Genomic DNA, 57,671 nt, shown 5'->3' on the forward strand with positions numbered 1-57,671 from the left:
AAGGGATTTAATAGGCAATAACTATAGTTGTTCTCTTGCATGAAACGTTCCAGTGTTCTTGAATAGACTCCTGTAGATTCAAATACGATATGAGGTTGCTCATCATATCCTTCAATTAAGTCATCAATTAACTTTTTAAGGTCCATAAATCCCGGACGATTGTGCGCAATTTCCTTTTCCAACTGACATTTTTTCAGCGCGTTATAGACAACCATATAACTCTTTCCCATACTAATATCAAAGGCGATGACATGTTTCATGTTCTCCCTCCCTATGTGTTTTGAAGTCTTCACATTAGCCTTATTGATTCCCATTTCTTATACACGATCTCAAAGGATCCAACATACTTAAACCTGATTCAAATAAGGTTGTGAAGTAGGTCAGTTTTTTTTACGGATTCAAGATCCAAAGAGCTGCCCGACCTATTCTTCACCTCTACTATATAAAAAAATAGTAGTACGAACCAATGCCTTGGTCTGCACTACTAATCTTAGTATGTTTTTTCTTTATTGAATTAATGGAGCAGGTTTGTTTAATAAGAAATTATTTGGATAATTGTGGTGATGTATGAATTAAGGAGGGATAGATACGGTGAATATATTTCCATTTCTCGGTTTAATTGTATTAGTATTAGTATTAGTATTAGTATTAGTATTAGTATTTGTATTAGCTAGCTTATTAAGCCCCAAAAATAAAATGAACTCCACTAAAAAGAAGTTATATCTTTTAAGTCTCATTTCAACTGTTATTTTTGCTTTCATACCTACGGGTGGCTATCAAGTCGATAGTAACGGGTATCTTTACTTCGGTTTTCCTGCTGAGAGTTTTGTATATCGTGGTGGATTGGTTTTCACATTTAGTTCTTTGGGATTATTGTTTAATTTTTTTCTATTTTATTGGTTTTTTAAGCTATTACTATATCTATGGAGAGTATTAAAGGTACGAGTAAAGATGTGAATTCAGACTTATATTTGTAAATCATCTTATTTAGCTAACGGAGCAGTTTAGTTGAAGAAGACAGCTCTATACTGTAAATGTAAAATCAATGAAAAGTCAAAGGGGGGATAACGAATGAATATGCAATTTTTAAGTTTTTCCGAAAGACCAATTAAAGGCACTGAACTTATGATGCTCTATAAAGACGCAGGTTGGTGGGAAGAAAGAAAAGAGAAAGATATTGAAAATATGTTAAAACAGGATATTTCAATTGGTGTGTGGATTGACGATAATCTTATAGGCTTCGCAAGAGCTGTTTCAGACGGTAAATTTAGGGCGTACATTGAAGATGTAGTTATACATAATGAATTTCAAAAGGCAGGAATAGGAACGAAACTTGTATCAAAATTGTTGGACGAACTTTCTCATATTGATGTAATTAGCTTATTTTGTGGAGAAGAATTAATTTCGTTTTACGAGAAAAATAACTTTAAGTTCAGTAAGTCTCAATATGTATTGCATAAAAAATGAAACATATCTTGTTAAACTAACAGATGCTTTAGTTGAATAAGATAGACAATCCAGCAGCAACAATCTTTGAGAAAACAGCCATTTATAAAGAGATTAATCGATATAGTAAGTATTACAAACATTTTAAATTCAGAAGTAAGGGAGAGTTGACTTTGTCCTATTATGTAATTGATGCTTTTACTGACACAAAATTTGGCGGTAATCCAGCAGGTGTCGTAATCAATGAAAATTTAGATGAAGAGTTCATGCAGAAATTTGCTGAAGAAGTTCGTTTTTCAGAAACAGCATTTATTAAAAAAAATAGACAGTAAAAATTTTGACATAAAATTTTTTACTCCGACTGCATAGGTTGAACTTTGTGGACATGCAACTATTGCATCCTTACAGGCATTATTAGATAGTGGTGCTATTGAAGATAATAATACATATTTTATGAAAACACTCGCCGGCACACTTGCTGTTGAAGTGAATCAATCCTTTATCATGATGGAGCAAGCTGAACCTCAGTTAGGAAAAATATTCGATGATTATAATTGTTTGTCTGACCTTTTTAAAATTGATAAATGCCAAATAGGAGATATAAATTACAATTTAGTGCCTCAAGCTGCAAGTACAGGTCTTTGGGATATAATGCTTCCGATAAAAACAAAGGATGATTTGTATGCTTTAAATCCTGATTTTAAGGCACTTGCTGAATATACAAAAATCAATAAAGTGGGGGGCGTTCATGCATTTACGCTCGACACAAAAGAAGGGATAGCAGAGAGTAGAAATTTTTGCCCACTCTTTGGTATTGATGAAGAAGCTGCAACAGGTACTTCAAATGGGGCGCTTAACTTATTATCTTTTTCATAACCACATACTAAATGAATTTAATCAAGAGTACTTGTTCCTTCAAGGGCATAGTATGGGTAGACCATCAAACATTGTTACAAAATTAATTAAAAAAATAATCCAAGAGTTATGGTAGGCGGGAAAGCAATCATTTTGTCAAAGGGGAACTATGCTAGGGGTATTTAAATGTTGAAGTGAAAGTGATTTCCGTTCCAGGCTACTCGCTTTTCTGTGGGCGAGCGTCGAGAAACTTCGCTTTCGCACAGAAAACATCGGCTCCGTGGAGGGTCTCGCTCTCACTGCTAGAGGCATTGCTCTGCGATGAAAGCGAAGCGACAGCAACAACAACAACAAAGCGCTCAGTCGGAACGGAAATCACCCCCTCGTATTGCAAGGGGTAATTAATGTCTTTTTTATTCTTCATCATAAGATTGAATTATTTTTTGGATGGATTTCAGGGTTTCATAAAAATCCTCGTATTTCTCTAAGCCAATATCATTAATAATTCTTTCTTGAATATCTTCCCAGATGGGAGCAGCCTCGTTTAATTTTTCAACCCCTTTTTCAGTCAGAGTAATTACCTTCGTCCGAGCATCTTGCGGATCTTTCGTTATGTCTACATAGCCATTTTGCTTTAACAAGTTAATATTGCGTGTAATAGTTGTTTGATCGAGTAGCAAAATATCACCTAGTTGACTTATGGAAACTGATTGTTGATGATCGATATTTGCTAGCATGGAGTATTGTGTAACTTTTAAGCCAGTGGGCTGTAATAATTTATCATACAAGTGTGTCACGACTCTTGTTTTTTTTCGAAGGTTTGCACATACACATATTTGTGTGTAATCTATATTCTTCATTGCTCCGTACTCCTTTTTGAGTGAGTTCAATATTATAGTAGCCTTATTGGTTTATTTTGTTTAGATGGATAATGTTTCTTGACAGTGATAAAAGTAGTTATTTAGAATATATATGTATATACATATATATTTGGGTTGTAAATGTAATTGTATCTTTCACATTAAAGAGTACACTAAAAATCTTCCAGGAAATGAAGGTGTTAAGATGAGGCGTATTCATTATAGCTGGTTTATTTTAATTATAACCTTTTTCTCAATTATTGTTGCAGGAATTACTATGTCATCATCAGGGGTGTTCATAGACTCCTTTGAAAAAGAATTTAATTGGGATCGATCTTTAATTGCTTTAGCGTTTGCAGTGAGTCTATTTTTATATGGATTTTCAGGCCCGTTTATGGCGGCGTTACTAGAAATAATTGGTTTAAAGAAAATGATGCTAGGTGCGATGGCTACATTATTCATAGGCATGTTGCTTACACTTTTCATGACACAATCATGGCAGTTAATCATTATATGGGGCGGTATTATTGGCTTAGGAGCAAGTCTTTTTTTAACTGTGTTAAGTCCTTATGTAGCTAATAATTGGTTTGTGAAAAGTAGAGGGTTGGCAGTAGGAATATTAACGGCGAGTACTGCAACAGGGCAGTTAATTCTCCTCCCTATATTGGCAATTATTATTGAGCATTATTCTTGGCGATGGGCGATTGGACTAATTCTCATCCTAAGTTTTGTTATGTTCATCACTATTTCTATTTTTATTAAAAATAAACCACAAGATATTGGAATTCTTCCTTATGGAATGGGAGAAAATCTTGAAATCCAACAAGAGAATCATAAGAAAAATCCGATTAGTATTGCTTTTAATGGTTTACTTGAGGCTATAAAGAGGAAAGAATTTTGGTTATTAGCGGGGAGTTTTTTTATTTGTGGGCTTTCGACTAGTGGGTTAATTGGTACTCATTTTGTTTCTTACTGTATTAGTTTTGGTGTCCCGTTAGTAACCGCTGCATCTTTCCTTTCTTTTATGGGAGTGTTTAATCTTGTTGGCACTACTTTATCAGGGTGGTTGTCTGACCGTTTTGATAATCGATGGTTATTGTTTTGGTATTACCTTTTAAGAGGAACGTCTTTGCTTTTACTCCCGTTTGCATTAATGCAAGGGTCGTTCACTTTACTGACAATCTTTACAATATTTTATGGATTAGATTGGATTGCTACAGTGCCTCCAACGATTAGTATTTCTAGACAAATTTTTGGTACAAATAAAAGTGGCATTATTTATGGGTGGATTTTCGCTTCTCATCAAGCAGGAGCCGCAGTTGCCGCTTATGGTGGAGGCCTGATCTACAAGTTCTTCAATTCATATACTTGGGCCTTTTTCCTAGCTGGGGTGTTCTGTGCATTGGCAAGCTTATTTGTCATCATCGTGAAAAAACAAACACCGCATCAAGCCAATATTTGATAATCTATAATCAGTTGAACTGATAATATTTATTGGTAGTAGGCTTTTCGGCATAAAGAAGTGGTTGATTTCCGTTCCGACTGAGCGCTTTGCCGCTGCCGCTTCGCTTTCGCATAGAGCAAAACTTCCTGGGGGCGCCGCTTCACTCGCTCTAGGGTCTCATCTGTGACGCTAATTCCCGTGGAGTCGCTCAGCCTCCACTCCAACCAGCCATTTCACTTAGTATGTATCTTCTGGCATATTACTCTAGTTTATCGTGTTACCACAAAACTAATAGATCTAACAACATGAAGTTGAAGCCAATATTATAACAGCTTCAACTTTTTTGTTTAAATCTAAAATGGAAAAATTTTTTTGACATCATTCAAACAAAAGTTTATAATATAAACAAATATAACAAAAGGTGATGCTATGAATGAAAGAGAACAGGCGGTCCTTGCTTTAATTCGCCAGAATCCGTTTATGTCTCAGCAAGAGATGGCAGATAAGATGAAACTATCTCGACCAGTCCTTGCCAATTTAGTGTCGAGCTTAACGAAGCAGGGGAAAATTGTAGGTCGTGCATATATTTTGCCTGAGGAAAATGAAGTTATTTGTATCGGTGGAGCCAATCTCGACCGAAAGTTTCATGTCAAAGGGAATGTCCAATTCAGTACGTCCAATCCTGCAAGCTCTTCATTTAGTGTAGGTGGTGTTGGACGAAACATTGCTGAAAACTTAGGCAGATTAAATCATCAGGTAACATTGTTAACTACCGCTGGCAAAGATGCTGATTGGCAAGTAATCCAAGAAGCGTCAGAGCCATTTATGAATTTACGTTATGTAGAACAGTTACCGGATGTTTCGACGGGTTCCTATACCGCGATTATGGATGAGCAGGGTGAGCTGGCACTAGCAGTAGCGAACATGGATGTATACGAGCTTTTATTGCCAAGTTTGCTAAATAAACATGAGGCAATGCTGATGAATGCGGGCTGCTTTATTATGGATTTAAATTGTCCAAAGGAAACAGTGGCTTACATTCAGCAGGTGTCAATTGCCCGTGATATTCCATTTGTCATCGTGCCGGTATCTTCGCCGAAAATGAATCGATTACCAGATACGTTGCAAGGTGTAACATGGTTTATTTGTAACACAGATGAAGCAGAGACGATTGTTGGTCATACAATCGAAAACTCAACGCATTATGAAAAGGCTTTACAGCAACTTCTTACATTAGGTGCTGAGCATGTCATTATTACAGCTGGTAGTAAGGGTGTGTATGCAGCTTCCACTACAACGAAGCCAAGTCATTTCGTAGCTAAAGCTATAGAAAAAATTGAAGATGTGACAGGTGCAGGAGATGCCTTTGTCAGTGCTGTAATCCATAGCTGGCTTACTGGCCAATCTTTTGCAACATGTATTGATGCAGGCTTAACAAATGCCAAAAATACTCTTGCATCGCCATATACCGTAAGACCTGAATTATCAGTTGATTTGTTAAACAGTGAAATGGAGGAATAACAACATGAAAGAATTCATCGTATTATCAGAAGAAGTAAAAGCAGGACAAGCGAAAGGTTTACCAATCGTAGCATTAGAATCAACAATTATTTCTCACGGAATGCCATATCCACAAAATGTGAAAACAGCACGAGAAGTAGAACAAATTATTCGTGATAATGGTGCAGTACCTGCAACTATTGCATTAATTGATGGGAAAATCAAAATTGGTTTATCAGATGAAGAACTTGAAATGTTCGGTAATTCACAAGGTGTAGCAAAAGCATCTCGTCGTGACTTAGGCTATCTTTTAGCAACAAAAAAATTAGGAGCGACAACTGTAGCTGCAACAATGATTTGTGCGGAGCTTGCTGATATCGAAATTTTTGTAACTGGCGGTATCGGTGGCGTACACCGTGGTGCTGAAACAACAATGGATATTTCAGCAGACTTAGAAGAATTAGCGCAAACAAATGTTGCTGTAATTTGTGCGGGTGCGAAGTCCATTTTAGATATTGGTTTAACTTTAGAATACCTTGAAACTAAAGGTGTACCAGTCGTTGGATACGGTACAGATGAACTTCCAGCATTCTACACACGTCAAAGCGGTTTTGATGTAAACTTCAAGATTGATACGCCAGAGGAAGTGGCAGAGATGCTACGTGCAAAATGGCAATTAGGCTTAAAAGGTGGAGCAGTCATTGCTAACCCAATTCCAGAGTCTGAAGCACTTGAACATTCATTCATTACAGAAATCATTGAAAAAGCTCTAGTAGAAGCAGAAGAAAACGGAATTCAAGGTAAAAACGTAACACCATTCTTACTTGGAAAAGTTAAAGAATTAACAGAAGGTAAAAGCCTTGATGCCAATATTGCATTGGTAAAAAATAATGCAGTAGTTGGGTCGAAAATTGCTGTAGCGTATAATAAATTAAACTCATAAACATTTGTACAGAAAAAGAGACTCTTTGCGAAATATAAAATTCGCAAAGGGTCTTTTTATTCATTTGAGGGGATATTTTTCCAATTTTCACATTGTTCACGAGAATAACTAAACAAAATGACACAGTTACTTTACAATAGCCCATTAAATTTTATACAATTAAGTTTATATCTAATCTGAAAAATTTGACGAGCAAGGTGGACATGTTATGGCGAAAGAGCAAATTTTGACTCCCGAGGACGTTTTTGAGTTAGTCAAATCCTACATGAATGATGAAAATGTCGTATTCGTGAAAAAAGCATATGAATTAGCAAGGGATGCCCATATTGAGCAATTCCGAAGCTCAGGTGAACCGTATATTATTCACCCAGTGCAAGTAGCTGGTATTTTAGCTGAATTACAAATGGATCCAGAAACAGTTGCGGCTGGTTTTTTACATGATGTTGTCGAGGATACGGATTTTACGCGCGACGACTTAGTTCGTGAATTCGGCGAAGAGGTTGCAATACTTGTAGATGGTGTAACAAAGCTTGGGAAAATTAAATATTTATCTAAAGAAGCGCAACAAGCAGAAAATCATCGAAAAATGTTTGTAGCGATGGCGCAGGATATTCGTGTCATTTTAATTAAACTGGCAGACCGTCTACATAATATGCGCACATTAAAGCATTTACCTGCAGAAAAACAACGCCGTATTTCTAAAGAAACACTTGAAATTTTTGCACCACTTGCGCATCGTCTTGGGATTTCGACTGTTAAATGGGAGCTTGAGGATACAGCACTTCGTTATTTGAACCCGCAGCAATATTATCGCATTGTCAGTCTTATGAAGAAAAAACGTGATGAGCGTGAAGCATATTTAGACAATGTCATGACTGAAATGAAGTCACAGCTTACAGAGGTTGAAATTGAAGCGGATATTTATGGTCGCCCAAAACATATTTACAGTATTTATCGTAAAATGGTGTTACAAAAGAAACAATTCAACGAGATTTATGATTTATTAGCCATTCGTGTACTTGTCGATAGTATTAAAGATTGCTATGCCGTACTTGGGATTGTGCATACATTATGGAAGCCGATGCCTGGCCGTTTTAAAGATTATATTGCGATGCCAAAACAAAACCTATACCAATCATTGCATACAACAGTAATTGGTCCTTATGGTGATCCATTAGAAGTACAAATCCGTACAAAGGAAATGCATAAAATTGCAGAGTACGGGATTGCAGCGCATTGGGCATATAAAGAAGGTAAAAAAGTTGATAACGAAAAACAAAATGTCGACCAAAAATTAACATGGTTCCGAGAAATTTTAGAATTCCAAAACGAATCATCGAATGCTGAAGAATTTATGGAATCTTTAAAATTTGATTTATTCTCTGATATGGTCTATGTTTTCACACCTGAAGGGGATGTCATTGAATTACCGGCAGGCTCTGTACCTATCGACTTCGCATATCGTGTGCACTCAGAAGTCGGAAATCGTACAATTGGCGCGAAAATCAATGGTAAAATGGTGCCGCTTGATACACCGTTAAAAACGGGAGATATTATTGAAATTTTAACTTCAAAGCAATCATTTGGTCCGAGCCGTGATTGGCTGAAAATAGCCCAATCCTCACAGGCCAAAAATAAAATAAAGCAGTTTTTCAAACGTCATCTTCGTGAAGAAAATATCATCAAGGGCAAAGAGATGATAGAAAAGGAAATCCGTGCACAAGATTTTGACGTGAAAGAAACAATGTCAGCCGAAAATTTGAAGCGTGTATGCGAAAAATTTAACTATACAAATGAAGAAGACTTATATGCTGCTGTCGGTGTGAATGGAATTACAGCTCAGCAAGTTGCTAATCGTCTAGCTGAAAAGCGCCGCAAAGAGCGTGAACAAGAAGAAGCTCTTGAGAAAATTGAACAAAAAATGAAAAACCCTATTCCTCAAAAACGGACGGAATCGGGTGTTATCGTAAAAGACATTGACAATATGCTTATTCGACTATCTCGTTGTTGTACGCCAGTTCCTGGAGATGAAATTGTAGGCTTCATTACAAAAGGTAGAGGTGTTTCAGTACACCGTGCAGACTGCCCAAATATCCAAGTAGAAGATGAGCAGGAGCGTTTAATAGAAGTAGAGTGGGAACATGGACATACTCCAGAGAGAAAAGAATATCCTGTCGATATTGAAGTTTCAGCTTTCGATCGACCAGGCATTTTAAATGAAATCATGCAAATTGTTAGCGAAACGAAAACGAATATTTTAGCAGTAAGTGGTCGTGCAGATCGCGATAAAATGGCAACGATTCATTTAACAATTTCGATTTCAAATATTTCACATCTGCATAAAGTAGTGGAGCGTATTAAGCAAACACCTGATATATATTCAGTACAACGTGTTATTAACTAATCGATTTCTTTGTTAAATGAATGGTTGGGCAGTAGCAACTTTGTTATGTACCGAAAAATGATACTTCTGGTGCATATAATGAGGAATTGAGGTTTTAAAAAATGAAAGTAGTTTTACAACGTAGTAAAGCAGCCTCTGTTACGGTTGACGGAAAAGTAACGGGAGCTATTGATAGCGGCTATGTTCTTCTAGTGGGCATTACACACGAGGACACGCAAGAAAATGTTGAATATTTAGCAAAAAAAGTAGCTAATCTTCGCCTATGGGAAGATATTGATGGGAAAATGAATCATTCCATTTTAGAGCATGGAGGGGCTATTTTGTCCGTCTCACAATTTACATTGTATGGGGATGCAAAAAAGGGGAATCGTCCAAGTTTTACAAATGCAGCAAGACCAGAAGTTGCGGAACCGTTATGGGAGGCTTTTAATAATGCCTTACGCGAACACGGTTTGCATGTGGAAACGGGAATATTTGGTGCAATGATGGACGTTGCACTTACAAATGATGGCCCAATTACGATACTTCTTGAGTCTAAATAAATGGTACGTTTCCTATAATTTCTTCATACATTTAATAGTATGGTTAGTTTTGTAGGAGGGAAGTGTGTTAATGGTGACTCAGGGAGAACGCATATCGAATCCATATTTATACGAAACGCTAAATCTGATGATTGGTCAGGCAATAGTAGTGCAAACAGAGAAAAATATCCATCAAGGAAAATTAATCTCTGTATTACCTGACAATATCGTTGTAGAGTTTAGTCGTACTCCATTGTTCATTCGTCTAAAGGAAATCGTGTGGGTGACGTTGGCAAAGAGGGAAAAATAAGCGCATTAAGGTCTCTATACTCAGAGAATATGAGTTAGAGGCCCTTTTTGTTTAACTAGTAGTTAGTGAATGTCGATATTCATTTACAATACAGTGCCAAACCACCGTGTTTTTAATCGATTTCAGTTCCAACAGCTTATTTACACTTCTAAAAAGAAAACGTCATATTTGTTTGATAATCAAAAATAAGCTGCAAAGGAATGATAACTCTAGGTTCCTTAGCAGCTTATTTATATTGCCTAACGGACAGTAATTTAGTCGCACCGAAAGCGACACGTCATGCAGTCCCAATAATTAAGTTTCACTTTATTGATTTTCGTTAAAGTAATCTAAAACGCCTTGGTAGATGCCGAGAGTAGCTTGTTCCCGGTATTTAGCGGTTGTAATAACACGTTCCTCGCTACCATTACTTAAGTAGCCCAGCTCAACAAGGACAGCTTTTTGACGATTTTCTCGTAGAACTAAATAATTTCCTTGTTGGGTACCACGATTTTTTAAATCGATTTTATTTGAGAGTCCATTATTTATTGCCTCTGCAAGACCTTGTTGATTACTATTCATATAATATGAGGTGAAACCATTAATGGAGCTATCGTCAGTTGCATCATAATGTATACTGATAAAAGCATCTGCCTCATATTGGTGTGCAATTGAAACGCGTTTGCGGAGGTCAACATATTCATCTGATTCTCTTGTCATGACAACATTTGCTCCAGCAGCACTCAACTTTGAAGCAAGAAGAGATGCAGTTTTCAATGTAATTTCTTTTTCGTCGGTTCCACGTTGTCCAGTTGTACCGTGATCATTCCCACCATGTCCTGCATCTACAATAATCGTTAACCCATTTAAAGTACCTTTCTTGCGTGGTTTCGATTTTTCCTTTTTGGTAGGAGTAGCAGCTTTGCTCGACGAAGAAGTCGTAACGACCCAGTTCGCTACAAAAGCAGTTTTTTCATCTATTTGTATTTCATAAAAATCATTTTTAGCTCCTACAATAGGGTAGGTTTCACCAGCGTCTACGCGTTCAACAACATCAGCAACTGTTGATGCATCTGTCCGTAAGTTTGTCCCATTATAAATGATTGTGACAGATTCAAGCTCTGAGGAAGTAGAAGAAGATTTTGATGCCGTACTTTTTATATTTGAAAAAGTACCATAAAAGCTATAAACCCAACCTGTTTTTTTATTGTTATATTGAATTTGTACCCAGTTATGTTCTTGAGCTAGCACCTTAAAGGCTTGGCCATTTGAAACAGTTCCTATTTTGCTAGCATTTAAGTCTGGCTTTTGGCGCACATTAAGAGCATCCACTAAAACTGTAAATGTTGTATCTTTGTTGACTTTTTTTGTGGATACTTCGACTTTAGGCTCATCAGCCTCAGCTTTTACCTTTTTTTCAGGTAGAGCATTGATCGTCACATAGTCAGTGGATACCCAACCAACTAGCCCATTCCAATCTATTTTCGCCCATTCACCATTTTTTGCAATAAGGTTAGCTTGGTCGCCTGTTGATAATTGTCCAAGAACTGCTGAAGATATGTCAGGCTCAGTACGGATATTTAGACGATCGACTTGTGAAATCAACGTTTGATCAGCTACTTGCTTATCGTCTATCGAAGCGGTTAGCCAGGATGCTACCCAACCTTCGTACTTACCTGCTTTTACTTGTATCCAATCGCCCTCACGACCAATAGAAGTTAATGGGTCACCCTCATCTAATGTCGTAATAATTGGATATGACAGTCCAGGTCCCTCACGTAAATGAAGAATCGTTCCAGTTACTTTTAAGTCACTGGAGTCGGCTAGTGCTCTTTGAACAGAGTGACTTGGAAATGCAAACGTTAGCACTAGTACGAAGATGATTAGAATATGTAAAAGTTTTGTCCTCATCAGATTCCTCCTATTCTTGTTCTATTTTACCATGCTTTAGTAATAGAATTCGTGGGAAAAAGGTAACGGAATTTGTTATTTTAACGAATGTAATGTAAAAAAAACAAAAACAGTTGACATTGCCTTTTGTTGTGACTAACATAAAGGGTAATCAAAAAAATGATTAACCGCTTATGACCAAGCAAGTAGCGTATACCTCTATTGAAGAAGAGAGGGAAAGACCTAGGCTGAAATCTTTCCTACAAAAATGTATAACGTGAATAACACTTGAGAGGCTTTTTTCTGAAAAGTAGTGCTTAGTAGGAAAAAACGGAATCGGCCGTTATCCGATCAGGAGGAGGACGCATGTATTTGATGCGTCAACTAGGGTGGAACCGCGGAAGCTTATACAGCTCTCGTCCCTTGCATTACGCAAGGAGGCGAGGGCTTTTTTATTGGACAAATTTTAAGGAATTCATACTTAAAATGAAGAAAGTCCAGAAGATAGCTTGCTCATAAGCAATTTACAAAGGAGGTATTTCTATGAGTTTTAAAGTGCCACGAGGGACGCAAGATATTTTGCCTGGTCAATCTGAAAAATGGCAGAAGGTAGAAGCGGTTATCCGTGATATTTGCCGTGTCTATCGTTACAACGAAATTCGCACACCCATTTTTGAACAAACAGATTTATTTGCACGTGGTGTCGGTGAAACAACAGATGTTGTTCAAAAGGAAATGTATACATTTGAAGATCGCGGTGGCCGTTCGTTAACATTACGTCCGGAAAATACAGCTGGAGTAGTTCGTTCTTATGTTGAGCATAAAATGTTTGGTGCACCTGATCAGCCAGTAAAGCTTTCATATTTAGGACCTATGTTCCGCTATGAACGTCAACAAGCAGGGCGCTACCGTCAATTTGTTCAATTTGGAGTAGAAGCCATTGGTTCAGCGGATCCAGCTATCGATGCAGAAGTAATCGCGCTAGCAATGGATGTCTACGGTTCAGCTGGTTTAAAAGATTTAAAATTAGTCATTAATTCACTTGGTGACAAAGATACACGTGACTCACACCGTACAGCACTGCTACAACACTTCGAACCACATATTCATGAGTTTTGTTCGGATTGCCAAAATCGTTTGCAAAAAAATCCACTACGAATTTTGGACTGTAAGGTAGACCGTGAGCACCCATTAATGAAATCTGCACCAGCATTAACTGATTTCCTAACAGAGGAATCAGCAACATATTTCGCACAAGTTAAAACGTATTTAGATACGCTGGGAATTTCATATGAGGTTGATCCAAACCTTGTAAGGGGTCTTGATTATTACAATCATACGACTTTTGAAATTATGTCAACGGCTTCTGGCTTTGGAGCGATTACTACACTTTGTGGTGGTGGGCGCTACAATGGCCTTGTACAAGAAATTGGTGGACCAGATGTACCAGGTATCGGGTTCGCATTAAGTATTGAACGCTTGTTGCTAGCACTTGAAGCTGAAGGTGTTGAATTAGACACAGCATCAGGACTTGATGTCTATATGATCGCTATGGGCGAAGACGCGAAACTAAAAACAGTAGAATTAACAAGTACCTTCCGTGCAAAGGGCATTTCAGCTGAGATGGATTATTTAGATCGCAAAATGAAAGCTCAAATGAAATCTGCAGACCGTTTAGGTGCAAAATATACGATTGTTTTAGGTGAAACAGAGCTTGAAGAGCAAGTAGCTACTGTTAAGCATATGGAATCAGGAGAACAACAAAAAGTAGCGTTCTCAGAATTAGTGAATTACCTTTTAAAACAATAAACGAACACAAGCTGTTAAAACATAAATCGTTTTTATCATTACAGGATTAGCTGTCCAAATGATACAAATATCTACGTCGTTTTGGACAGTTAATTCATTTAACAATGAACGGATATCTAATTTTCCATGGCATCAATTCTCTACTTAGTAGGAAGTGTATGCTACATATTTAAAATAACCGGTCCATCATCAAAAGTTAGGGATGACATATTGTAAAAACATATGTCAAGTGGATAAGTGAAACTGGACGCCCCCAGGAAAGCGCCAGGTGGAACGGAAATCAACCCTAAGTTATGGTGATGAGCCAAATAAATTTTGGAGGAATTAAATAAATGGCAACAAGAACACATGCTAGTAACGAGCTTTCAGAAGCATTACAAGGTGAAAAAGTCGTATTAAAAGGTTGGGTACAACGTCGTCGTGACCTAGGTGGTTTAATTTTCATTGATTTACGTGACCGTACTGGAATCACACAGGTAGTGTTTAGCCCTGACGTAGCAGAAGCACATGCTTTAGCTGATAAAGTACGTAGTGAATATGTAATTGAAATAGAAGGAACAGTGATCCTTCGTTCAGAAGACCAAATCAACCCAAATGTACCGAACGGTAAAATTGAAGTAGAAGCAACAAAATTAATCGTCATTAATACAGCAAAAACAACACCATTCCAAATTGAAGATCGCACAGACGTATCCGAAGATTTACGTTTAAAATATCGTTATCTTGACCTACGTCGTCCGGTTATGTTTGATACATTCAAAATGCGTTCGGACGTTACGCGTACAATTCGAAACTTTTTACAAAACGAAGGCTTCTTAGAAGTAGAAACACCAATTTTAACAAAATCATCTCCAGAAGGGGCTCGTGACTATTTAGTACCATCACGTGTACATGAAGGTGAATTTTATGCATTACCACAATCACCACAGCTATTTAAGCAATTATTAATGGTGTCAGGTTTTGAAAAATACTTCCAAATCGCACGTTGTTTCCGTGATGAAGACTTACGTGCTGACCGTCAACCAGAGTTTACACAAGTTGACATTGAAACAAGCTTTTTAACGCAAGAGGAAATTATTGAAATGAACGAACGCTTAATCCAAGCAGTTATGAAAGAAGTAAAAGGCATTGATATTCCTGCTCCATTCCAACGTATGAAATATCAAGAAGCAATGGATCGTTACGGTTCTGATAAACCAGACGTACGTTTTGGTTTAGAGCTTGTTGATTTAAATGACATTTTTGATGGCTGTGATTTCAAAGTATTTGCTGATACAGTGGCACAAGGCAAACAAGTAAAGAGTATTAACATTAAAGGTGCAGCAGATAAATACTCTCGTAAAGACATGGACGAGCTAACAAAATTTGTTGGTATTTACGGAGCAAAAGGTCTTGCTTGGTTAAAAGTAACGGAAGAAGGCTTAAACGGACCGATTGCAAAATTCTTTGACGATGCATTAGCAGCTGCTTTAATCGAACGTATGAAAGCAGAAGTGGGCGATATTTTAGTATTTGTAGCTGATCAAGCATCTGTTGTAGCAGCTTCATTAGGTGCTCTTCGTACGAAATTAGGTCAAGAATTAGGCTTAATAGATGAATCACAATTTGCGTTCCTATGGATTACAGATTGGCCATTATTAGAGTACTCTGAAGAAGATGGTCGCTATAAAGCAGCACACCATCCATTCACGCGTCCATTTGACGAAGACATTCAATTAATGGAAACAGATCCTTCTGCAGTCCGCGCACAAGCATACGATATCGTATTAAACGGTTATGAGCTTGGTGGAGGTTCATTACGTATTTATGAGCGTGAATTACAAGAAAAAATGTTTAATTTACTTGGTTTCACAGAAGAAGAAGCAAGAGCTCAATTTGGCTACTTATTAGAAGCATTTGAATACGGTGTACCACCACATGGAGGTCTTGCATTTGGTCTTGACCGCTTCGTAATGCTACTTGCTGGCCGCACTAACTTACGTGACACAATTGCATTCCCGAAAACGGCAAGTGCTAGCTGCTTAATGACAAACGCACCTAGTGAAGTGTCTCCTGATCAATTAAGCGAGTTAAGCTTAGCCATCAAACCATTCAGAAAATAATTTGTACTTCTAAATACCTGGATTCCCTAGCGAAATTTGTCGGGAATCTAGGTATTTTTTGCGTTTTCGCAAGAATACAGATTTTTTTAAGAAAATAGTTTGAATTATCAGAAAAATAATGTTATTATAACTGTAATACGAATCCTGATGTGTTTGTCTAATTGCTAGCTCTACTTAACAGTTTTGACCGAACACTATAGAATCGGGAGCCTTCATTTTGTAGTCGCAAACAAGCCCCATGCGGAGCGGGACGTTTAAAGCTGCAAAGCGGGCACCCCCCTGCGAAATGCGGGTTCAAAACGAATGTTTCTTGGCATAACGGCACAATCGGGATTCGTCATACATAGTTATTAAGCAAAAAAGGAGCATTTAAATAGCTCCTTTTTTAGTGTTATTCGAAAAATAACTAGAAGCAGAACAAAAAAATTTAGAGGAGTATTGCGATGATCCTAGGCTTAAAAAAGAACGAAGTGAAAATCGTACCATATGATAGTGAATGGAAAAATGTAATGAATTAACTTAAAAATTTAGAAAATATGAAAAAATCACTTTTTATTTTTGGGAAATCATCATATAATTGGTATAGACAACTATACCGAATAAAAAAGTTGCCTGTAGCATCGGTCAAGCTCCTCAAAAAACGCTAGGGGGTGATCTATTGAAGAATACGCTGTTAATTTCCAATGTTACGATCGTCAATCATGATGAAGCGCCGTTTAAAGGAGACATTTACATCGATGATGGTAAGATACTTAAAATAAGTCATAACATGTCTGAAAAGGCTGAGCAGTATATAGATGGCAAAGATAATAATTGGTTCCTGTTACCTGGCTATATTGATATGCACATACATGGCTCTGCCGGGCATGACGTGATGGATGCTACGCAATTAGCACTGCATCAAATGGCACGCTCTTTAGTTCAGGAAGGCGTGACAGGCTTCCTTGCTACTACAATGACGCAATCTATAGAAGCAATTGAAAGCGCTTTAGCGAATGTTGGTGAATTTGAAAATAATGAGGATGAGGCGAGCTTATTAGGTATACATGTAGAGGGACCGTATATATCAAAAAAACGGGCAGGCGCACAACCGATAGAATACATTATTTTGCCGTCTACGGAGCAATTTGCATACTGGCAAAAAGTAAGTAAGCAACGTATTAAACAAGTAACTTTTGCCCCTGAGGTAGAAGGAGGCTTTCCGTTTATTGAATCGTTAAAGGATTTAAATGTTATCGCTTCAATTGGCCATTCTGACGCATCCATGGAAGAGGTGGATCGGGCAGTAGTATTGGGAGTAAGGCAGGCTACACATTTATATAACCAAATGCGCCCTTTCCATCATCGTAATCCAGGTGTCGTTGGTGCAGTGCTTTTAGATGATCTAGTAAAGACTGAAATTATTGCAGATTTCGTACATAGTCATCCTCAAGCTATTAAGCTAGCGTATCGTATAAAAGGCGCGAAGGGTATTATCTTAATTACCGATGCGATACGGGCAAAAGGTTTACATCACGGTGATTATGATTTAGGTGGTCAAACCGTTCATGTTTCTAAGGAGGGCGCTCATTTATCTAATGGGGCTTTAGCTGGCAGTGTGCTAACGATGGAGCAAGCAATAAAAAATATGCAAGCAATCACCAATTGCTCATTGCAGGAAATTGTCGCAATGTCCTCTACGAATGCTGCTAAGCAATTACAACTTGCAACGAAAGGTCGTATTGCAGAAGGTTATGATGCAGATTTTGTATTACTAGATGAAAATTTAAATGTACAAAAAACTATTTGTCGGGGTAAAGTTGTATTTGAGAAATGAAAGTAAAGAGGCGATAAGAATGGTACAAGGTTTGTTAGATAAAAATTCTCATATACCTATTTATATACAAATAGAAGAGATCATTAAACAACGTATTTATTTAGAAGAATACAAAATCGGTGAAAATATACCTTCTGAGCGAGAGCTTTCTACGCAGTTTGATGTTAGTAGAATGACTGTTCGTCAATCTATCACAAATTTAGTCAATAGCGGATTGCTGTATCGTGAAAAAGGCAGAGGTACGTATGTTGCTAATCCAAAATTAGAACAACCGTTAAAAGGATTAACAAGTTTCACAGAAGATATGCGGGCTAGAGGGATGGAACCAAGCAGTAAAGTTTTACGCTTTGAGAAAATCGTACCACCAGTTGATATTGCAAGAGATCTCATGTTAGATGCTGGTGAAGAGGTATTCTTCGTTGTACGAATTCGTAGTGCTGATTCCAAACCAATGGCCATCGAAAGAACATATATTCCAGTGAAAATATATCCTGAATTAGATGAAAAGAAAATAATGGGGTCATTATATGCGTTAATTGAAGCAAAGTTCCATCAAAAAATTGGAAACGCTATTCAGCAAATGGAGGCAGCAATTGTTCTAAAAGAAGATAGTAAATTTTTGCAAATTAATCATACTGCACCGGTGTTAATTATTAAACGTACAAGTTATTTATCTGATGGAGTTCCATTTGAGCTTGTGCGAAGTACTTACCGAGCTGATCGATACAAATTCATTAGTGAAATTAAAAGGTGATCCTATGGATGCATATTTTCTAGAAATTCAAAAGATAATGCAAGTCGTCAAAGAGCAAGAATATCCCCAAATAAAAGAAGCCGCACAATTAATTGTACAAAGGCTTCAACGCGGAGGAATCGTCCAATTATTTGGTTGTGGCCATTCGCATCTTTTAGCGCAAGACGTATTTTATCGCGCGGGGGGGCTTGTACCTGTACGTCCTATAATTATTGAACCTTTAACATTACATGCAGGGGCAATGACATCATCAAAAAACGAAAAGGACCCGACGATCATTGAACAGTATAAAGATCATTTTGATTTTCATGAAAATGATGTTTGCATTGTTATTTCAACCTCTGGGAGAAATCAAGCACCTATAGATGTAGCATTTTTAGCGAAAGAAGCAGGAGTACTTGTCATGTCTCTGCAATCGCTTGCTTATTGCGAGCAAACGAGCCGTCATCAAAGCGGGAAGCGCTTAGAGGATGTAGTAGATAAAGTGATCAATACGCATATACCAATAGGAGATGGTTTACTGCATCACAATGACATACAGTATGCCCCATCCTCTACAGTTATTGGTTCAATTATATTAAATATATTATTTAGTGAAGTCATTGAGATCATAGCTCTATCTGACGAAGTATTACCCGTTTTTAAAAGCAATAATGTTGACTCGGATTCGTCTCATAATGAGGCTATGATTGCCTATTATCAACATCGAATTAAATTTAAATGACAAGCGGAGGGATATCGTATGAAGAAAACATATAAAATAACAGCGCCGGAGGGACTACATGCTAGACCCGCAGCTTTACTTGTAACAGCAGTCACACCATTTGAGTGTGATGTTCAGTTAACCTATAAAGAGAAATCAGTCAATTTAAAATCAATTATGGGTGTTATGGCACAAGGAGTAGCACCCGAAAGTATTGTAGAAATTTCAGCAGATGGGCCTGATGCTGAGAAACTTTTTCAAACAGTAACAGAATTAATTGTTTCTAAGGGAATTGGGGAAGAATACTAAACATCAAAGGCATTGTTGACTCTCAAGGGCAAACTATAAAGATTCAAGGTAGTCTTTAAGTGTACTTTTAATTGCGAGAATATTCTGTGTGGAAAGGGGGGCTTTTTTCTATGGAAATAAAAATAATCCCACCAAAAGATTATTTACAGGTACATCAATTAAGAGATTATTGTTTTCCTAATAAGTATACTGGCGCGCGTCGGGATGATTTTCATTATTGGGTTGAGCATAGCACAACATTAGGGGCTTACGATGAACATAAAGTAGTTGGACAGCTCCTAATATTGTCACTTAATATGACAATTCATGGTGAAAATTATGAAATGGGTGGAATTGGCTTTGTTGCAACCTATCCTGAGTATCGGCAGCAAGGGATTATCAAAAAGCTTATGACTGAGGCACTGAAGAAAATGCGAGAGAATGGGCAAAGCATTTCTGTGTTAGCACCATTTTCTGTATCCTTTTATCGTTATTTTGGATGGGAATTATTTTTTGAGAAGTTACATTACACGATTCCTCAATCGATGTTTCCTGCTTTCGGAAAGCAATTGGACGTTGTAAAACGTATGAGCTTTGAATGGCCAGAGCGTGATCTTTTTCAGGTGATTAAGGATTTTCATAATGCACAAGCGCTTATCAACAACGGAAGTATGCTTCGAGATGATGCGTGGTGGAAAAGAATAGAGAGAAGGATGCCTGATAGTCATTTTGCGGCATATTTTAACGATGATAAAATTGCAGGTTATATTCGGTATAAAATTAAGGATGAGACGTTTGAGATTCATGATTTTATTGCTGAGGATTTGCTTGCAGAACAAGCGATATGGCGTTTTATAACGTCGCATGCGGCGAGTATAAGTAACATTAAGGGAGTTACTTCTAACAACCATCAATTTGGCTTTTATTTTAAAGAACCTCAGTTTAAAAAGGAAGTTGTTCAAGATGTGATGGTAAGGGTCGTTGACGCTTTGAGGTTTATGCAACATTATCCGTGGGGTGATATTCAGGAGCCGCTATATATTCAAATTGAAGATACGTTTTGTAATTGGAATGAACACGTATTTCAAATAAATAAAAGTGGAGATATCTCGATAATTGAGACTAATTCTATCCTAGAAATGCATATGCTAACATTACCAATTAATCTTTTTTCAGCAATGATGGTTGGCTATTTAACTGTAAAGGATGCGGTTATGTATGCAAATAAACATTTAACTGAAGACATAATTGGTCGATGGCAGCTTGCATTACCCTCTAATAAACCAACATTTTATGAATACTTTTAAGAAAAGCGTTCATGAATGAATAACTATCGGACAATTAGTTCTGAAAATTTAAATTTTTTTAAACTTTTTTCTGGACTATACCACTTAAATGAATCCTTTTAGTAGTCTGGAACAACGATATAGCCCAGTTTTCAAAACCATTTCTTAAGGAAGAAAATAGTGTAAAAAGGATATTGTGGTATATACCAATAGGTGCTATTCTCAACTTAAGAAAGCGATTTCATACGTCTTTCAGCGAATGGCCAAACATTCGCTGAAGTAGAGGAACTCAGTCTAAGAACGCCACGTCCTGTGGCAATTTATCTGTGCGAAAGCGAAGCGGCAGCAACACACGACTGAGTGACCAACGTCGTGTTGGCCCAAGCCTCCGGCCGATTCCAGACGCAATTATACCAAGGCATAATTGATAAATATAATCGCTAGAAAGACGAACTTAAATCACAAAGAGGAGTGTTTAGATGAAAAACATTATGCTAGTGTGTGTAGCGGGAATGAGTACTAGTTTGCTAGTGTCGAAAATGCAGAAAGCAGCGCAAGAACAAAATATTGAGGCAGATATTTATGCAATTGCTGAAAGTGAGGTCGACAAAGTATTAGCTACTAAAATGGCGGACGTGCTGCTACTAGGTCCGCAAGTCCGCTACTTAAAAGGAGCATTTGAAACAAAATACAAGGAAAATTTTCCGATTGATGTTATTAACATGATGGATTACGGCATGATGAATGGCGAAAATGTTTTAAATCAGGCGTTAAAGTTGATTGGTTAAGGGGGCTATGGCAATGGAAGAAACAGTTTTGATGGAATCTATTATGGGACTGATTGTGCACAGTGGTAATACGAAAAGTGAATGTATGGAGGCAATCCAGCTAGCAAAAAAAGGACAGATTCAGGAAGCAAAGGAAAAAATACAGCTAGCCAATGATTCATTGATTGAAGCTCATCATTCTCAGACGGCTTTACTGTCACAAGAGGCAAGGGGAGAAAAAGTAGAAGTGTCAATGCTGTTAATTCATGCGCAAGATCATTTAATGAATGCCATTACGTTTCGTGATCTAGCATCAGAAATGATTGAGTTGTATGAACGAATCAAAGGGGTGTAGCATCAAGCCTTGATGTCACAATAAAAAGTAAAGGGAGTGTGTGAAATGTTCCGTTTTTTAGAAGAAAAATTTGTGCCGGTTGCAGCTAGGGTAGGGAATCAGCGTCATTTAGTTGCCATTCGAGATGGTTTTATTACAATCATGCCATTGACTATTGTTGGATCACTTGCGGTACTTGTTAATAATTTGCCTATCAAATTTTATCAAAACGCACTTGATGCTATTTGGAAACATGAAACTTGGACACAGTGGGGCGGCAATATTTGGGGAGCGACATTTGGAATTCTCTCACTATTATTAGCCTTTACTATTGCTTACAACCTTGCAAAAAGTTACGACAAGGATGGACTGTCAGCCGGTGTCATCAGTCTTTCCAGTTATATGACATTTGGAACTTTTGCTGAAGGTGGATTAACAGGGTTAACAACAGGTACAGGCGGTTTGTTTATAGCCATTATTGTTGCTTTGCTGTCAACGGAAGTATTTTGTAGATTGTCTGGCAACCCTAAGCTATTAATTAAAATGCCGAATGGTGTACCGCCAGCTGTTTCAAAATCATTCGCCGCATTATTACCTGCAATTATTACAATTGGTTTATTTGCTCTAGTTCGTACAATTATTTCGGCGGGCTTTGATATTCCTGATATTGTCGGTTCATTCTACACAGCAATTCAAGAGCCGTTTATGGGCTTAACGAATACATGGGTTGCGGCTTTAGCTTTAGCATTCATTCCTACGTTTTTATGGACATTAGGTGTTCACGGTGCTAACATTATCGAACCATTTATGCAATCGATAAATTTACCAGCTATTGAAGCGAATGTAAAAGCCATTTCATCTGGAGAAGTAGCACCATACATCGTAAATAAACCATTCTTTGATGCCTTCATCAATATGGGTGGTTCAGGTACAACAATAGCACTTATAATTGCTATTTTCATTATCGCTAGAAAGAATAAACAATATAATACCGTCGGAAAATTGTCGGCAGCACCAGGCCTTTTCAATATTAATGAACCATTACTTTTCGGTCTTCCAATCGTGTTAAACCCAGTGTTATTTGTACCGTTTATTTTGACACCGATGGTTAACGTAACAATTGCTTTCTTTGCAACAAAGTGGGGCTTTGTGCCGGCAGCTACAGTTTCGCCTCCGTGGACAACGCCACCGATTATTAATGGATTCTTAGCCACTCAATCTTGGCAAGGAGCTGTTCTTAGTATTGTTTTACTGATTGTCGCAGTGTGTATTTATTTACCGTTTATTTCGATGGCAAACCGTATCGCAAAGCAGAATGAACAGCGAGCCGCAGTATCAGAGTCTCAAAACGAACAGCAAGTTACAAAATTAGAAAATCAAAAAGTAGAAGTGTAATTGTGAACTAATGGAGGTATTTGCAATTGAGAAGATTAGGGATTTCACTATATCCTCAGCATAGTACACTAAAAGATATGAAGCGGTATGTTCAGCTCGCTCATGATAATGGTTTTGATCGAATATTTACATGTCTTATGTCGTTAAATAACGATCAGGAGCGACAAAAATTACAACAGATAAACAGATTTGCGCAGCAGCTTGGCTTTGAAATTTCAGCTGATATTGCACCAGCTGTTTTTGAAGATTTAGGCTTAACGTATAAAGATATTGGGTACTTTAAAGAGCATTATCATTTAGCGGCATTGCGCTTAGATATGGGTTTTTCTGGCCAGGAAGAAGCGTTTATGTCCCTCGATGCAAGCAATTTTAAAATAGAGTTAAATATTAGTAACGGTACTAAATATGTAGAAAATATATTATCCTATCAACCGAATAAAGATAATATTATTGGCTGTCATAATTTTTATCCTAGACGTTTTACAGGTCTATCACGCCAACATTTTTTACAAACATCTCAACAATTTAAAGCTAATCATATTCGAACAGCAGCAATGATCTCATCTCAGCATGCAACGTTTGGACCTTGGGAAGAAACCGAGCATGGCTTACCAACATTAGAAGAGCATCGTCATTTGCCAATTACTGTGCAAGCGAAGGATTTATGGCACACTGGCTTAATAGATGATTGTATTATCGGTAATATGTATGCTTCTGAGGAAGAATTACGTGCATTAGGCCAATTAAATCGTCATAAGCTAGAGCTGAAGGTTGAACAGTCTGTTGAAACGTCGATTTTAGAAGAAGCAATCCTTTTTAAGGAGCCGCATTTTAATCGTGGTGATGTTTCGGAGTACGTGATCCGTAGTACGCAGTCTCGTGTTAAGTATAAAAATGGTGACTTCCCTGTACACGATAGCCGCCCATTAACATTGGGGGACGTGACAATCGATAATAATTTAGATGTTCGTTATAAGGGTGAGCTCCAAATTGTTTTAAAGGAAATACCGAATGCCGGGTCAACAAATGTTGTGGCAAGAGTAGTAGAAGAAGAACAATTTTTATTAGCACATATTCAGCCATGGGCATCATTTGGCTTTACGAAATGATTAAAGAAGAAGGGATTAAGCCATTTGTTAATAGGGCTTAATCCCTTTTTTTATGGTTCAGCACCAAAATTCGTGGATGACATTTGTTAAAACATATACTATGCAAATAAGTTGATTGAAGGGAAGCTCTGCTCTGCGAAAGCGAAGCGACAGCAAATGTTTTATCTGTGCGGAAGCGAAGCGACAGCAACAAAGCGCCCAGTCGGAACGGAAATCAACCACACGTTTTGGGGCGATCCTTTTTTATTTTGATTTACCAATGTTTTCGATAGTGACAACTATATTTAAGCCAGGGCGAAATTGAAAGAGAAGAAAGGAGTAAAGAGATATGTATGTATTAGCGATTGACGGTGGGGGAACGAAAACGTCAGCAGTGATTTGTGATGAACTCGGCAATATTTATGCAAAAGTAGTAACGACTCGAAGTAACCCCACAGCAATGGATGTTCAATATTTTCAGTCAACGATTCATAATATACTGCAAAATTTACAACAACAAGATTCGCAAGTTTTTGCAGCTATTGATAGTTGTTTTGCTGGCATGGCTGGGGTCAAGGAGCTACAGGCAGAAAAAGTTGTAGAAACGATAGTACGCCAATACGTTCCTAAAACAACAAATGTTTTTGTTGATAATGATGCTCTAATTGCACTTTATGCAGGCACACTTGGACATGCAGGCATTGTGCAAATTGCTGGGACAGGTGCTATCACAATGGGCTATGATCATGAGCATCATTTTCATCGAGTAGGGGGCTGGGGTTATCTTTTTGATGATGAGGGGAGTGGCTATGATTTAGGTGTTCAAGTGCTGAAGGCTATTTTTCAAAGCTATGATGGCCGAAGAGGCTCAACAGCGTTGACAGATGTTGTGCTACGATATTTTTCTGTGGAAACTGTACCACAATTAATAGAGTGTATATACGGAGAAGAACATCCTCGGACAGTGATTGCACCGTTAAGTAAATATGTTTTTGAAGTGGCAGAAAAAGGAGACCGTGTCGCTACTAAAATCATTGAGGATGCTTGTAAGAACTATTATGTGGCGATTAAAGCATGTTACTCCCATATGGCTTGGAAGGAAGGAGAGGTACCTGTCGTATTAGTGGGAGGCGTTTTTAAGAATGAAGCGTATTTTTTACAAGGATTACAGCAATTTGCACAAGCAGACGGGATACCATTGCAATTTATGGCACCAGTCTTACAACCAATTGGTGGGGCAGTAATCGCGGCTTTCAAGCAAATAAACGTTCAGCCTGGCGCAGATTTTGTGGAATCTTTCTCTAAAAATTATGAACAAGAATGAAAGCGATAAGATGAAAGGCAATTGAATGACTTTTAATCAATTGCCTTGAAATTTCGTCCTCTAGCTTTAAACAGTGTCCAACATATAGATTTTGATGGACTCAATTCAAACTTTACATACTTAAAAGTATTTTGATTAGGAATACTTATTTTTTTTAGTTATAATTTTTTCTTGATGAATATCGTGATAACATGTAAGATAAGTTTGATTTTATCTTAGTATTTAACTAGGTTTACTAATGAAGAAATCAGTGGAAGGTCTTTATCTACCGCTAATTATTCATTTTCACTAATAGCGCTTTATGGGTTATATAGTGCTCATTAAAGTGGAATAAAAATTCAATAGACGGAGAGTGTAAGGATGTTACATCAATTTTCACGTAATGAGCTCGCAATAGGAACAGAGGGGCTCGAAAAATTAAAAAATACGACAGTAGCCATTCTTGGTGTAGGCGGTGTAGGTTCATTTGCTGCTGAGGCATGTGCACGAAGTGGTATTGGTCGCATTATTTTGGTAGATAAGGATAATGTAGATATTACAAATGTTAATCGTCAATTAGTTGCCTACCTTTCAACGGTCGGAAAATCTAAGTCAGGTGTCATGAAAGAGCGTATTGCTGATATTAATCCAGAATGTGAAGTAATTGATATGCACATGTTTTACACAGAGGAAACATATGAGCAATTTTTCGCACAAGGCATAGATTATGTCATTGATGCAAGTGACACAGTGATGTATAAAATTCATCTTATGAAGGAATGTTTAAAACGAAATATACCGATTATTTCTAGTATGGGTGCGGCCAATAAAATGGATCCTACTCGTTTCAAAATTGCGGATATTTCAAAAACGCATACGGACCCATTGGCTAAAATAATCCGTACGAAATTACGGAAGGACGGTATTCATAAAGGAGTAACGGTTGTTTTCTCGGATGAGAGTCCGATTGTAGTTCGTCCAGATGTAGTGGAGCATGTCGGAAAACCGGATGCAGCTATCCGTAAAGCAAAAATGCCGCCATCTTCCAATGCCTTCGTTCCTTCAGTGGCAGGTTTAATTGCAGCAAGCTGGGTAGTGAATGCAATCGTAAAGGATGTAAAAATTACACGTGTACAAGGCTAATGCACTTTTGATAGGTGGTCGATAAATTCAAAATGATCATCGGTAAAATTAACAATATATATCGATAAACTTAAAAAATTTCTCGATAAAAAATAAAAATGGTATCTTCTAGTAGAAGAACGAAAATCACCATCAGTTATGATGGCGGACCATTTTATGGAAGCAGCTGTCTTGTTGAAGACAGCTGCTTTTTATATGTTACAATAGGAACGTTGTAAAAAAAGAGGTCTAAGATATTTGTTAGGTAGTTAATGAGGGAGAGACGGTCGCCTGAACGGTAGGGCAGCTTCACATTATGACTCCTCCAATATTTGCTGTAGAACCTATAAAAGGAGGCATTTTATGATGGAGCAAATCTATCAAATGGAATATAGAGGCTTAAATCTATTCGATGAAATTAGCACAGTAGAATTAGCTATTGATGAAGAAGGGCAAACAATTCATATTTTTGATGTTGGACAGGTTGTTAGCCCTATTTTTAATTTTGATGTTTCGGCTTACGAGCTATCAGATGGCTTTTACAAAATGGCGGATATACTCCGACATAAACGTATATTGACAAATCAGCAACCGGATAATGAACTAACACTTAGTGAGTGGTTAATTACAAACACTGCCTATTTTTATATACCGCAAAAAAGAATAAAAAAATATGCGCAAGGAAGTATTAAAGAAATAATTGATCGAACGAAAGAGCAATCTTTATTTGATGATTATGTTCAAAGAACATAATTTTACCAGAATAGTTCGCCTAACGTGCTCAAAATGCTATTAATTCACGAAATTGTCTTATTTTTTTCATGTGACCACTTCTCTATTTAGTTTATTGCTATAATTTGAATAAATTCCAATAGATAATAGATCAGTTTGTTTGGAATGTACACGACTGCTTAGGGAAGTAGAAATGGCGTTTAGAAAACAAATGAGAACATCGGAGAGTGGTAAAATGGAGATTCAAGTAATTCGTGATCATTTAGATATTGTAAAACTTCAGCAGCAAATGAATGATATTGTATTTGACTATTTGGATACATCTAATAATTATTCAAAGGCTATGAGAGGACTAAATCCTTTATATACAAAGGTTACAACATATTATAAAGAGTATTTAGACAATAGGGCAGGAGAATTACCAAGTGCCAATACTTATTGGCATTTGTTTATAGATTGTTGTGCAAAGCTTTGCTACTTTTTAGCGGCATCAACTTATTATTCATCTAATGAGTTACAAAAAACACCTGAAAAAGTTGAGCAATTATTAACAATTGCAGCCTATTCTTTACCTAGCATTGACCAGGAGGAGAATGAACAATTATTATCAGCGATTTTCGCACTTTATAGTGAAGTCGTAAAAGATGAAGAGAAAACTGTATCACTGCGAAATGCAGTACTGGAACAAAAAGGTGCAGTCAAACAATGTATGCATCAATTTAAACTATTTGTTGAGCATGAATTTAAAGCATAATATAGGAGTGATTTATCATCACTTATAGAAAATAGAATAACTGTTTAGAATCTGCTTACTTTTTGCGGTTAATCCAGCAATCCTTATAGCACGCTACTTTGCGAGGGATGATTGGGTTTTCTGATTGTTAAAGTTTTGCAGATTTTTTTGTTGTACGAAAATTAAAAAAGGACTTTTTTCTTAAAAGGTATTTATAAATTCTTGTCGAAATATAGTAAAAAAATTGAAAATCTATGTGTAAGATTTTTCATCATTGTTTTGTTAAAAGAAGTGGCGGCACAATTATGCCGAGGCATAATTGATTGGGGGAGGCTGTTCAATGTTAATAAACGGTATCGAAATCGATTTAGCGAAATTAGAAAAACCACTCTTATTAGTAAGTGAGGATGAGGAATTATTATTTCTATGGCTTATACAACCAACACTTGAACATGAGCTTATTCAATGCGAATTAGCTCTCGCGACAAGAAAATCCATCTCATTAGTTAGAGATTTTTGGTTGGCATTGTATAAAGGTGGAGAAAAATTATATATCAACAGTGAACATGCGCTCCTATATCCAATTCGTTTAATCATATTCGAACTGGTGACACAAGCTGAATACTTTAAACATTTGTCGAAAAAATCTATTGGAGATGAAAGTTTGTCACTTATTTATGCTATTATCCTAGTACAATTTGTCTTACGGTGGATAAAGGAACGGTTTAGTAATAACAAGGAAGTGTATGAGACATTAAAATTATTATATAGAACTACAGATGAAAATGCGGAGGATCAACTCTCTCCGTCAAGGGAGCAATCGATCGGTCAAGCGATTGCTGTAAAAGCAATTCGCTTTGAAGTACGGGAGAACTCTCAGGAATTTGCTAGTCTACTTTATCAAACTTATAATTTTCTTCATTATTTACATGAGGAGCAGAAAGAGACGACTAAATTATCTGCAATTAGAAATATGGAAGAAATATTGAACCGATTTTACAATAACCGTTATACAACAAATAAGGAGACTTTTACAGGATGATTGCTTAGTACGCTTCCTGTTATTTTTGAAAGTAAGGAAAAAAATAAGGCACTTCTAGTTCAGATTGAAGTGCCCTACTTTCATGAAAAAATAGTATATTATGATTTTCAGTTAAGCTAATAAAGTAAAGATATTACTTTCCATCCTTATGAAAAGATCTAAGCTTTTCGTAGATTCCTGCCATTCGTTTTTCTTCACCTGCAATAACAGGTTTATAAAATTCTGTGCCCACTAGCGCATCAGGTAAATATTGCTGGTCAACCCAGCCACCAAATGTGCCAATAGGGCTGTTGTGGGGATATTGATAGCCTACATGACCTAAATCTTTTGCTCCCTCATAATGAGCATCGCGTAGATGATGCGGAATATCGCCAGTTTTTCCTTCATGAATGCTGGCAATGGCGGCATCGATGGCTGAAATTGCAGAATTGGATTTGGATGCAAGGCACATTTCAATAACAGCACTTGCAAGCGGGATACGTGCCTCGGGTAGCCCTAAACGCTCAGCCGCTTGAACAGCCGCAAGCATATGCGGTCCAACATCAGGATTGGCAAGTCCTATATCTTCATAAGCCATCACAAGTAAGCGTCGACTAACAGCTACTAAATCACCTATTTCCAATAAATGAGCTAAATAAAACAATGCTGCATTCGTATCACTTCCACGAACCGATTTTTGCAACGCAGATAGTAAATTATAAAAATGAGATCCCTTTTTATCACCATAAACACCAATTCTCCCGATAAGATGCTTAAGAATATGATCAGCAGCAATTGTTCGACCGTCGACTTCATCACTTGCATAATAAAGCGATTCAAGCAAGGTTAATGCCTTCCGAGCGTCACCATTAGCTGCTTCAGCAATTTGTTCAATTTGAGGATCTGTTAAGACAAAATGATGTTTACCTAGCCCGCGTTTCTCATCAGAAAGTGCATTTTTTATAAGTTCGATGATATTTTCTATCGTTAAACGTTGTAGTTGGTAGATTTCTCCGCAACGTGAGCGGATAGCGGGATTTACATCATGGTATGGATTTTCCGTCGTAGCTCCAATTAACACGATTGAGCCATTTTCCACATGTGGCAACAAAGCATCTTGCTGTAATTTATTAAAACGATGAATTTCATCTAAAAAAAGAAGGACTTTTCCTGAGATTCTAGCTTCTTGTACAATATCCTCGACATCCTTTTTACCAGCGCGAGTTGCATTAAGCGCGAAAAAGGGAAGGTTCGAGCTTCCTGCTATGGCATTCGCTATTGACGTTTTGCCGATACCTGGCTCACCAAATAGTAGCATGGATGGGACATGCTCATTTTGAATCATTTTATAAAGAGCGGTAGTAGGACCGATAAAATCTTGGTGTCCTACAATTTCATCAAGGGTTAAAGGACGCATGCGATAAGCGAGTGGTTCATTATGCATTGAAAATTCCCCCTTTCAACTGTTTTTATTGATTTTTAACTTATTTCAGCGGGTGTCACGCAATTATGCCGAGGCATAGTTGATTTGCTGAATGTTTTTTTGCTTAAAATAAAACGATAATAGTATTTTGCCTAACTATACTAAGGCGCAATTAATAGTATATCATAACCTCCTGAGAGTATTTCCGAGTTATACGAGAGGAGATTATGATATACTGTTTGTAGTATTTTTGACTAGACTATTTGAGGGTGATAAAATGAAAATTTCTACAAAAGGCCGTTATGGTCTAACGATCATGATTGAATTAGCAAAGCATTATGGAGAAGGACCTATTCCACTGCGAAAAATTGCTGCAGAAAAGGAGCTTTCTGAGGCATATTTAGAGCAATTAGTTTCACCATTACGTAATTCAGGCTTAGTGAAAAGTGTGCGCGGAGCATATGGTGGATATATGCTAGCAAATCCACCAAGTGAAATTTCTGCGGCTAATGTTATTAGTGTGTTAGAGGGTCCTATTCAACCAGTAGAAGGTATTGAAAATGAAGAAGCTCCTCAGCGAGAATTATGGCTTCGTATTCGTGATGCTGTGAAAAATGTATTAGATACAACGACAATTGAAGATTTAGCACAATATACTGAGGAAAATGTAGCGGAAGGCTATATGTTCTACATTTAAAATGTCTAGGCTAAAGCACATCTCCATGCTCAATGGCATGGAGATGAATCTTTAGCGCTTTTCGTACAAAGGAGTTTTCAACATGAATTCATATATTTATCTCGATCATGCTGCGTCTTCACCAATGAATGACAACGTAATAAACGCTATGACTACAGCAATGCAACAAGTTTATGGGAATGCATCAAGTATTCATGGGATAGGTCGAGAGGCGCGCAAATATTTAGATGATGCACGTGAAATACTTGCCAAATCTATTGGCGCTCAACCTGGGGAAATTATTATAACAAGTGGTGGAACAGAGGCGGATAATACAGCTATTTTTGGCACTGTTTATGCACAGGCTTCTGAAGGGAAGCACATCATTACTACTCAAATTGAACATCACGCGGTGTTACATACTTGTGAAAAACTTGAGCGAGATGGCTTTGATGTGACATATTTACCAGTAGATGAAAATGGACGTGTTTCTGTAGAAGACGTGCGAAATGCATTGCGTGAGGATACAATTTTAGTAACGATTATGTACGGTAATAATGAAGTCGGTACAATTCAACCAATTGCCGAAATTGGTAATTTGCTACGCGAGCATAAGGCTGTTTTCCATACAGATGCTGTTCAAGCATATGGTTTAGAGTCAATTAATGTTGCTGATTTACATGTTGATTTACTAAGTGTTTCCGCACATAAAATTAATGGGCCTAAAGGTATTGGTTTCCTATACCAAAAAGCCGGAATACCATTCACTAGCTATGCATTAGGTGGCGCACATGAGAAAAAACGTCGTGCAGGTACTGAAAATGTGCCCGCAGTGATTGGCTTTGCAACTGCAGTGCAAATTGCAAATGAGTTGCGAGAAGAGAAGCGTGCGCTATACAATCGCTTTAAGCAAATTATGCTGGATGTTTTCACGAAGGAAAATCTAGCATTTCATGTGAATGGAGAGTTAGAAAATACGCTCCCACACGTTTTAAATGTAAGTTTTTCTGGTATGGAAGTAGAGTCATTCCTTGTAAATCTTGATATGGCAGGTATTTGCGTATCTAGTGGTTCTGCATGCACTGCTGGCTCCATTGATCCATCACACGTATTAGTTGCGATGTTTGGTCAAGATACAGAGGAATTACGTAACTCGATTCGTTTTAGCTTCGGACAAGGTTTAACAGAAGCTGATGCACAACATGCGGCAGAAAAAACAGCAGAGATTGTGAAAAGACTCGCGAAAAAGTAGTTTGCTGAAAAATTCAGGCGTGTTGATTAGGAAAAAACAGGCTTATTATTGAGCGATAAAATCTTTGTTAATATTTTGCTAATGTATACCCATTTTAACTGATTGTAGCGGAGGAAGCGGCTCGACGCTCGCCCGCAGGAAGCTTTGCTCTGTGCGAAAGCGAAGCGTCAGCGACAAATGTTTTCTGTAAAGCGGCAGCTACAAAGTGAGTAGCCCGTAGCGGAAATCAGAGCCTTCTAATTAATTGGGGTGGATAAAAATGGTAAATTAACACGCTTGAAAAATTATATATTTAATAGAAATTGAATAAAAGAAAAGGTGACCATAATGAAAGAAACACGTGACCCCTCACAAATTCGTGTTGTTGTCGGCATGTCGGGTGGGGTAGATTCTTCGGTTGCTGCATATTTACTGAAACAACAAGGATATGAAGTAATCGGGATATTTATGAAAAACTGGGATGATACAGACGAAAATGGCGTTTGTACAGCTACAGAAGACTATGATGATGTTATTAAAGTATGTAATCAAATCGGTATTCCTTACTATGCTGTGAATTTTGAAAAGCAATATTGGGATAAGGTTTTCACTTACTTTTTAGAAGAATATAAAGCAGGACGTACACCAAATCCTGATGTTATGTGTAATAAGGAAATTAAATTTAAAGCGTTTTTAGAGCACGCGATGGATCTTGGAGCTGATTATTTAGCGACAGGTCACTATGCTCGAGTTGATCGAAGTGGTGATGGCGAAGTAAAAATGCTTCGTGGTATTGATAATAATAAAGATCAAACGTATTTCTTAAACCAATTATCACAGGAACAATTGTCGCATGTAATGTTCCCAATTGGACATATTGAGAAAAAGGAAGTCCGTAGAATTGCGGAGGAAGCTGGGTTAGCTACAGCGAAGAAAAAAGATTCAACAGGAATTTGCTTTATTGGAGAGCGTAATTTCAAAGAATTCTTAAGTCAATATTTACCAGCTCAACCTGGTAAAATGGAAACGATGGATGGTGTCGTAATGGGCCAGCATGATGGATTAATGTACTATACGCTTGGTCAACGTCATGGTCTTGGAATTGGTGGTGACGGTGAACCTTGGTTCGTGTTAGGAAAAGATTTGGAGCGCAATGTGCTGCTAGTTGGACAAGGTTTTAATAATGATTCATTATTTTCTACGTCACTGACTGCTGTGAAAATGAGCTATGCTTCGACAATAAAATTGCCCGGGAAATTTTCATGCACAGCAAAATTCCGTTATCGTCAAACAGATACACCAGTAGAAGTGGAAATTTTAGAAGATGGACGTACACATATTACGTTTGCTGAGCCGGTACGTGCGATTACACCTGGACAAGCTGTAGTACTATATGACGGTGAAGAATGTTTAGGTGGCGGTACAATCGACGAAGTCTTTAAAAATAACAAAAAACTAACATATGTAGGTTAATTAGCGAAAAGACTGCTTATACTACTTTTCTGAAGCGTATAGAATTAAAGCAGTCTTTCGCTACATAGAGGTGAAGAAAAACAATGAATTTTAACGAGCAGGGCATTCAAGCCTTTCAAGAAAAGCGCTACGAGGATGCTGCACAACTTTTTACACAAGCAATTGAAGCAGAGCCAGGAAACCCAATTGGTTATGTGAATTTTGGAAATCTCTTAGCGGTCTTAGAGGATACTGAACGTGCAGAACGTTTCTTTCAAAAAGCAATCACTGTTGATGAAACGGCAGCAACTGCTTACTATGGCTTAGCAAATTTATATTATAACGCTGAACGATATGCGGAGGCAGTAAAGCTTTATGAACAAGCGCTAAAGCATAAAATTGAAGGCGCAGATGTGTATTATATGATGGGCAAATGCTTTGAGCGAATGGAAAATCCGAAGCTTGCTCTGCCATATTTACAACGAGCTTCAGAACTTGCACCAGAAGACACACAGATTCGTCTAGCATATGCAATCGTGCTATGTGCGCTAGAAATGTTCGTAGAAGGTAAAAAAGAATTAGATTATCTGATCGAACAGGATTGGAATAACGCAGATGCACATTACAATTTGGGTGTGCTATATGCGGTATCTACTGAGCAAACAAAAGATGCTATGTACCACCTAAAACAAGCCTTTACGTTACAGCCCGAATACGACCAAGCACTTTATCTTTATGATATGATTGCACAACGATTTAATTAAAAAAAGTTTTTAAAACATGAAAAGGATGCCGAAAATACATTGGCATCCTTTTGTGTTGCTGAACAATGAGATAAAGCTGTCATATTATTAAAAGGCTGTTAGCCACTAACGCCTCTGAACGTATAAGTACTTTACTTCACAAATTTACCCTTTTAATTTCTTTACTACTGTTATTAAAATTGCAATTACTAATACGATCACGCCATTAATCATCAGAAAGTACCCTATTTGTAAACCATAAAACATTGCAAAGGGATCATTAATAATAGCTATTGCTAATAAACTTCCTGCGCCACCAAACGCTATAGCTAAACCTAATATAGTTAAGGCGGCAGAATATACACTTTTCTTCTTTAAAAACACAAAGAATCCTATTATGTTGGCGATAATTGTAAGTATAAACATAAGTATTGTGAAGAAATCCATTGTTTCACGCCCTTTAATTATTCGTACTTTTGTTAATTCCTATTTAAATTGTACAATAATTACAATTTTTTATAAGTAGCTACTTTTGAATCAACAAAGTTTCATTTAATTGTCTTGTAGACAAACTGAAAGGATGCCAATATTATTTCGGCATCCTTGTTGATTTTAGTCTTTATTGTCCTTTGAAGGATAATCAAATGGTAGTTGATAAATATATTGTGCTAAATGTGCAATTGGAGCAGCATCTAATAATGAAGGTTCTGCTTCGTTCTCTTTTAAAATATTAATTTCTCTATTCAGTCGTTCCATCTTTCGATCCAGCTCAGCTACTTGAATAGCAGCTTCCTTCAATTCAAAACGGATATGTTCAGGTACTTCCTTGTTGTATTTGTAATAGATTTTATGTTCAAGGCTAGCCCAGAAGTCCATTGCAATGGTACGAATTTGAATTTCGGCATATACCTTCTCCATACGATCAGACATAAATATGGGGATTTTTATTATCAGATGCAAGCTTTGATAACCATTCCCCTTTGGCGATGCAATATAATCTTTTACCTCTACAACTTCAATATCATTTTGTGCCTGTATCATCGCACTCACTTTATAAATATCTTCTACAAAGGAGCATGTAATTCTGATACCTGCAATATCACGAATGTTATCACGAATCGTTTCAATAGATGGCTCAAGGTTATTTTTCTTCATTTTTAATAAGATACTTTTGGGTGATTTTACTCGAGTTGATAAATGCTCAATCGGATTATATTCATGAATTAGCTGAAATTCTTCTTGTAAAATATTTAATTTCGTTTCTATTTCCTGCAAGGCGAATTTATAGACTAAAAAGAAGCGTGTTAATTCTGTTTGTAAAGTTTTTAGAGTAGTTGCTTCAAGTTCATTTTTCATGTTTCATAAAATCCTTTCTTTTAATAATGTGCGCTAACGAAGTAATAATATTATTTAACATTATCAATAATAGCTTATCAAAAATAGCTACTAAATAGAAATAAGTACTCTGAATCTATGTATAGTATTCCTATTTCATAAATTTACATTGTAAAATTAAAAAAAAAGGGGATGTTTAGTCCCCTTAGTTTAACGATAATTTAAATATTTAAAGATTTTGAAAACTTTAGTATCATTTGTTCATCATCAAGCTGATCATAATACCCCGTCTTTTTTGCAATAATCCACCACGTCTGAATAAGGTAAATTTCCACCAAAAATTGAAAGAGCGCTACCTATCGTAACGTGAAGCTTACCATTTGAAATATTTTTAAATCGCTTTAAGTCGTCTAAAGATCGAACGCCACCAGCATATGTTGTTGGAATCGTTGTCCAAGTAGCTAAATCATGCACTAAACTTTCCTGCATACCGCCTTTTTTTCCTTCCACATCAACAGCGTGAATAAGTAGTTCATCACAGAAATTTTCGATAAATGCTATAGACTCAGCATTTACTTCAAAATCACTAAACTTTGTCCATTTATCAGTAACAACAAACCATTTTTCATCGCGCATACGGCAGCTTAAGTCGATAACAAGATGTTTTTTACCAATATTTCGTACTAATTGCTTGAGTCGATCTAAATGGAGCTTACCATCATTGAATATAAATGATGTGACAATAACATGAGTAGCGCCTGCATCGATAAACTTTTTTGCATTTTCTGTCGTGATGCCGCCGCCAACCTGCAATCCTTGAGGATATGCTGCTAATGCTGCGAATGCGGCCTCTTCGTTTCCATCACCTAACATGATGACATGACCACCTGTTAATTGATCCTTGGCAAACATTTTTGCATAATAACTAGAGTCATGATTTGAAATAAAGTTCTCGATAACTTCTTGATCTTTATGACCTAGTGTGCTGCCAACAATTTGTTTTACTTTGCCATCGTGTAAATCGATGCAAGGTCTAAATTCCATTAGCTTCACAATCCTTCCGTACAATAAGTTCACCTATATAATAGCATGGAAAGGTTGATAATAACTGTGAATTGTCAGTTATCGAAATATTCTTTAAGTAAGTGTTTTTGTAGCGAACGAAAATGGTCCACTAACAGAAGTATCCCGTTGTATCCAGACATTCGATAAATAGAGGAACTTAGGATAGAACTTCACATCCAGTAAAAATGCCATGTCCTTTGCCATTACCGAAATGACCGCATTGTGTCTGCCCTCATGCAAATCAACACAAAGTCACTTCCAGGCGCATTGCTTATCTGTGCGAAAGCAAAGCGACAGCAACAATTGTATCGAGGCATACGTGATTAAAATTTAGTGAATTCTCTTTTTAAACGATTTTTCAAGTTACGGTGTGGTAAAATATAATGATTGAAATGAACGGGAAAGGACGAACCGAAAATGGCAGATAATCTTGATTTATTTGAACTAAATAAATTTTTTATACTCGGACGTCCAATCGTCTCTATTTTCCATAATGCACAAAATATGTACTCGATAGTTCGTGTGAAAATTCAAGAGACCAACTTACAGTATGAAGATAAGGAAATAATTGTTGTTGGATATTTTCCTCCTTTACAAATGGATGAACAATATCGTTTTACAGGATTATTGAAGCAACATCCAAAATATGGTGTTCAATTTCAAATTGAGACGTTTACAAAGGAAGTGCCAGCAACAGAGCAAGGAATTATTCATTACTTATCGAGTGATTTGTTTGTTGGAATCGGAAGAAAAACTGCTGAAACAATCGTAGAGAAGCTAGGCGCAAATGCGTTACGTCTTATTTTAGAGGATCCAAATGCGCTTGATGCTGTACCTCGTTTATCTGCTGAAAAAAAAGAGGTTATTCATCGGACGATTGAACAAAATCTAGGCTTAGAACGAGTGATGATTCAACTTAATGAATGGGGTTTCGGACCACAGCTCGGCATGAAAATTTACCAAACGTATCGGACAGAGGCAATCGAATTATTAACTGAAAATCCATATCGCTTAATTGAAGATGTAGAAGGTGTAGGTTTCTTTCGTGCCGATGAACTAGGTTCTAAATTGGGTATTACCGGCAATCATCCAGACCGTATTAAGGCGGCGATTCTACATACTCTCAATACTGCAGCATTATCGGATGGGCATGTGTATTTAGATGCTGAAAATGTTTTACCACTTGTAAAAGATATGCTTGAGCAGAGCCAACGAGAGGAAATTCCCTTTGAGACTATTTCTAAAGCTTGCATCGAATTGCGTGAGGAAAGTAAAATCTGTGGGGAAGAAACGAGACTCTATTTGCCATCCCTATATTTCTCGGAAGTAGGAATTGCATCAAAAATAGTAGCTTTAATCGAACGTAACAAGAAGGCTGAACATTTTAGTAAGGACGAAATACGCAAAGCAATTGGTGAAACAGAAGAGCTGCTCAATGTTACATATGCTGAGACACAAGCGAATGCTATACAACAAGCGCTAAACTCAGCCGTTATGATTTTAACTGGTGGACCAGGTACAGGTAAAACAACTGTTGTTCGGGGAGTAGTAGAAGTGTATGCAAAGCTACACGGACTATCATTAAACCCGAAGGAATATGCACAAAAAGAAGAGCCTTTTCCGATTATTTTATGTGCTCCAACAGGACGTGCAGCCAAGCGTTTGTCGGAATCGACAGAGCTTCCCGCAATGACGATTCATCGATTGCTAGGCTTTACTGGTCAGGAAAAAGAGGAAGAAACTGAGCGTGAGGTTACAGGGAAACTCATTATTGTAGACGAAATGTCGATGGTCGATACTTGGCTCGCGCATCAATTATTAAAATCCTTGCATGAGGATGTACAAGTTGTATTTGTTGGCGATCAAGATCAGCTTCCGCCAGTAGGACCAGGACAGGTGTTAAAGGATTTGTTGACTTCCGGTCAAATACCTACTGTCGAATTAACAGATGTTTATCGACAGGCCGAGGGCTCGACTATTATTGAACTTGCTCACCAAATTAAACGAGGAAATATTACAAATGACCTAACGTTAAAAACGTCCGATCGTTCATTTATTAAAGCCGCATCAGATCAAGTAGCAAGCGTTGTCACTCAAGTTGTGAAAAGTGCAGTTGCGAAAGGGCAAGAAATCCGAAATATCCAAGTGCTGGCACCAATGTACAAAGGTCCAGCAGGAATAGATAATTTAAATAGAATGATTCAGGAGCTTATTAATCCAAACGAAACGGGTACTAGAAAAGAGCTTGTCTTTGGGGATGTCACATATCGAATAAAGGATAAAGTCTTACAGCTTGTCAATCAACCCGAAAGTAATGTTTTTAATGGTGATATGGGTGAGGTAATTAGTATTATCAAGGCCAAGGAAACAATTGAGAAACAAGATTTGCTTGTTGTATCATTCGACGGTATTGAAGTAACTTATCAACGTAGTGACCTCAATCAATTGACACTTGCCTACTGTTGTTCTATTCATAAATCGCAAGGCTCTGAGTTCCAAACGGTTATTATGCCGGTTGTACGAGGGTATTCTAAAATGCTGCGTCGTAATTTGCTATATACAGGTATTACGCGTGCGAAAAATTTCTTAATTTTATGTGGTGAGCCTGATGTGCTAGCAGATGGCTTACAGCGTACAGATGATTTGCAGCGATTTACGTCTCTACGTGCAAGGCTCAATCCAATGGATATTGTAGAGGAAATTGAAGAAGTAGAAACGAATCCAGTAAACGAAGATTTACAAAATGAAAAACAAGCCATTGATTTTAAGCTAACTGTAGAAACAGAATCATATATCCATCCATTAATTGGCATGGATGGTATCTCGCCATATGATTTCTTAGATGAGTAAAATACAAAACCCGGTCAATTCTGAATTGATCGGGTTTTGTTGTACGATTTTTTAATTAGTGAATACCAACTAAGTGATGTTTTACTACTTCATATGCTTGGCACACATTTTTAAATTGATCTTTTTCTTTGGCAATCAAATCTGAAGCAATAGAAAATAAAAGATTCTCTTCATTATGATCCTCCATTTTGTTCATTAAAGCAGCTTCCATTTGAGCTACGTACGAGAGGATTTGTTTATTCATATATATTCTCCTTTTATTAAAAAGATGTTTTCGTTTTGGTTTCGAAGCTATCTTACACCTGCATAAATAAAAAATCTAGCAATTCTGTACTAGTCAAAGTAGACTTTTTTGTGAATGTGTCGCAAAAATGAACTTGTTTAAAAAGTGCTGATTGAAACCGTTTTTCTCTAAAGTAACTGAAAAATCATGCAATGAAGGCGGATTTTCAACTGTATTTATAAAGTGGTACAGTTTATAAAATTCAAGGTCTGATATAATACAGTTTGCTGAGGCGTAACCTAAATTAGGAAGTTTCATATACTAAATAAGTATAAAAACATTTGTGACGTTTAGGGGTGACTGCATGCCAGTAATTACAGGACAGCAATATATTGACCGTATTGACGCTTTACAAACCTACATTTCGATTGATGGGAAAGTTGTCACAGGGAAAGTGTCGGAGCATCCAGCATTTAAGGGAGTTATGAAGAGTCAGGCAAGGCTTTTTGATTTACAACATGAAGATGCATTGTTCGAGGAGATGACATATGTTTCGCCAACGAGTAATAACCGTGTAGGTATGTCTTTTCTTCAGGCGGTGGCAGTCGAGGATCTTGTGAGAAGACGCAATGCTGTACGACAATGGGCATTATCCAATAATGGCCTTATGGGTAGAAGTCCGGATTACATGAATACAACATTAATGGCTTTAGCATCGGCTGCGGAGTATTTAAAAGATAAGCCAAATTGTTTTCCTCAACATTTATTAAATTTTTATGAGTATGCCCGTGAGAACGATTTAACAATGACGCATACATTCATCGAACCACAAGTAAATCGCCGGAAATTTTATTTTGAAGATGAAGATGTTATTATTGCTGCTAAAATTGTGGAAAAAACGACCGAGGGGTTAGTAATTAAAGGTGCGAGATTACTAGCGACACAGGGAGGAATTACAGATGAACTCCTTGTTATATCAACAAATGGTTATGATGAAGGTAAAGGCTTTGCTTTCTCAATACCAAGTAATACAAAAGGATTAAAGTTTTTATGTAGGCAATCATTTGTCGGCGGGGAATCGGCTTTTGATTATCCATTAAGTAGTCGTTACGAGGAAATGGATGCAATCGTTGTATTTGATAATGTTGTAGTACCGTGGGAACGCGTCTTTTATTATGAGAATATGGAAGTTGCCAATAATTTTTTGAACGTAAGTGGTTTTCAAACATATGGTTTACATCAAGTTCTTACACGTCAAATTGCCAAAACAGAATTTGTCTTAGGTGTTGCACAGTCAATTGTAAATACGATAAATATCGGCGAATACCAACATGTACAGCAAAAGGTTGTTGATATTATCGTGGCATTAGAAACGATGAAGGCTTTACTGTTAAAGTCTGAAATAGAAGCAAAAATAGATGCTTTTGGTTTTCTAAGACCTGACCATGCGACAGTACAAGTAGCTATTCAGATTTTTCCTAAAGTGTATCCGACCTTTACAGAAATTATCCAGTTACTTGGCGCAAGTGGATTAATGTCCATTCCAAGTGAAAAAGCATTTGCAACGGATGACGGCGATCTTGAGCATTATTTGCAGTCTTTTCAAGATGGTGGAGAGGAGCGCGTCAAAAAATTCCGCTTAGCTTGGGATTTAACGATGAGTAGCTTTGGTACACGACAAACACTGTATGAGCGCTTTTTCTTTGGAGACCCTGTCCGTTTAGCTAGCGCGCTTTATAATTCTTACAATAGGGAAGAATTAGTGGATAGAGTCGAAAACTTTTTAAAAAATAATAATTAATTTCGAGGAAGTAACTGTTTAAAAACTAATTTAAACAGTTACTTCTCTTTTATATGAATGGCTGTAAAAAATATATACTATCAATATTTTTATAGATAAGTTAGCACATCATCAAACGTAACGATTCCAAGTAGTTCAAAGTTTTCTGTTACAACGGGGACTGCTAAAAGACCATATTTGCGTATGATTTGGAAGACCTCAGCTTGGCTTGTATTGGCAGTCACTGAAATGATTCCAGAGTTCATAATTTCAGCCATTCGACTCTCTGGTGGAGAAATAATAAGATCTCGTAATGATACGACTCCAAGCAATTGATTATTGAAATCTGTAACATATAAGTAATTAAAAGTTTCTGCATCTGCCTCATTATGCTTTAGGCGGTCAAACACATCAATTACTAAATCATCTTTTGCCATTATTACTACATCTTTTGTCATTAAGGCTCCCGCTGACCCTTTTTCGTATTGAAGTAATTGTTTAATATCATCAGCCTCATCTTTTTCCATTTGTTCTAAATAATAATCAGCTTCTTTATATGATAGTAGTCCCAAAAAATCGGTAGCGTCATCTGAAGGTAATTCATTTAACATCTCCACTGCAAATGGCCGATCAAGCTCCAAAATACATTTTTTCTGCATGGACGGTTCTAGCTCGCTAAAAATATCGCCAAATTCACTAGGAGTTAAAAAAGAATAAATTGTAATGCGTCTTTCCTCGCTGAGTTCTATAAAAAATGTTGCCTGATCCATCGGATGTAAATCTAGGAAGTCCTTTCGGAAGGAATCTTTTTTTTCAGACTTTAAAGATTGCAACATGTAGTATGTGTACTCTTCTTTATACTTGTATTGGTTTAATCTAATCATTTTTTGACACGCCTTTCTATTACAAATTCTCAATTTCAACACTTAGAACGTGATCAATTTTTTTAACATAATAATATATTTCCGTAGTATACTGATCTTCCGGTACAGAAAGAACTAAATCAATTAATTGGTGGCCGTTATCAAGATCTTTGAGCTTGAAATGCCGAATTTTATATTCATCTTTTTTTGATTGTTCGTTTTGCCCTTTATACTTAATCATTTTAATTAATTCGGTCATACGATAATTCGATTCCACGATAATTTTTAATGAAATTTCCTGACGGTTAAGTGTTGATAGGCCTAATGTTTTAATGAGAAGGGGCACAATATTGACTGCACCCATCAAGAGGATGACAGCACAACTTGCTTCTAGATAAAACCCCGCTCCAATCGTAATTCCAAGCGCAGAAGCGGACCAGATTAGTGCAGCGGAAGTAAGGCCAGAAATAACCTCGTTACTTCTTCGCAAAATAACGCCAGCCCCAATGAAACCAACTCCACTTACAATCTGCGCAGCAAGTCGCATTGGATCCATATTCGGATGATTTGCACCTCCAAATTTACCGAATGCTTCTATAGAAACAATTGTTAATAAACAGCTAGCAATAGAGATGACCATACTAGGTCTTATGCCAAGTTGTTTTTGTTTAATCTGTCTGTCAATCCCAATCAGTAATCCGAATAGCAAAGCTAAGATTAGCTTGATTATCATTTCTACTGTCATTGTCATTGTCATCGTTAATCACCTCTTCATTTCTTTGTTTAGAATGCCCTTTAAAACAAAAAAAGCTCCCGTAAAAAAAGGGAGCTTTTTGCTTAGAATGTATCTTGTTCGACGTACACATCAAATAAACCTATCTTGATATTTCCAATTTGCAAAAAAAACAGAATTGGATGATTGAAGAGAGGGACATATGTGGACTGAACGTTAAAACGCTGCCTTTTGCCATATTCGAATTATTTAAATCTATGAAATGCCATATCGAATAATTGTCCATCACATGTTTCCCCCTTTTTAGTCAAATAAAATAAAAACCCCTCTATCGATTCAAAGAGGGGGTGAAGAGCGCACAAAAAAGCACGTCCGATTCCCCTTGATCGAGTTTTAGCACTATACACCGTAAAGAAATGAAATTCATTTCTTAGCCACCTTATGAAAAGCCTTAATTCGGCAATTCCTGTTCTACCCATGGGCATCTTTCGATATTTCTGGGCAGTGGCCTATGTTTGCATAGGAGCCTCACCTAACGAGGACTTATTGTTTTCAGCATTGTACTCCGAATAATTTTAATTGTCAACAACTGTTCCAAAAACAAAAATCTTAAAATGGTATCAAGGAAATAGTGTATTTTTGGCTCATCATCATATAAGGGAGTTCTGTTGTTTATGCATTTCCCACTTGGATGACGGGATGAGCTGTTTGTAGCATTGACCTCGAAGGGTATTACAGGAAGTATCTCCTTTAGCCTTTGTTTTTCTACTTACCCGTTACAGATTTTCGTCTAGCTCCATTTAAGTCAATTTTTATATTTAGCATACGTTTAAAAAATATCATCCCAAACTTTTATGTATTTCTACTCAAATCAAATGAATTAATAAATTCTAGGATTGTTTTTTGTTTTCAAAGGCTGAACTAAGAATGATAGTGCATCTATACAGGATCAATATTGAAATTGATTAAAAATACATTGAGAGTTGGGGGAAGCGAGCGCCTCAGTCTAACTTTTGTTGCTAAGCAAATCAATTCTTCGCTTGAAAAAACAGCTTAAAAGAACAGAGAATGTGTTGAAAAAAGCAAAACTCTTTACCTGTACTGTATGGGAAAAATTCAGTGAGATTTCCAATTTGGAACAGAAAATTGTGATAAAAAACACTTTGAAAATATTATTAGCCTATTGACAAAATAAAAAATACGGATTAAGATGGCGAAGAAATTAAATAAAACCTCGTTAGGTGAGGCTCCTATACAAACATAGGCCACTGCCCAGAAATATCGAAAGATGCCCATGGGTAGAACAGGAATTGCCGAATTAAGGCTTTTCATAAGGTGGCTAAGAGATTATTTATTTCTTTACGGTGTATAGTGCTAAAACTCGAGTTAGGGGGAATCGAAAGTGCTTGTTGTACTTATTTATTTTATTATGCGCTTTATTAAAACCTCCGGGACTCCTGGAGGTTTTTTTATTTCCAAAAAAAGAACCTTATCGCAGATTGCTATATAGTTTCACCCCTTTTAGCAGAAGAATAAGAGTTCGTTTTTAGAAAGGAGGGGTCAAAATGGAGAGTCCAAGTATGACCGATGGAGATAGTAGGAGTAAAAAACGTAAATCTGTTTTAGTTCAACAGATTAGGAGGACGATTCAATGCTTAAAATCTATAAAAGAGGCAGAGAAGGGCTGGAAGAACAGCCTAAGATCGTTCAAGGTAGCTGTGTTTATCTCACTGAACCGACAGAAGAAGATATACAGTACGTTACTAATCGCCTTGGGGTACCAACTGACTTTATCAGTGACTCCCTCGATATAGACGAACGATCGCGAGTGGAAAAAAATGGAAATGATTTATTACTAATTATCAATGTACCCTTAAAAATGCCAAATGGTGAAACTATACCATTTAGGACAATTCCAATCGGTATTATTCAAACAAGTGAAGTAATTGTCATAATTTGTCGTAATGATCATCTGGTTTTACAGGAATTTAAAAAAAATCTCGATAAAAGTTTTAATAACAATATAAACGTATCTTTTATTTTACAGCTATTGCTTGTTACAGCTAGTTACTATTTACGTTGTCTCGATGATGTTGATCGAAAAGTTATTGTATCTGAAAAATTAATACAAAAATCAATCAAGAACAGTGAAGTGTATACTTTGCTCAATATAAATAAGAGCCTTGTTTATTTCATAAAGGCACTAAAAGTAAATCTATTGATGATGAGGAAATTGTCAAGAGTACTTGAAATGAATGAAGAAGATGAAAAACGGATGCAAAGCACTCTTAATGAGATGCAACAAGCTCTTGATACATCAAAAATTTACAACGAAAATTTAGGTAATATGATGGATGCATATTCTGCTGCGATTGAAATTAACCTAAGTGTTGTAGTGAAAGTTTTAACTGCATGTACGATTATTTTGACGTTTCCGACGATGGTCGCAACAATTTATGGGATGAATGTCCCGTTACCGAAACAAGATGGTGCATATGCATTAGCAGTACTAATGTCAATCTCTGCAGTCATTAGCTTGTTAACAGGTTGGGTATTTTATAAAAAACGGCTATTTTAGAAGAGAAAGTGAGGAAAAAAGATGCTTACGATATATCAAAGTAATTCAATAGGTCAATTACAACAGGTATCTGAGATTGTTCACAACACGTTGCTCTATCTTGTGGATCCGACAGATGCTGAAATTTCTCAAATCTCAAATAAACTTAATGTTCCGAAAGATTTTATTCGTGATTCTTTAGACATCAATGAGAGACCTCGGATTGAAAAAGAGGATTCGTCAATGGTCATCATTCTTAATTCTCCTGTTGTGATGAATGAGAAACGTTTGTACGAGGAAATCCCTTATCGTACATTACCAATCGGGATTATTCATGTAAAGGACCATCTAATAATTGTCACAAAAGAAGACAACCCATTATGTAGAGACATATTTTCAGGAAAGTACGGAACATTTCAAACGCATATGAAGACTCGAATAACATTACTTCTATTTGAAGCGATTGCTCAATCGTATCTCGATTTTCTCAAGCGTATAAAAGCACAAGTTGGACGATTACAGCGAGAATTAAAAGAGTCACATAACAATAGAGAGCTTTTCGGTCTGATTCATATTAATAAAAGTTTAGTATATTTCTCAACATCTTTACGAGCTATGCGCAATGTTTTTTTACACCTTTCCAAAGGGCAAGGTATAAAGCTATATGAAGAAGATCAACAAATGTTGCATAATGCGCTAGTAGATATTGAACAAGCGGCGGAAGTAACAGAAATGCGAAGTCTTAGTTTAAGTGGTCTTATGGATGCGTACGCAGCAATCACTCATAATAACCTAAATAGTGTTTTGAAAATACTGACTACTCTTACGCTTGTATTAATGATTCCTACTATAATTGGAAGTATTTTCTCGATGAACGTCCCATTGCCCTATGAAAATCAGCCATTCATGTTCTTAGTAGTTATTGGACTAATGGTAGGAATCAGTGGAAGTCTCTTCTACGTATTTTACAAATCAAAATTTTTACGTTTCTAATATATTCGGATAGTACGTAAGAAAGGTTGTGTTATAAAATGCTTTTAATTAACAAAAGTACCTCAGAAGGTAAGCTTGAACAAACATCAAAAATTGGTTATAACAGCTGGCTTCATCTTGAAGCACCAACAACAAGTGAAATTGAACATGTAGAGGCAGCTCTTGGTGTTCCAAACAATTTTTTAAGTGATTCACTTGATATAGAAGAACGCCCGCGAATTGAAGAGCGCAACGGAGCGGTCTTGATAGTTATTCATGTCCCATATGATCAATTAGATGTCGAGAGTTCTGATCAAGACGTGAAGTATCGGACAATCCCAATGGGTATCATACACACAAAAAATCATATGATAACGATTTGTAGAGAGGAGCTACCTTTTATGAAGGATTTCTTTAACGGCGAAATGACTCTCTGTGAGACACATATGAAAACGCGTAACACTTTAAATATATTAAGTATAACGGCTCGAGCATATATTCGTTTTTTAGCTACAATTGAACGGGAAATCACTTTAGCAGAAAAAGAACTTTCTAAGTCATATCGTAATAGTGAGATGTATACACTCCTTAACTTAAACGAAAGTCTTATATATATGGTAACTTCTCTTAAACAAATGAAATTTACGATGCAAAAAATATTACATGGTAGCTCTATCAAATTAGACGAAGACGATGCAAGTGTTTTAGACGACTTGCTTATTGAATTAGATCAGGCATATGAAGTGACGGAAATTAATCAAATTAATTTAAATAATATTATGGATGCATATGGTAACGTAATTCAAAACAACGTAAGCCAAGTCCTTAAATTACTAGCTTCATTTACAATCATCTTATCGGTGCCTATGTTAATTGCCAGTATTTATGGAATGAATGTACCTCTACCATATCAAAATACATCAAATGCATTTTGGATAGTGATTGTTGTAATGTTCTTGTTAACAGGATTGTCTACTCTCGTTTTTTACAAAAAAAATTATTTCTCACGATAGCCTCGGTGTGAAGGATAATTACCTTGGAGAAAAATTGAGCTTAGTTATGATTAGCAATTATAGTGCCAATTGACAGAAGAACATATTTTTTTTATAATTCTTGTTAGAAAATTGTAAAAAACGATGATGGAAAAAGTACGTATTTGTGCGTGTAAAAGAAAGGGATTTCTTGGCTGAAAAAATCCTCACAATAGCGAATACCGAAAGCTACTCCAGAGTGCAGTTAATCCCTGCCGTTCACTTACGTTACAAGTGCTAAAGAGGTAAGTATACTTTTACTTACAACTAGGGTGGTACCGCGAGACAAATTACAAGTCCTCGTCCCTTTTTTGGGATGAGGGCTTTTTTATGTTTATTTGCGGATTCATCTCGTAATTTTACAAACATATAGGGAGGAACTTTTCAAATGAAAGCAGTAGAAATTCGCCGCATGTATCTAGAATTCTTTAAAGAAAAAGGTCATCATCATGAGCCATCAGCACCACTTGTGCCGATCAATGACCCATCATTACTTTGGATTAACTCAGGTGTTGCAACACTTAAACCATATTTCGATGGTCGTATCATTCCTGAAAATCCGCGTATTACAAATGCCCAAAAATCAATTCGTACAAACGATATTGAAAACGTAGGTAAAACAGCTCGTCACCATACGTTCTTTGAAATGTTAGGTAACTTCTCAATTGGGGATTACTTTAAAAAAGAAGCTATTCATTATGCTTGGGAGTTTTTAACGGATAAAAAATGGATGGGCTTTGATCCAGAACTTTTATCGATTACGATTCACCCTGAAGACCAAGAAGCGTATGACGTTTGGCATAACGAAATTGGTATTCCGGAAGAGCGTTTAATCCGTCTAGAGGGGAACTTCTGGGATATCGGTGAAGGTCCATCAGGTCCTAACTCAGAAATTTTTTATGACCGTGGGGAAGAATATGGTTCAGATGAAACTGATCCAGAAATGTATCCAGGTGGTGAAAATGAACGCTATCTTGAAATTTGGAACTTAGTGTTCTCTCAATTCAACCATAATCCTGATGGCACATATACACCACTTCCAAAGCAAAATATTGATACTGGTATGGGTCTAGAGCGCATCGTATCGGTAGTTCAAAATGTTCCAACGAACTTTGATACTGATTTATTCATGCCTATTATTGAAAAAATCGAGCAGTTGGCAAATCGCAAATACAAACGTCCAGGTGAAGTCGCGCTAAGTGAAATCTTCGGTTCGGAAGAAGATATCAATACACCATTTAAAGTAATCGCTGACCATATTCGTACAGTGGCGTTTGCTATTGGAGATGGTGCTCTTCCTTCAAATGAAGGTCGTGGATATGTATTACGTCGTTTACTACGTCGTGCTGTACGCTATGCAAAACAAATCGGCATTGAAAAGCCATTTATGTTTGAATTAGTACCAACTGTTGGTGAAATTATGAATGATTTCTACCCAGAAGTAACGGAAAAATGCGAGTTTATCCAACGTGTTATTAAAAACGAAGAACTTCGCTTCCATGAAACATTAGATGGTGGTCTTGCTATCTTTAACGAAGTGGTAGAAGCTCAAAAAGCAGCAGGCCATGACTATATTCCAGGTGCAAATGCATTCCGTTTATATGATACTTACGGTTTCCCAATCGAATTAACAGAAGAGTATGCGGAAGAAGTAGGCATGAAGGTAGATCATGAAGGCTTTGAAGTAGCAATGGAAGAACAACGTGAACGCGCACGTGCAGCTCGTCAAGATGTGGATTCTATGCAAGTACAAAACGAAGTGCTAGCAAACTTGACGGTTGCAAGTGAATTTGTAGGCTATGATACATTAACGACAGACACAGAAGTGGCAGCGATTATTGTCAACGGCCAAGTGTCAAAAGTAGCATCTGAGGGGCAAGAAGCATTAGTTATTTTAGCTGAAACACCATTCTATGCTGAAATGGGTGGTCAAATTGCAGATAGCGGTGTGATTGCTAATGATAGCTTTACTGCCATTGTAAAAGATGTACAAAAAGCTCCAAATGGTCAGCCGCTTCATACTGTACTTGTAGAATCTGGAGAAATGCATGTTGAAGATGCTGTAAAAGCATTAGTTAACCGTGATGAACGTAATTTAATTATTAAAAACCATACAGCAACACATATTATGCAACGTGCATTAAAAGATGTACTAGGCGACCATGTTAGCCAAGCTGGGTCATATGTAGGACCTGACCGTTTACGCTTTGACTTCTCTCACTTTGGACAAGTAACAAAAGAGGAATTACAACAAATTGAACGTATTGTAAATGAAAAAGTGTGGGATGATATAGAAGTCGTTATTGAAGAAAAAGGCATCGATGAGGCGAAAGCTATGGGAGCAATGGCACTATTCGGTGAGAAATATGGCGATATCGTTCGCGTTGTTTCAATTGGTGATTACTCTATTGAACTTTGCGGTGGTTTACACGTAAAACGCTCTTCTGAAATTGGTTTCTTCAAAATTGTTTCAGAAGGTGGTATCGGTGCAGGTACTCGTCGTATCGAGGCTGTGACAGGTAAAGTTGCCTATGAAGCTGTAAAAGAGGAAGAAGCTTTATTAAACGAAGCGGCAGCATTATTAAAAGCAAATCCAAAAGATCTTGTGACAAAAGTACAAGCGTTACAAGCTGATTACAAAGATTTACAACGCGAAAATGAAGCATTATCACAAAAAATCGCGAATGCACAAGCAGGGGCTATTGTGGACGCGGCGCAAACTTTTGGGGATGTAACTGTTCTTTCTACTAAAGTTGAAGCAAAGGACAACAATCAACTTCGTCAAATGATGGATGACTTGAAAGCTAAAATGCCTAAGGCTGTTATCATTCTTGGTGCTGTCGATGGCGAAAAGGTTATGCTATGTGCTGGAGTAACAAAAGATTTAGTTGGTGGCAATTACCATGCCGGAAATATCGTAAAAATGGTAGCAGAAGCATGTGGTGGTAAAGGTGGCGGTCGTCCAGATATGGCGATGGCAGGTGCAAAAGAAGCATCAAAACTTGATGAAGCACTACTTTCTGTGTATGATTATGTTAAATCCATTTAACTTCTTTCAGCGGGTGTCTAAACACCCGCTGAAATAGAGGAACTCAGGGTAAGAACTTCACATCCTGTGAAAACGCCTGAGTGACCAGCATCGTGCTGGCCTAAACCCTCCGGCGGATGTCACGGAATCGGAAAGAAGTTCTTAGGGGATGTTAGCAGTCATCGCATCCATGCGATAACGGCTAACTGACCTGCATCGGTAAAAACGCCACGTCCTGTGGCATTACCGAAATGACCGACATCGTGTCGGCTTAAGCACAAGGTCGATTCCGGACGCAATTATGCCGAGGCATAATTGATAATACGCCAAAACATGTTATAATAAAGAGAAATTGGAGATGAGCTTTTTTGCACATCTCCTTATTTCTGAAAGCGAGGTGCTGGTCATGAGTTCATTTGATCAAACTATGAAATTTAATTTTCCAGAAGAATCAATGGAACAGGAAGTCAAGCAGGTAATGTTGAAGGTACATTCTTCATTAGAGGAAAAGGGATATAACCCTATCAATCAGATTGTCGGTTATTTACTTTCTGGTGATCCGGCGTATATTCCTCGCCATCAGGATGCTCGTAATTTAATTCGCAAGCTTGAGCGTGACGAAATTCTAGAAGAGCTTGTTAAGTTTTATATTAAAAAGAATAACGAGGACTAGAAATGAGAATTATGGGATTAGACGTTGGGTCAAAAACAGTTGGCGTTGCTGCAAGTGATGCTTTAGGGTGGACGGCTCAAGGTATTGAAACCGTAAAGATTGATGAAGCTAACGGTGAGTTCGGCATTGAGCGAATAGCTGAGTTAGTGAAGGAGTACGCTATAACAGAATTTGTTGTAGGATACCCGAAAAACATGAATAATACGGTTGGACCGCGTGGGGAGGCTTCTGAAAACTATAAAAAGCTTTTAGAAGAGACATTTTCACTACCGGTCAAACTTTGGGATGAGCGTTTAACAACGATGGCTGCTGAGCGTATGCTTATCGAAGCAGACGTGAGTCGCAAAAAGCGTAAGCAAGTCATTGATAAAATGGCTGCTGTGATGATTTTACAAGGCTACTTGGATAGCAAAAATTAATTGATGAGGTGACAACCATGGCACAAGAGCATAACCATGAAGAAGAACTACACGTACAACATATTACAGTAATTGACGAGAACGGAAATGAACAGCTTTGTGAAGTAATTCACGTACATGAATCAGCTGAATTCGGCAAATCATACGTATTTTACTCTATGGTAGGCGCAGAAGAAGATGAGGATGGCTCTGTTGAAATCTTCGTATCTTCATTCGTTCCATCAGAAAATGGTGAAGATGGTGAATTAACACCAATCGAAACTGAAGCAGAGTGGGATATGGTAGAAGACGTATTAAACGCTTTAGAGGATGAAAACGAAGAATAATCATCGTAGTCATTAACTTCTTTCAGTATTCATCTCTCAACTCTATAGGGGAGAGATGAATACGGGTATAAGTCACTTTACAGCAAATGTCCTGAAAGAAGTTAAAGCCTCCGGCGGATGTCACGGAATCGGATAGGAGTTCTTTGTGTTTGCACAAAGCCGATTCCGGACGCAATTATGCCGAGGCATAATTGATAAGTTTGGAACAAGGATGGCAACAAGCACTCCTTGTTCCTTTTTTACTTTTGAATACAAAAAGTTGTGGATGACATTTTTATATATGCCTGTATATTGTTGATTGGAGTGGAGGCTGGTCGACTCCTTGTGGCTCATCGGACGCCCCCAGAAAGCTCTGCTCTGTGCGAAAGCGAAGCGACCGGCCGGAACGGAAATCAACTACACGATATGGTGATGAGCCATAAACTGTGAAGTTATGTGAGACTATGGCGAATCCAATGAATTAAAGGTGAAATTTTTATACCACACCTAAATGGCACGTCAGAAACATAATTTAGCCTAATTAAGGAGGAAATTAAATGAACGAAGAAACACAAGAATTTCTGATCATTGGAGAGAATGGCAAGGAGCAAAAGTGTCGTGTTGTTTTCACCTTCGATGCAGAAGAAAAATCATATGTATTGTTTTCGTTAATTGACGAGGATGGGAATGAAATTCCTGGTGACATTTCTGCTATGACATTTGATTATGATGATAACAATGGAGAAATGACAAATTTACAGCCTGTTGAAACAGAGGCAGAATGGGAAATGATTAATGAAGTGGTCCTGACACTTTTAGACGAGTTTGAAGAAGGGCCGCAGCAATTTACAATTACAGATGAGCATGGAAAAGATCAAGTATGTGAGGTTATTCATACATTTTCATCAGAACAATTTGGCAAATCTTATGTACTTTATGTTCTAGCAACGGACGAGCCAATAGAAGATCGAGACATTTTTGCTTCTCAATACGTATCTGGAAATGACGGAACGATTGAAGATTTATTACCAATTGAAACAGAAGAAGAATGGGCATTTGTTGAAGATGTATTAAATGAATTGTAATTAGAACTCTGAGTAGTAACTTGCTACTCAGAGTTTTTTTATTGAGTAACGATTAATATGGAGCGACGCCTGAGAAGTATTAATAGAAAATTTCTATCTATTATGTAAAAACATTCTATATGAAAACTATATTTATGCATTTTCGAGAAAATTTACGTGTTTTTCAAGAGAGAAATTGATTTCTTGCATTTTGTTTTGTCTGAATTTTTAAATATTTATAAATTAAGCGAGATATCGAACGTTGACCAATCATAAGTAAACAGATAAGATTTGTTTTACATTAAACCAAGTAAGTTTATTTACAAAGGAGGAAATTAAACATGAGGTTAATATGGGGACTGCTAGTCGGTGTATTAGTGATAGGTTTGTTGGTAGGTTGCACAAACAAAGGAGAAGCGAGTAAAGACGAAACAGTAACATTAAAGGTAGGGGCAGCCAATGTACCACATGCGGAAGTATTAGAGTATTTAGCAAAGGATCTTGAAAAAGATGGCGTGAAATTAGACGTTTCCATTTTAAAAGATGCTGTTCAAACAAATCAGCAAACGGCAGATGGCGAACTAGATTTCAATTACTTTCAACACATTCCATTTTTAGAACAGACGAATAATGAAAGTCATTTAGATTTAGTGAGTGTAAAAGGAATTCATATTGAACCATTTGGTGTGTACTCTAAAAAAATCAAAAATATAAATGATTTACCGCGAAACGCAAAAGTTTCCGTTCCAAATGATGTCGTCAATTTCTCTCGGGCTTTACTACTATTTCAGAATAATGGACTAATCGAATTGAATAAAGTAAAGGAAAATGATTTTACAATCGAGGATATTACAAAAAACGAAAAAAATATTCAATTTATCGGTGTTGATTCTCAGTTATTAACTCGTTCACTAGATGATGTAGACGCATCGGCAATTAATACGAACTACGCCTTAGAAGGGGGTTATAACCCTGTGGAAGATGCACTTATTATCGAAGGACCAGAATCGCCATATGTCAATATTATTGCGACGACAAAAGAAAAACAAAATGATCCAGCAATTCAAACGGTCGTTAAATGGTTGACGAGCGAAAAGGCACGTGCTTTTTTTGAAGATCAGTATAAAGGGGCTGTCGTTCCAGCATTTTAAGTCGGGCGTATCAAAAATAAATGAAATGCTAAGGAGGTAGACGTGAAATGATTGAATTTATCGAAACGACAAAGGAATTTCAGGTAGGAACAACCGTTGTAACGGCATTAAATCATATTAATTTAACGATTCAAAAGGGTGATGTTTTTGGTGTTATCGGCTTTAGCGGTGCTGGTAAAAGTACATTAATACGGACAGTGAACTTACTGGAGGAGCCAACGTCTGGTCGCGTTCTTGTGAATGGCAAGGAGCTGACAACATTAAGTAAAAAGCAGCTTCGCGAGGAAAAGAAAAACATTGGTATGATTTTTCAACACTTCAATCTGCTCCGTTCTAAAACCGTCTTTGAAAATGTTGCGATGCCTTTAGTATTAAGTGGCATTAAAAAATCAAAAATTGAAGATCAAGTAAGTGAAGTTTTGGCATTTGTTGGTTTACAGGACAAAGCCGAGCGTTATATCGATGAACTTTCAGGTGGACAAAAGCAGAGAGTGGGCATTGCTCGTGCACTTGTCACAAAGCCAACAATTTTATTGTGTGATGAGGCGACCTCCGCTCTTGATCCACAAACGACTAAATCTATATTGGAGTTACTCAAGAAAGTCAATATTGAGTACAGTATTACCATTTTAATGATTACACATGAAATGGAAGTCATAAGGGACATTTGCAATCGTGTAGCTGTTATGGAAAACGGAAAAGTTATCGAAACAGGCAGTGTACTTAGAATTTTTTCTTCACCGCAAGAGGAGACAACTAAAAACTTTGTACAATCGGTAGTTCGAGATGAAATTCCACAATCTGTCTACGAGCAACTTAAAACGATAGATCATTCTAAAAAAATTTATAACTTGAAATTTATAGGTGTAGACGTTGGGCAACCAGTTGTCTCTCAAGTAGCAAAAAAGTTTGATGTTGATGTAAATGTATTGTTTGGCAATATTACAGAGCTACAAGGGATTCCCTTTGGTAATTTAATCGTTGAACTAGTTGGCGTAGACAAAGAAATAGAAAAGGCACATCAATTTATTCGAACGAAAGATATTCAAATAGAGGAGGTTATTGCACATGAAGGTGAGCTCACAAATCATTATCGACGCAGTGTTAGACACGCTGTACATGGTTAGTATTTCGTTATTTTTTGGTGCGATTTTAGGCTTTATTTTAGGGATTACTTTAGTTGTGACGAGAAAAGGGCATATTCTTGAAAATACAATGATTTTCTCAATCATCAATCCCATCGTCAATACCTTGCGCTCCATTCCGTTCATTATTTTGCTTGTTGCTATCATTCCATTTACACGCTTCCTCGTTGGAACAGCAATAGGTACGACAGCTGCCATTGTGCCACTCGTCTTGCATATCGGTCCATATATATCAAGATTAATAGAAAATTCATTATTGGAAGTGGATGAAGGCATTATTGAAGCAGCAAAGGCAATGGGTGCATCTCCACTTCAAATTATTCAAAAGTTTTTACTACCTGAAGCTTTCCCCTCTTTAATATTAAGTGTGACGACGGCAACAATTGGGCTTATTGGGGCGACTGCAATGGCAGGGGCAGTTGGAGGAGGTGGCCTTGGTGATGTAGCCATTACTTACGGCTATCAACGCTTTGACAATGTCACGATTTTAGTCACGGTGGTGATTCTAGTAGTACTCGTACAAATCATTCAAAGTATTGGAAATAGTCTTGAACGAAAATTACGCAGGGTGTCATAAAGGAGAATTAATATGAGGAAACTAAATTATTTTTTCGGTTTAATAACATTACTGTTCCTACTAGTTGCTTGTGCAAAAGCAGATGAAAAAGATGCTGTGAAGGTTGGAATCCGTAGCTCGGAATTGAAAACATGGGAGTTTATAAAAAAACAGGCTGCTAAGGAAGATATAAATCTCGATTTAGTGACATTCTCAGCACAATATGATCCGAACCAAGCATTGGCGGAGGGGGAGGTTGATATGAATGCATTTCAGCATGTAGCTTACTTAAATTTATTTAATACGAGTAACGATACAGAATTACAGGCAATCGGCACAACGATCATGGCTCCGATAGGCTTATATTCTAACAAATATAAATCCTTCGATGATATCAAAGAGGGCTCCAAAATTGCTGTACCAAACGATCCTTCTAACTGGGGTAGAGCGTTACTGCTGTTACAGGAGAATGGATTACTGACGGTTACAGATAATTTTGATGGCAACGGTGGAGAGGATCGGATTAAAGATAATCCGAAAAAATTGAACATTTTACCAGTAGATGGTGCGACGACACCGAGGGTTATGGAGGATGCCGATTTTGCGATCATTAATAATGGGGTTGCTGTCGAAGCAGGACTGCTATTGAAAGATGCCATTATTCATGAGAATGTAACGGCGAAATCATTTATTAATGTCATTGTGGCAAGGCCCGAAGATAAGGACAATGAGACATTGAAAAAAATTATTGATATTTATCAGCGTGAAGAGACGGCTACATTCATTAAAGATATTTCTAAAGGGAATTATATTCCGGTGAAAATGCCTTTAGATGAATTAGCTACATGGAAGGAATTTTACCTTCATTGACCAACACTTTATTTACCTAATGCCTTTGTTTATATATGGATAGTGAGATTGATTCATATGAAAGGGAGATGACGACAAAATGACTAAGAAAAAAGAGTTAAAGCTTGCATTATATTTAATT

Annotated in this window: 55 protein-coding genes, 1 other RNA gene, 2 riboswitches and 2 other annotated features (1 of these 60 running past the window's edge); of the genes, 45 read left to right on the top strand and 11 right to left on the bottom strand. The window is 37.1% G+C overall.

Annotated features, from left to right (window positions below; all coding sequences use genetic code 11):
* Positions 1-260 (bottom strand): IS110 family transposase (locus ACQKN4_RS09450; protein WP_427483515.1); only part of this gene is annotated, 260 nt, incomplete at its 3' end.
* Between the two features lie 817 nt (positions 261-1,077).
* Here ACQKN4_RS09450 and ACQKN4_RS09455 point away from each other — a divergent pair.
* The 3 genes from ACQKN4_RS09455 to ACQKN4_RS09465 all read left to right on the top strand — a co-directional run bounded on the left by ACQKN4_RS09455 (position 1,078) and on the right by ACQKN4_RS09465 (position 2,322).
* A complete protein-coding gene (locus ACQKN4_RS09455) occupies positions 1,078-1,467 on the top strand; it encodes a GNAT family N-acetyltransferase (protein ID WP_427483609.1) in 390 nt (129 codons plus the stop codon).
* Between the two features lie 32 nt (positions 1,468-1,499).
* A complete protein-coding gene (locus ACQKN4_RS09460; protein WP_427483517.1) occupies positions 1,500-1,778 on the top strand; it encodes a PhzF family phenazine biosynthesis protein in 279 nt (92 codons plus the stop codon).
* A 97-nt stretch (positions 1,779-1,875) separates the two neighbouring features.
* Positions 1,876-2,322 (top strand): PhzF family phenazine biosynthesis protein, encoded by a 447-nt coding sequence (locus ACQKN4_RS09465; protein WP_427483610.1) that lies wholly within the window; start codon positions 1,876-1,878, stop codon positions 2,320-2,322.
* A gap of 196 nt (positions 2,323-2,518) precedes the next feature.
* Here ACQKN4_RS09465 and ACQKN4_RS09470 read toward each other — a convergent pair whose 3' ends face one another.
* Together ACQKN4_RS09470 and ACQKN4_RS09475 are read right to left on the bottom strand one after the other, a co-directional pair.
* The gene (locus ACQKN4_RS09470; protein WP_427483519.1) at positions 2,519-2,728 is read right to left on the bottom strand and encodes a hypothetical protein; all 210 of its coding nucleotides are present in this window, start codon (positions 2,726-2,728) and stop codon (positions 2,519-2,521) included.
* Positions 2,715-3,161, bottom strand: coding sequence for a MarR family winged helix-turn-helix transcriptional regulator (locus tag ACQKN4_RS09475; protein ID WP_079562815.1), 447 nt, complete (start codon positions 3,159-3,161; stop codon positions 2,715-2,717). The genes ACQKN4_RS09470 and ACQKN4_RS09475 overlap by 14 nt, the downstream gene beginning before the upstream one ends.
* A gap of 205 nt (positions 3,162-3,366) precedes the next feature.
* On the opposite strand from ACQKN4_RS09475, the gene ACQKN4_RS09480 reads away from it, so the two are divergent.
* The 6 genes from ACQKN4_RS09480 (at position 3,367) to ACQKN4_RS09505 (ending at position 10,283) form a co-directional block, all read left to right on the top strand.
* Positions 3,367-4,623, top strand: coding sequence for an MFS transporter (locus ACQKN4_RS09480; protein WP_427483520.1), 1,257 nt, complete (start codon positions 3,367-3,369; stop codon positions 4,621-4,623).
* Positions 4,624-5,034: 411 nt separating this feature from the next.
* Entirely contained in the window at positions 5,035-6,126 is a 1,092-nt protein-coding gene (locus ACQKN4_RS09485; protein ID WP_079562817.1) for a carbohydrate kinase, read from the top strand.
* A 4-nt stretch (positions 6,127-6,130) separates the two neighbouring features.
* Positions 6,131-7,048 carry a pseudouridine-5'-phosphate glycosidase gene (locus tag ACQKN4_RS09490; protein WP_079562818.1) on the top strand — a complete coding sequence of 306 codons (918 nt, stop codon included), beginning with the start codon at positions 6,131-6,133 and terminating at the stop codon, positions 7,046-7,048.
* 208 nt (positions 7,049-7,256) lie between these two features.
* Entirely contained in the window at positions 7,257-9,452 is a 2,196-nt protein-coding gene (locus ACQKN4_RS09495; protein WP_427483523.1) for a RelA/SpoT family protein, read from the top strand.
* Between the two features lie 101 nt (positions 9,453-9,553).
* Positions 9,554-9,994 (top strand): D-aminoacyl-tRNA deacylase, encoded by a 441-nt coding sequence (gene dtd, locus ACQKN4_RS09500; protein ID WP_079562820.1) that lies wholly within the window; start codon positions 9,554-9,556, stop codon positions 9,992-9,994.
* A gap of 70 nt (positions 9,995-10,064) precedes the next feature.
* Entirely contained in the window at positions 10,065-10,283 is a 219-nt protein-coding gene (locus ACQKN4_RS09505; protein WP_240518333.1) for a DUF2642 domain-containing protein, read from the top strand.
* 306 nt (positions 10,284-10,589) lie between these two features.
* Here ACQKN4_RS09505 and ACQKN4_RS09510 read toward each other — a convergent pair whose 3' ends face one another.
* Complete coding sequence (locus ACQKN4_RS09510; protein WP_427483526.1) at positions 10,590-12,173, bottom strand: SH3 domain-containing protein; 1,584 nt, start codon at positions 12,171-12,173, stop codon at positions 10,590-10,592.
* A 164-nt stretch (positions 12,174-12,337) separates the two neighbouring features.
* Positions 12,338-12,579 (top strand) — a binding site (T-box leader).
* A gap of 116 nt (positions 12,580-12,695) precedes the next feature.
* On the opposite strand from ACQKN4_RS09510, the gene hisS reads away from it, so the two are divergent.
* From hisS to ACQKN4_RS09595, 17 genes are all read left to right on the top strand, one after another.
* Complete coding sequence (gene hisS / locus ACQKN4_RS09515; RefSeq protein WP_079562822.1) at positions 12,696-13,961, top strand: histidine--tRNA ligase; 1,266 nt, start codon at positions 12,696-12,698, stop codon at positions 13,959-13,961.
* Between the two features lie 332 nt (positions 13,962-14,293).
* The gene (aspS, locus tag ACQKN4_RS09520; protein WP_079562823.1) at positions 14,294-16,063 is read left to right on the top strand and encodes an aspartate--tRNA ligase; all 1,770 of its coding nucleotides are present in this window, start codon (positions 14,294-14,296) and stop codon (positions 16,061-16,063) included.
* Positions 16,064-16,201: 138 nt separating this feature from the next.
* Positions 16,202-16,401, top strand: a non-coding RNA gene (ssrS, locus tag ACQKN4_RS09525) — 6S RNA.
* A gap of 320 nt (positions 16,402-16,721) precedes the next feature.
* The gene (gene nagA, locus ACQKN4_RS09530; protein ID WP_079562824.1) at positions 16,722-17,879 is read left to right on the top strand and encodes an N-acetylglucosamine-6-phosphate deacetylase; all 1,158 of its coding nucleotides are present in this window, start codon (positions 16,722-16,724) and stop codon (positions 17,877-17,879) included.
* 31 nt (positions 17,880-17,910) lie between these two features.
* Positions 17,911-18,633, top strand: a complete 723-nt coding sequence (locus ACQKN4_RS09535) for a GntR family transcriptional regulator (protein WP_079562891.1) — start codon at positions 17,911-17,913, stop codon at positions 18,631-18,633.
* Positions 18,634-18,637: 4 nt separating this feature from the next.
* Complete coding sequence (locus ACQKN4_RS09540; RefSeq protein WP_427483529.1) at positions 18,638-19,357, top strand: sugar isomerase domain-containing protein; 720 nt, start codon at positions 18,638-18,640, stop codon at positions 19,355-19,357.
* 18 nt (positions 19,358-19,375) lie between these two features.
* Positions 19,376-19,645 carry an HPr family phosphocarrier protein gene (locus tag ACQKN4_RS09545; protein ID WP_079562826.1) on the top strand — a complete coding sequence of 90 codons (270 nt, stop codon included), beginning with the start codon at positions 19,376-19,378 and terminating at the stop codon, positions 19,643-19,645.
* 110 nt (positions 19,646-19,755) lie between these two features.
* A complete protein-coding gene (locus tag ACQKN4_RS09550) occupies positions 19,756-20,931 on the top strand; it encodes a GNAT family N-acetyltransferase (RefSeq protein WP_427483531.1) in 1,176 nt (391 codons plus the stop codon).
* Between the two features lie 458 nt (positions 20,932-21,389).
* On the top strand, positions 21,390-21,698 hold the full coding sequence (locus tag ACQKN4_RS09555; RefSeq protein ID WP_079562828.1) for a PTS sugar transporter subunit IIB: 309 nt from the start codon (positions 21,390-21,392) through the stop codon (positions 21,696-21,698).
* 13 nt (positions 21,699-21,711) lie between these two features.
* A complete protein-coding gene (locus ACQKN4_RS09560; RefSeq protein WP_079562829.1) occupies positions 21,712-22,032 on the top strand; it encodes a PTS lactose/cellobiose transporter subunit IIA in 321 nt (106 codons plus the stop codon).
* A 45-nt stretch (positions 22,033-22,077) separates the two neighbouring features.
* Complete coding sequence (locus ACQKN4_RS09565) at positions 22,078-23,406, top strand: PTS sugar transporter subunit IIC (RefSeq protein ID WP_079562830.1); 1,329 nt, start codon at positions 22,078-22,080, stop codon at positions 23,404-23,406.
* A 26-nt stretch (positions 23,407-23,432) separates the two neighbouring features.
* The gene (locus tag ACQKN4_RS09570; protein WP_427483533.1) at positions 23,433-24,515 is read left to right on the top strand and encodes a DUF871 domain-containing protein; all 1,083 of its coding nucleotides are present in this window, start codon (positions 23,433-23,435) and stop codon (positions 24,513-24,515) included.
* Positions 24,516-24,843: 328 nt separating this feature from the next.
* Positions 24,844-25,818, top strand: coding sequence for an N-acetylglucosamine kinase (locus tag ACQKN4_RS09575; protein ID WP_427483534.1), 975 nt, complete (start codon positions 24,844-24,846; stop codon positions 25,816-25,818).
* A 360-nt stretch (positions 25,819-26,178) separates the two neighbouring features.
* Positions 26,179-26,940 (top strand): tRNA threonylcarbamoyladenosine dehydratase, encoded by a 762-nt coding sequence (locus tag ACQKN4_RS09580; RefSeq protein ID WP_079562833.1) that lies wholly within the window; start codon positions 26,179-26,181, stop codon positions 26,938-26,940.
* Between the two features lie 342 nt (positions 26,941-27,282).
* Positions 27,283-27,672, top strand: coding sequence for a hypothetical protein (locus tag ACQKN4_RS09585; RefSeq protein ID WP_240518334.1), 390 nt, complete (start codon positions 27,283-27,285; stop codon positions 27,670-27,672).
* Between the two features lie 214 nt (positions 27,673-27,886).
* A complete protein-coding gene (locus ACQKN4_RS09590; protein ID WP_079562834.1) occupies positions 27,887-28,405 on the top strand; it encodes a hypothetical protein in 519 nt (172 codons plus the stop codon).
* 319 nt (positions 28,406-28,724) lie between these two features.
* Positions 28,725-29,426 carry a hypothetical protein gene (locus ACQKN4_RS09595; protein WP_427483535.1) on the top strand — a complete coding sequence of 234 codons (702 nt, stop codon included), beginning with the start codon at positions 28,725-28,727 and terminating at the stop codon, positions 29,424-29,426.
* A gap of 133 nt (positions 29,427-29,559) precedes the next feature.
* On the opposite strand, the gene ACQKN4_RS09600 is transcribed toward ACQKN4_RS09595, so the two are convergent.
* A complete protein-coding gene (locus tag ACQKN4_RS09600) occupies positions 29,560-30,849 on the bottom strand; it encodes a replication-associated recombination protein A (RefSeq protein ID WP_079562835.1) in 1,290 nt (429 codons plus the stop codon).
* Between the two features lie 256 nt (positions 30,850-31,105).
* On the opposite strand from ACQKN4_RS09600, the gene cymR reads away from it, so the two are divergent.
* From cymR to ACQKN4_RS09620, 4 genes are all read left to right on the top strand, one after another.
* Complete coding sequence (gene cymR / locus ACQKN4_RS09605) at positions 31,106-31,525, top strand: cysteine metabolism transcriptional regulator CymR (RefSeq protein WP_053484768.1); 420 nt, start codon at positions 31,106-31,108, stop codon at positions 31,523-31,525.
* Positions 31,526-31,607: 82 nt separating this feature from the next.
* Positions 31,608-32,756 carry a cysteine desulfurase family protein gene (locus ACQKN4_RS09610; protein ID WP_079562836.1) on the top strand — a complete coding sequence of 383 codons (1,149 nt, stop codon included), beginning with the start codon at positions 31,608-31,610 and terminating at the stop codon, positions 32,754-32,756.
* Between the two features lie 327 nt (positions 32,757-33,083).
* Positions 33,084-34,208: a tRNA 2-thiouridine(34) synthase MnmA gene (gene mnmA, locus ACQKN4_RS09615; protein ID WP_427483536.1), complete on the top strand. Its 1,125-nt coding sequence runs from the start codon at positions 33,084-33,086 to the stop codon at positions 34,206-34,208.
* Between the two features lie 83 nt (positions 34,209-34,291).
* Entirely contained in the window at positions 34,292-34,951 is a 660-nt protein-coding gene (locus ACQKN4_RS09620) for a tetratricopeptide repeat protein (protein WP_427483537.1), read from the top strand.
* Positions 34,952-35,095: 144 nt separating this feature from the next.
* Here ACQKN4_RS09620 and ACQKN4_RS09625 read toward each other — a convergent pair whose 3' ends face one another.
* From ACQKN4_RS09625 to hisA, 3 genes are all read right to left on the bottom strand, one after another.
* On the bottom strand, positions 35,096-35,356 hold the full coding sequence (locus ACQKN4_RS09625) for a 3-isopropylmalate dehydrogenase (protein ID WP_427483538.1): 261 nt from the start codon (positions 35,354-35,356) through the stop codon (positions 35,096-35,098).
* A gap of 186 nt (positions 35,357-35,542) precedes the next feature.
* On the bottom strand, positions 35,543-36,286 hold the full coding sequence (locus ACQKN4_RS09630; protein WP_079562840.1) for a GTP pyrophosphokinase: 744 nt from the start codon (positions 36,284-36,286) through the stop codon (positions 35,543-35,545).
* Positions 36,287-36,541: 255 nt separating this feature from the next.
* On the bottom strand, positions 36,542-37,309 hold the full coding sequence (gene hisA, locus ACQKN4_RS09635; protein ID WP_427483539.1) for a phosphoribosylformimino-5-aminoimidazole carboxamide ribotide isomerase: 768 nt from the start codon (positions 37,307-37,309) through the stop codon (positions 36,542-36,544).
* Between the two features lie 438 nt (positions 37,310-37,747).
* On the opposite strand from hisA, the gene recD2 reads away from it, so the two are divergent.
* On the top strand, positions 37,748-40,180 hold the full coding sequence (gene recD2 / locus ACQKN4_RS09640) for an SF1B family DNA helicase RecD2 (RefSeq protein ID WP_079562841.1): 2,433 nt from the start codon (positions 37,748-37,750) through the stop codon (positions 40,178-40,180).
* A 55-nt stretch (positions 40,181-40,235) separates the two neighbouring features.
* Here the strand turns inward: recD2 and ACQKN4_RS09645 are convergent, their stop codons facing one another.
* Complete coding sequence (locus ACQKN4_RS09645) at positions 40,236-40,424, bottom strand: hypothetical protein (RefSeq protein ID WP_079562842.1); 189 nt, start codon at positions 40,422-40,424, stop codon at positions 40,236-40,238.
* Between the two features lie 343 nt (positions 40,425-40,767).
* Here ACQKN4_RS09645 and hpaB point away from each other — a divergent pair, with 343 nt between their 5' ends.
* Positions 40,768-42,204 (top strand): 4-hydroxyphenylacetate 3-monooxygenase, oxygenase component, encoded by a 1,437-nt coding sequence (gene hpaB / locus ACQKN4_RS09650; RefSeq protein WP_079562843.1) that lies wholly within the window; start codon positions 40,768-40,770, stop codon positions 42,202-42,204.
* Positions 42,205-42,293: 89 nt separating this feature from the next.
* Here the strand turns inward: hpaB and ACQKN4_RS09655 are convergent, their stop codons facing one another.
* Together ACQKN4_RS09655 and ACQKN4_RS09660 are read right to left on the bottom strand one after the other, a co-directional pair.
* The gene (locus tag ACQKN4_RS09655) at positions 42,294-43,067 is read right to left on the bottom strand and encodes a magnesium transporter (protein WP_079562844.1); all 774 of its coding nucleotides are present in this window, start codon (positions 43,065-43,067) and stop codon (positions 42,294-42,296) included.
* Positions 43,068-43,086: 19 nt separating this feature from the next.
* A complete protein-coding gene (locus ACQKN4_RS09660) occupies positions 43,087-43,797 on the bottom strand; it encodes an MgtC/SapB family protein (RefSeq protein ID WP_427483611.1) in 711 nt (236 codons plus the stop codon).
* Positions 43,798-44,150: 353 nt separating this feature from the next.
* A riboswitch (M-box (ykoK) riboswitch) is annotated at positions 44,151-44,326 on the bottom strand.
* Positions 44,327-45,005: 679 nt separating this feature from the next.
* A riboswitch (M-box (ykoK) riboswitch) is annotated at positions 45,006-45,180 on the top strand.
* A 250-nt stretch (positions 45,181-45,430) separates the two neighbouring features.
* Between ACQKN4_RS09660 and ACQKN4_RS09665 the strand changes: the two genes are divergently transcribed.
* The 13 genes from ACQKN4_RS09665 to ACQKN4_RS09725 form a co-directional block, all read left to right on the top strand.
* Positions 45,431-46,357, top strand: coding sequence for a magnesium transporter CorA family protein (locus ACQKN4_RS09665; RefSeq protein ID WP_079562845.1), 927 nt, complete (start codon positions 45,431-45,433; stop codon positions 46,355-46,357).
* Positions 46,358-46,378: 21 nt separating this feature from the next.
* The gene (locus ACQKN4_RS09670) at positions 46,379-47,329 is read left to right on the top strand and encodes a magnesium transporter CorA family protein (RefSeq protein ID WP_427483540.1); all 951 of its coding nucleotides are present in this window, start codon (positions 46,379-46,381) and stop codon (positions 47,327-47,329) included.
* Positions 47,330-47,367: 38 nt separating this feature from the next.
* Positions 47,368-48,321, top strand: a complete 954-nt coding sequence (locus ACQKN4_RS09675; RefSeq protein WP_427483541.1) for a magnesium transporter CorA family protein — start codon at positions 47,368-47,370, stop codon at positions 48,319-48,321.
* A 114-nt stretch (positions 48,322-48,435) separates the two neighbouring features.
* Positions 48,436-48,650 (top strand) — a binding site (T-box leader).
* A gap of 77 nt (positions 48,651-48,727) precedes the next feature.
* Positions 48,728-51,388, top strand: coding sequence for an alanine--tRNA ligase (gene alaS, locus ACQKN4_RS09680; protein ID WP_427483542.1), 2,661 nt, complete (start codon positions 48,728-48,730; stop codon positions 51,386-51,388).
* A 385-nt stretch (positions 51,389-51,773) separates the two neighbouring features.
* Positions 51,774-52,040 carry an IreB family regulatory phosphoprotein gene (locus tag ACQKN4_RS09685; RefSeq protein ID WP_004226839.1) on the top strand — a complete coding sequence of 89 codons (267 nt, stop codon included), beginning with the start codon at positions 51,774-51,776 and terminating at the stop codon, positions 52,038-52,040.
* Between the two features lie 2 nt (positions 52,041-52,042).
* Positions 52,043-52,459, top strand: a complete 417-nt coding sequence (gene ruvX, locus ACQKN4_RS09690; protein WP_079562849.1) for a Holliday junction resolvase RuvX — start codon at positions 52,043-52,045, stop codon at positions 52,457-52,459.
* 17 nt (positions 52,460-52,476) lie between these two features.
* Positions 52,477-52,785, top strand: coding sequence for a DUF1292 domain-containing protein (locus tag ACQKN4_RS09695; protein WP_049667728.1), 309 nt, complete (start codon positions 52,477-52,479; stop codon positions 52,783-52,785).
* A gap of 536 nt (positions 52,786-53,321) precedes the next feature.
* The gene (locus tag ACQKN4_RS09700) at positions 53,322-53,849 is read left to right on the top strand and encodes a DUF1292 domain-containing protein (RefSeq protein WP_427483543.1); all 528 of its coding nucleotides are present in this window, start codon (positions 53,322-53,324) and stop codon (positions 53,847-53,849) included.
* Positions 53,850-54,169: 320 nt separating this feature from the next.
* Positions 54,170-54,979: a MetQ/NlpA family ABC transporter substrate-binding protein gene (locus ACQKN4_RS09705; protein ID WP_427483544.1), complete on the top strand. Its 810-nt coding sequence runs from the start codon at positions 54,170-54,172 to the stop codon at positions 54,977-54,979.
* Between the two features lie 47 nt (positions 54,980-55,026).
* Positions 55,027-56,106, top strand: coding sequence for a methionine ABC transporter ATP-binding protein (locus tag ACQKN4_RS09710; protein ID WP_427483545.1), 1,080 nt, complete (start codon positions 55,027-55,029; stop codon positions 56,104-56,106).
* Positions 56,048-56,701: a methionine ABC transporter permease gene (locus tag ACQKN4_RS09715; RefSeq protein ID WP_427483546.1), complete on the top strand. Its 654-nt coding sequence runs from the start codon at positions 56,048-56,050 to the stop codon at positions 56,699-56,701. The genes ACQKN4_RS09710 and ACQKN4_RS09715 overlap by 59 nt, the downstream gene beginning before the upstream one ends.
* A 12-nt stretch (positions 56,702-56,713) precedes the next feature.
* Entirely contained in the window at positions 56,714-57,550 is an 837-nt protein-coding gene (locus ACQKN4_RS09720; protein ID WP_427483547.1) for a MetQ/NlpA family ABC transporter substrate-binding protein, read from the top strand.
* Between the two features lie 79 nt (positions 57,551-57,629).
* Positions 57,630-57,671: the beginning of an LLM class flavin-dependent oxidoreductase gene (locus ACQKN4_RS09725; protein WP_079562855.1), read on the top strand. The gene runs 1,302 nt beyond the window's last position; 42 of the gene's 1,344 nt are visible here — the first part of the coding sequence; its start codon is at positions 57,630-57,632; the stop codon falls past the right edge of the window.

The organism is Lysinibacillus sp. NPDC093692, assembly GCF_050280125.1.
Classification (GTDB): domain Bacteria; phylum Bacillota; class Bacilli; order Bacillales_A; family Planococcaceae; genus Lysinibacillus.

Excerpts from the sequence above, each read along its gene's own strand:
- ACQKN4_RS09455 (WP_427483609.1), top strand. The coding sequence starts at position 1,078 with ATGCAATTTTTAAGTTTTTCCGAAAGACCAATTAAAGGCACTGAACTT.
- ACQKN4_RS09470 (WP_427483519.1), bottom strand. The coding sequence starts at position 2,728 with ATGATGAAGAATAAAAAAGACATTAATTACCCCTTGCAATACGAGGGG.
- ACQKN4_RS09475 (WP_079562815.1), bottom strand. The coding sequence starts at position 3,161 with ATGAAGAATATAGATTACACACAAATATGTGTATGTGCAAACCTTCGA.
- ACQKN4_RS09480 (WP_427483520.1), top strand. The coding sequence starts at position 3,367 with ATGAGGCGTATTCATTATAGCTGGTTTATTTTAATTATAACCTTTTTC.
- ACQKN4_RS09485 (WP_079562817.1), top strand. The coding sequence starts at position 5,035 with ATGAATGAAAGAGAACAGGCGGTCCTTGCTTTAATTCGCCAGAATCCG.
- ACQKN4_RS09490 (WP_079562818.1), top strand. The coding sequence starts at position 6,131 with ATGAAAGAATTCATCGTATTATCAGAAGAAGTAAAAGCAGGACAAGCG.
- ACQKN4_RS09495 (WP_427483523.1), top strand. The coding sequence starts at position 7,257 with ATGGCGAAAGAGCAAATTTTGACTCCCGAGGACGTTTTTGAGTTAGTC.
- dtd (WP_079562820.1), top strand. The coding sequence starts at position 9,554 with ATGAAAGTAGTTTTACAACGTAGTAAAGCAGCCTCTGTTACGGTTGAC.
- ACQKN4_RS09505 (WP_240518333.1), top strand. The coding sequence starts at position 10,065 with ATGGTGACTCAGGGAGAACGCATATCGAATCCATATTTATACGAAACG.
- ACQKN4_RS09510 (WP_427483526.1), bottom strand. The coding sequence starts at position 12,173 with ATGAGGACAAAACTTTTACATATTCTAATCATCTTCGTACTAGTGCTA.
- hisS (WP_079562822.1), top strand. The coding sequence starts at position 12,696 with ATGAGTTTTAAAGTGCCACGAGGGACGCAAGATATTTTGCCTGGTCAA.
- aspS (WP_079562823.1), top strand. The coding sequence starts at position 14,294 with ATGGCAACAAGAACACATGCTAGTAACGAGCTTTCAGAAGCATTACAA.
- ACQKN4_RS09540 (WP_427483529.1), top strand. The coding sequence starts at position 18,638 with ATGGATGCATATTTTCTAGAAATTCAAAAGATAATGCAAGTCGTCAAA.
- ACQKN4_RS09545 (WP_079562826.1), top strand. The coding sequence starts at position 19,376 with ATGAAGAAAACATATAAAATAACAGCGCCGGAGGGACTACATGCTAGA.
- ACQKN4_RS09550 (WP_427483531.1), top strand. The coding sequence starts at position 19,756 with ATGGAAATAAAAATAATCCCACCAAAAGATTATTTACAGGTACATCAA.
- ACQKN4_RS09555 (WP_079562828.1), top strand. The coding sequence starts at position 21,390 with ATGAAAAACATTATGCTAGTGTGTGTAGCGGGAATGAGTACTAGTTTG.
- ACQKN4_RS09560 (WP_079562829.1), top strand. The coding sequence starts at position 21,712 with ATGGAAGAAACAGTTTTGATGGAATCTATTATGGGACTGATTGTGCAC.
- ACQKN4_RS09565 (WP_079562830.1), top strand. The coding sequence starts at position 22,078 with ATGTTCCGTTTTTTAGAAGAAAAATTTGTGCCGGTTGCAGCTAGGGTA.
- ACQKN4_RS09575 (WP_427483534.1), top strand. The coding sequence starts at position 24,844 with ATGTATGTATTAGCGATTGACGGTGGGGGAACGAAAACGTCAGCAGTG.
- ACQKN4_RS09580 (WP_079562833.1), top strand. The coding sequence starts at position 26,179 with ATGTTACATCAATTTTCACGTAATGAGCTCGCAATAGGAACAGAGGGG.
- ACQKN4_RS09585 (WP_240518334.1), top strand. The coding sequence starts at position 27,283 with ATGATGGAGCAAATCTATCAAATGGAATATAGAGGCTTAAATCTATTC.
- ACQKN4_RS09590 (WP_079562834.1), top strand. The coding sequence starts at position 27,887 with ATGGAGATTCAAGTAATTCGTGATCATTTAGATATTGTAAAACTTCAG.
- ACQKN4_RS09595 (WP_427483535.1), top strand. The coding sequence starts at position 28,725 with ATGTTAATAAACGGTATCGAAATCGATTTAGCGAAATTAGAAAAACCA.
- ACQKN4_RS09600 (WP_079562835.1), bottom strand. The coding sequence starts at position 30,849 with ATGCATAATGAACCACTCGCTTATCGCATGCGTCCTTTAACCCTTGAT.
- cymR (WP_053484768.1), top strand. The coding sequence starts at position 31,106 with ATGAAAATTTCTACAAAAGGCCGTTATGGTCTAACGATCATGATTGAA.
- ACQKN4_RS09610 (WP_079562836.1), top strand. The coding sequence starts at position 31,608 with ATGAATTCATATATTTATCTCGATCATGCTGCGTCTTCACCAATGAAT.
- mnmA (WP_427483536.1), top strand. The coding sequence starts at position 33,084 with ATGAAAGAAACACGTGACCCCTCACAAATTCGTGTTGTTGTCGGCATG.
- ACQKN4_RS09620 (WP_427483537.1), top strand. The coding sequence starts at position 34,292 with ATGAATTTTAACGAGCAGGGCATTCAAGCCTTTCAAGAAAAGCGCTAC.
- ACQKN4_RS09625 (WP_427483538.1), bottom strand. The coding sequence starts at position 35,356 with ATGTTTATACTTACAATTATCGCCAACATAATAGGATTCTTTGTGTTT.
- ACQKN4_RS09630 (WP_079562840.1), bottom strand. The coding sequence starts at position 36,286 with ATGAAAAATGAACTTGAAGCAACTACTCTAAAAACTTTACAAACAGAA.
- hisA (WP_427483539.1), bottom strand. The coding sequence starts at position 37,309 with ATGGAATTTAGACCTTGCATCGATTTACACGATGGCAAAGTAAAACAA.
- recD2 (WP_079562841.1), top strand. The coding sequence starts at position 37,748 with ATGGCAGATAATCTTGATTTATTTGAACTAAATAAATTTTTTATACTC.
- ACQKN4_RS09645 (WP_079562842.1), bottom strand. The coding sequence starts at position 40,424 with ATGAATAAACAAATCCTCTCGTACGTAGCTCAAATGGAAGCTGCTTTA.
- hpaB (WP_079562843.1), top strand. The coding sequence starts at position 40,768 with ATGCCAGTAATTACAGGACAGCAATATATTGACCGTATTGACGCTTTA.
- ACQKN4_RS09655 (WP_079562844.1), bottom strand. The coding sequence starts at position 43,067 with ATGATTAGATTAAACCAATACAAGTATAAAGAAGAGTACACATACTAC.
- ACQKN4_RS09660 (WP_427483611.1), bottom strand. The coding sequence starts at position 43,797 with ATGACAATGACAGTAGAAATGATAATCAAGCTAATCTTAGCTTTGCTA.
- ACQKN4_RS09665 (WP_079562845.1), top strand. The coding sequence starts at position 45,431 with ATGCTTAAAATCTATAAAAGAGGCAGAGAAGGGCTGGAAGAACAGCCT.
- ACQKN4_RS09670 (WP_427483540.1), top strand. The coding sequence starts at position 46,379 with ATGCTTACGATATATCAAAGTAATTCAATAGGTCAATTACAACAGGTA.
- ACQKN4_RS09675 (WP_427483541.1), top strand. The coding sequence starts at position 47,368 with ATGCTTTTAATTAACAAAAGTACCTCAGAAGGTAAGCTTGAACAAACA.
- alaS (WP_427483542.1), top strand. The coding sequence starts at position 48,728 with ATGAAAGCAGTAGAAATTCGCCGCATGTATCTAGAATTCTTTAAAGAA.
- ACQKN4_RS09685 (WP_004226839.1), top strand. The coding sequence starts at position 51,774 with ATGAGTTCATTTGATCAAACTATGAAATTTAATTTTCCAGAAGAATCA.
- ruvX (WP_079562849.1), top strand. The coding sequence starts at position 52,043 with ATGAGAATTATGGGATTAGACGTTGGGTCAAAAACAGTTGGCGTTGCT.
- ACQKN4_RS09695 (WP_049667728.1), top strand. The coding sequence starts at position 52,477 with ATGGCACAAGAGCATAACCATGAAGAAGAACTACACGTACAACATATT.
- ACQKN4_RS09700 (WP_427483543.1), top strand. The coding sequence starts at position 53,322 with ATGAACGAAGAAACACAAGAATTTCTGATCATTGGAGAGAATGGCAAG.
- ACQKN4_RS09705 (WP_427483544.1), top strand. The coding sequence starts at position 54,170 with ATGAGGTTAATATGGGGACTGCTAGTCGGTGTATTAGTGATAGGTTTG.
- ACQKN4_RS09710 (WP_427483545.1), top strand. The coding sequence starts at position 55,027 with ATGATTGAATTTATCGAAACGACAAAGGAATTTCAGGTAGGAACAACC.
- ACQKN4_RS09715 (WP_427483546.1), top strand. The coding sequence starts at position 56,048 with ATGAAGGTGAGCTCACAAATCATTATCGACGCAGTGTTAGACACGCTG.
- ACQKN4_RS09720 (WP_427483547.1), top strand. The coding sequence starts at position 56,714 with ATGAGGAAACTAAATTATTTTTTCGGTTTAATAACATTACTGTTCCTA.